47 protein-coding genes, 7 pseudogenes and 2 riboswitches (3 of these 56 only partly in view) are annotated in these 56,814 nt (G+C 70.8%); of the genes and pseudogenes, 26 read left to right on the top strand and 28 right to left on the bottom strand.

The annotated features are described in order from the left end of the window. On the bottom strand, nt 1-399 hold the 5' portion of the coding sequence (locus GEV07_07840; protein ID MQA02622.1) for an amidohydrolase family protein. It extends 1,062 nt beyond the left edge of the window; the window shows 399 of its 1,461 coding nt (coding positions 1-399); it begins with the start codon at nt 397-399; the stop codon falls past the left edge of the window. Continuing rightward, a protein-coding gene (locus tag GEV07_07835; GenBank protein ID MQA02621.1) for a molybdopterin-dependent oxidoreductase crosses the window boundary here: on the bottom strand, nt 1-2,330 show its 5' portion. The gene continues 76 nt to the left of window position 1, outside the view; 2,330 of the gene's 2,406 nt are visible here — the first part of the coding sequence; the start codon lies at nt 2,328-2,330; the stop codon falls past the left edge of the window. The genes GEV07_07840 and GEV07_07835 overlap by 475 nt, the downstream gene beginning before the upstream one ends. Continuing rightward, on the bottom strand, nt 2,323-2,772 hold the full coding sequence (locus GEV07_07830) for a 2Fe-2S iron-sulfur cluster binding domain-containing protein (GenBank protein MQA02620.1): 450 nt from the start codon (nt 2,770-2,772) through the stop codon (nt 2,323-2,325). Before GEV07_07830 ends, GEV07_07835 begins: the two co-directional genes overlap by 8 nt. 74 nt (nt 2,773-2,846) lie before the next feature. Next, on the bottom strand, nt 2,847-3,647 hold the full coding sequence (locus GEV07_07825) for a helix-turn-helix domain-containing protein (protein ID MQA02619.1): 801 nt from the start codon (nt 3,645-3,647) through the stop codon (nt 2,847-2,849). A gap of 74 nt (nt 3,648-3,721) precedes the next feature. On the opposite strand from GEV07_07825, the gene GEV07_07820 reads away from it, so the two are divergent. The 4 genes from GEV07_07820 to GEV07_07805 all read left to right on the top strand — a co-directional run bounded on the left by GEV07_07820 (nt 3,722) and on the right by GEV07_07805 (nt 7,995). Further along, entirely contained in the window at nt 3,722-4,534 is an 813-nt protein-coding gene (locus GEV07_07820; GenBank protein ID MQA02618.1) for an alpha/beta fold hydrolase, read from the top strand. A gap of 47 nt (nt 4,535-4,581) precedes the next feature. After that, nucleotides 4,582-5,772 carry a cytochrome P450 gene (locus tag GEV07_07815; protein MQA02617.1) on the top strand — a complete coding sequence of 397 codons (1,191 nt, stop codon included), beginning with the start codon at nt 4,582-4,584 and terminating at the stop codon, nt 5,770-5,772. Between the two features lie 118 nt (nt 5,773-5,890). Beyond that, entirely contained in the window at nt 5,891-6,631 is a 741-nt protein-coding gene (locus GEV07_07810; protein MQA02616.1) for an SDR family oxidoreductase, read from the top strand. 26 nt (nt 6,632-6,657) lie between these two features. Further along, nucleotides 6,658-7,995, top strand: coding sequence for an MFS transporter (locus GEV07_07805; GenBank protein MQA02615.1), 1,338 nt, complete (start codon nt 6,658-6,660; stop codon nt 7,993-7,995). Here GEV07_07805 and GEV07_07800 read toward each other — a convergent pair. Then, nucleotides 7,948-9,003 (bottom strand): LLM class F420-dependent oxidoreductase, encoded by a 1,056-nt coding sequence (locus GEV07_07800; protein MQA02614.1) that lies wholly within the window; start codon nt 9,001-9,003, stop codon nt 7,948-7,950. The genes GEV07_07805 and GEV07_07800 overlap by 48 nt on opposite strands. A gap of 22 nt (nt 9,004-9,025) precedes the next feature. Then, nucleotides 9,026-9,586, bottom strand: coding sequence for an NUDIX domain-containing protein (locus tag GEV07_07795; GenBank protein ID MQA02613.1), 561 nt, complete (start codon nt 9,584-9,586; stop codon nt 9,026-9,028). Between the two features lie 105 nt (nt 9,587-9,691). On the opposite strand from GEV07_07795, the gene GEV07_07790 reads away from it, so the two are divergent. Next, nucleotides 9,692-10,678: a hypothetical protein gene (locus GEV07_07790; protein ID MQA02612.1), complete on the top strand. Its 987-nt coding sequence runs from the start codon at nt 9,692-9,694 to the stop codon at nt 10,676-10,678. A gap of 59 nt (nt 10,679-10,737) precedes the next feature. Then, a pseudogene (locus tag GEV07_07785) lies at nt 10,738-11,327 on the top strand (dihydrofolate reductase). A gap of 12 nt (nt 11,328-11,339) precedes the next feature. On the opposite strand, the gene thiG reads toward GEV07_07785, so the two are convergent. The 3 genes from thiG to thiO all read right to left on the bottom strand — a co-directional run bounded on the left by thiG (nt 11,340) and on the right by thiO (nt 13,441). After that, nucleotides 11,340-12,095, bottom strand: coding sequence for a thiazole synthase (thiG, locus tag GEV07_07780; GenBank protein ID MQA02611.1), 756 nt, complete (start codon nt 12,093-12,095; stop codon nt 11,340-11,342). Nucleotides 12,096-12,098: 3 nt separating this feature from the next. After that, nucleotides 12,099-12,299 carry a sulfur carrier protein ThiS gene (gene thiS, locus GEV07_07775; protein ID MQA02610.1) on the bottom strand — a complete coding sequence of 67 codons (201 nt, stop codon included), beginning with the start codon at nt 12,297-12,299 and terminating at the stop codon, nt 12,099-12,101. Continuing rightward, nucleotides 12,296-13,441, bottom strand: coding sequence for a glycine oxidase ThiO (gene thiO, locus GEV07_07770; protein MQA02609.1), 1,146 nt, complete (start codon nt 13,439-13,441; stop codon nt 12,296-12,298). The genes thiS and thiO overlap by 4 nt, the downstream gene beginning before the upstream one ends. Next, nucleotides 13,432-13,538: riboswitch (TPP riboswitch) on the bottom strand. It overlaps the preceding gene by 10 nt. 54 nt (nt 13,539-13,592) lie before the next feature. Here thiO and GEV07_07765 point away from each other — a divergent pair. Then, nucleotides 13,593-14,288: a thiamine phosphate synthase gene (locus GEV07_07765; protein ID MQA02608.1), complete on the top strand. Its 696-nt coding sequence runs from the start codon at nt 13,593-13,595 to the stop codon at nt 14,286-14,288. Here the strand turns inward: GEV07_07765 and GEV07_07760 are convergent. Next, entirely contained in the window at nt 14,267-15,922 is a 1,656-nt protein-coding gene (locus tag GEV07_07760; protein MQA02607.1) for a hypothetical protein, read from the bottom strand. The genes GEV07_07765 and GEV07_07760 overlap by 22 nt on opposite strands. 72 nt (nt 15,923-15,994) lie before the next feature. Beyond that, entirely contained in the window at nt 15,995-17,152 is a 1,158-nt protein-coding gene (gene corA, locus GEV07_07755) for a magnesium/cobalt transporter CorA (GenBank protein ID MQA02606.1), read from the bottom strand. 314 nt (nt 17,153-17,466) lie between these two features. Here corA and GEV07_07750 point away from each other — a divergent pair, with 314 nt between their 5' ends. Next, nucleotides 17,467-17,988, top strand: coding sequence for a DUF664 domain-containing protein (locus GEV07_07750; protein ID MQA02605.1), 522 nt, complete (start codon nt 17,467-17,469; stop codon nt 17,986-17,988). On the opposite strand, the pseudogene GEV07_07745 reads toward GEV07_07750, so the two are convergent. Continuing rightward, a pseudogene (locus tag GEV07_07745) lies at nt 17,948-20,007 on the bottom strand (dipeptide ABC transporter ATP-binding protein). The gene GEV07_07750 and the pseudogene GEV07_07745 sit on opposite strands and share 41 nt — an antisense overlap. 80 nt (nt 20,008-20,087) lie before the next feature. Here GEV07_07745 and GEV07_07740 point away from each other — a divergent pair. Beyond that, nucleotides 20,088-21,671, top strand: a complete 1,584-nt coding sequence (locus GEV07_07740) for an amidohydrolase family protein (protein ID MQA02604.1) — start codon at nt 20,088-20,090, stop codon at nt 21,669-21,671. 35 nt (nt 21,672-21,706) lie between these two features. Here GEV07_07740 and GEV07_07735 read toward each other — a convergent pair. The 4 genes and pseudogenes from GEV07_07735 to GEV07_07720 all read right to left on the bottom strand — a co-directional run bounded on the left by GEV07_07735 (nt 21,707) and on the right by GEV07_07720 (nt 26,737). Continuing rightward, nucleotides 21,707-22,540 (bottom strand): annotated as a pseudogene (locus GEV07_07735) (ABC transporter permease subunit). Nucleotides 22,541-22,615: 75 nt separating this feature from the next. Then, nucleotides 22,616-23,569, bottom strand: a complete 954-nt coding sequence (locus tag GEV07_07730; GenBank protein MQA02603.1) for an ABC transporter permease subunit — start codon at nt 23,567-23,569, stop codon at nt 22,616-22,618. 7 nt (nt 23,570-23,576) lie between these two features. Then, nucleotides 23,577-25,376, bottom strand: a complete 1,800-nt coding sequence (locus GEV07_07725; protein ID MQA02602.1) for a hypothetical protein — start codon at nt 25,374-25,376, stop codon at nt 23,577-23,579. 99 nt (nt 25,377-25,475) lie between these two features. Continuing rightward, a pseudogene (locus GEV07_07720) lies at nt 25,476-26,737 on the bottom strand (DUF418 domain-containing protein). A gap of 31 nt (nt 26,738-26,768) precedes the next feature. On the opposite strand from GEV07_07720, the gene GEV07_07715 reads away from it, so the two are divergent. Then, complete coding sequence (locus GEV07_07715; GenBank protein MQA02601.1) at nt 26,769-27,590, top strand: TetR family transcriptional regulator; 822 nt, start codon at nt 26,769-26,771, stop codon at nt 27,588-27,590. 205 nt (nt 27,591-27,795) lie between these two features. Here the strand turns inward: GEV07_07715 and GEV07_07710 are convergent, their stop codons facing one another. Beyond that, nucleotides 27,796-29,364 carry an NAD(P)-binding protein gene (locus GEV07_07710; GenBank protein ID MQA02600.1) on the bottom strand — a complete coding sequence of 523 codons (1,569 nt, stop codon included), beginning with the start codon at nt 29,362-29,364 and terminating at the stop codon, nt 27,796-27,798. 96 nt (nt 29,365-29,460) lie between these two features. On the opposite strand from GEV07_07710, the gene GEV07_07705 reads away from it, so the two are divergent. Continuing rightward, complete coding sequence (locus GEV07_07705) at nt 29,461-30,333, top strand: hypothetical protein (protein ID MQA02599.1); 873 nt, start codon at nt 29,461-29,463, stop codon at nt 30,331-30,333. Between the two features lie 3 nt (nt 30,334-30,336). Here the strand turns inward: GEV07_07705 and GEV07_07700 are convergent, their stop codons facing one another. The 3 genes from GEV07_07700 to GEV07_07690 are packed head-to-tail and all read right to left on the bottom strand — an operon-like array spanning nt 30,337 to nt 32,160. Further along, entirely contained in the window at nt 30,337-30,744 is a 408-nt protein-coding gene (locus GEV07_07700) for an arsenate reductase ArsC (GenBank protein ID MQA02598.1), read from the bottom strand. Beyond that, nucleotides 30,737-31,825, bottom strand: a complete 1,089-nt coding sequence (gene arsB / locus GEV07_07695; protein MQA02597.1) for an ACR3 family arsenite efflux transporter — start codon at nt 31,823-31,825, stop codon at nt 30,737-30,739. Before arsB ends, GEV07_07700 begins: the two co-directional genes overlap by 8 nt. After that, nucleotides 31,822-32,160, bottom strand: coding sequence for a metalloregulator ArsR/SmtB family transcription factor (locus GEV07_07690; protein ID MQA02596.1), 339 nt, complete (start codon nt 32,158-32,160; stop codon nt 31,822-31,824). Before GEV07_07690 ends, arsB begins: the two co-directional genes overlap by 4 nt. Nucleotides 32,161-32,294: 134 nt before the next feature. Here GEV07_07690 and GEV07_07685 point away from each other — a divergent pair. Next, nucleotides 32,295-32,882, top strand: a pseudogene (locus GEV07_07685) (hypothetical protein). Nucleotides 32,883-32,977: 95 nt separating this feature from the next. On the opposite strand, the gene GEV07_07680 reads toward GEV07_07685, so the two are convergent. Beyond that, complete coding sequence (locus GEV07_07680; GenBank protein ID MQA02595.1) at nt 32,978-33,913, bottom strand: ornithine cyclodeaminase family protein; 936 nt, start codon at nt 33,911-33,913, stop codon at nt 32,978-32,980. Then, nucleotides 33,901-34,350, bottom strand: a complete 450-nt coding sequence (locus GEV07_07675; GenBank protein MQA02594.1) for a DUF1232 domain-containing protein — start codon at nt 34,348-34,350, stop codon at nt 33,901-33,903. The genes GEV07_07680 and GEV07_07675 overlap by 13 nt, the downstream gene beginning before the upstream one ends. Before the next feature lie 280 nt (nt 34,351-34,630). On the opposite strand from GEV07_07675, the gene GEV07_07670 reads away from it, so the two are divergent. Together GEV07_07670 and GEV07_07665 are read left to right on the top strand one after the other, a co-directional pair. Continuing rightward, nucleotides 34,631-35,206: a GNAT family N-acetyltransferase gene (locus GEV07_07670; protein MQA02593.1), complete on the top strand. Its 576-nt coding sequence runs from the start codon at nt 34,631-34,633 to the stop codon at nt 35,204-35,206. A gap of 49 nt (nt 35,207-35,255) precedes the next feature. Then, a complete protein-coding gene (locus GEV07_07665) occupies nt 35,256-36,854 on the top strand; it encodes a hypothetical protein (protein MQA02592.1) in 1,599 nt (532 codons plus the stop codon). A 14-nt stretch (nt 36,855-36,868) separates the two neighbouring features. On the opposite strand, the gene GEV07_07660 is transcribed toward GEV07_07665, so the two are convergent. The 3 genes from GEV07_07660 to GEV07_07650 all read right to left on the bottom strand — a co-directional run bounded on the left by GEV07_07660 (nt 36,869) and on the right by GEV07_07650 (nt 39,455). Next, entirely contained in the window at nt 36,869-37,333 is a 465-nt protein-coding gene (locus tag GEV07_07660) for a hypothetical protein (protein MQA02591.1), read from the bottom strand. Nucleotides 37,334-37,588: 255 nt separating this feature from the next. Then, nucleotides 37,589-38,581 carry a zinc-binding alcohol dehydrogenase family protein gene (locus GEV07_07655; GenBank protein MQA02590.1) on the bottom strand — a complete coding sequence of 331 codons (993 nt, stop codon included), beginning with the start codon at nt 38,579-38,581 and terminating at the stop codon, nt 37,589-37,591. Between the two features lie 10 nt (nt 38,582-38,591). Beyond that, a complete protein-coding gene (locus GEV07_07650) occupies nt 38,592-39,455 on the bottom strand; it encodes a methyltransferase (protein MQA02589.1) in 864 nt (287 codons plus the stop codon). Between the two features lie 221 nt (nt 39,456-39,676). On the opposite strand from GEV07_07650, the gene GEV07_07645 reads away from it, so the two are divergent. Continuing rightward, entirely contained in the window at nt 39,677-40,150 is a 474-nt protein-coding gene (locus tag GEV07_07645; GenBank protein ID MQA02588.1) for a hypothetical protein, read from the top strand. A gap of 12 nt (nt 40,151-40,162) precedes the next feature. Here GEV07_07645 and GEV07_07640 read toward each other — a convergent pair whose 3' ends face one another. Next, entirely contained in the window at nt 40,163-42,067 is a 1,905-nt protein-coding gene (locus tag GEV07_07640; protein ID MQA02587.1) for an acyl-CoA oxidase, read from the bottom strand. A gap of 79 nt (nt 42,068-42,146) precedes the next feature. Between GEV07_07640 and GEV07_07635 the strand changes: the two genes are divergently transcribed. From GEV07_07635 to GEV07_07620, 4 genes are read left to right on the top strand one after another with little or no spacing between them, the layout of a single operon-like run. Next, on the top strand, nt 42,147-43,442 hold the full coding sequence (locus GEV07_07635) for an acetyl-CoA C-acetyltransferase (GenBank protein ID MQA02586.1): 1,296 nt from the start codon (nt 42,147-42,149) through the stop codon (nt 43,440-43,442). Beyond that, nucleotides 43,439-44,758: a 3-oxoacyl-ACP reductase gene (locus GEV07_07630; protein ID MQA02585.1), complete on the top strand. Its 1,320-nt coding sequence runs from the start codon at nt 43,439-43,441 to the stop codon at nt 44,756-44,758. Before GEV07_07635 ends, GEV07_07630 begins: the two co-directional genes overlap by 4 nt. Before the next feature lie 4 nt (nt 44,759-44,762). Beyond that, complete coding sequence (locus GEV07_07625; protein MQA02584.1) at nt 44,763-45,632, top strand: hypothetical protein; 870 nt, start codon at nt 44,763-44,765, stop codon at nt 45,630-45,632. Nucleotides 45,633-45,664: 32 nt separating this feature from the next. Next, nucleotides 45,665-47,029, top strand: a complete 1,365-nt coding sequence (locus tag GEV07_07620; GenBank protein MQA02583.1) for a glutamine synthetase — start codon at nt 45,665-45,667, stop codon at nt 47,027-47,029. A gap of 4 nt (nt 47,030-47,033) precedes the next feature. Here GEV07_07620 and GEV07_07615 read toward each other — a convergent pair whose 3' ends face one another. After that, on the bottom strand, nt 47,034-47,852 hold the full coding sequence (locus GEV07_07615) for a hypothetical protein (GenBank protein MQA02582.1): 819 nt from the start codon (nt 47,850-47,852) through the stop codon (nt 47,034-47,036). Next, the gene (locus GEV07_07610) at nt 47,830-48,573 is read right to left on the bottom strand and encodes an FCD domain-containing protein (GenBank protein MQA02581.1); all 744 of its coding nucleotides are present in this window, start codon (nt 48,571-48,573) and stop codon (nt 47,830-47,832) included. The genes GEV07_07615 and GEV07_07610 overlap by 23 nt, the downstream gene beginning before the upstream one ends. A 191-nt stretch (nt 48,574-48,764) precedes the next feature. On the opposite strand from GEV07_07610, the gene GEV07_07605 reads away from it, so the two are divergent. The 7 genes and pseudogenes from GEV07_07605 to GEV07_07575 all read left to right on the top strand — a co-directional run. Continuing rightward, entirely contained in the window at nt 48,765-50,075 is a 1,311-nt protein-coding gene (locus GEV07_07605) for a (Fe-S)-binding protein (GenBank protein MQA02580.1), read from the top strand. Then, nucleotides 50,072-51,594: pseudogene (locus GEV07_07600) on the top strand (FAD-binding protein). Before GEV07_07605 ends, GEV07_07600 begins: the two are co-directional and overlap by 4 nt. Continuing rightward, complete coding sequence (locus GEV07_07595; GenBank protein ID MQA02579.1) at nt 51,587-51,865, top strand: hypothetical protein; 279 nt, start codon at nt 51,587-51,589, stop codon at nt 51,863-51,865. The pseudogene GEV07_07600 and the gene GEV07_07595 overlap by 8 nt, the downstream one beginning before the upstream one ends. A gap of 133 nt (nt 51,866-51,998) precedes the next feature. Then, nucleotides 51,999-53,318 (top strand): annotated as a pseudogene (locus GEV07_07590) (amino acid permease). Between the two features lie 64 nt (nt 53,319-53,382). Next, complete coding sequence (locus GEV07_07585) at nt 53,383-54,807, top strand: aldehyde dehydrogenase family protein (GenBank protein MQA02578.1); 1,425 nt, start codon at nt 53,383-53,385, stop codon at nt 54,805-54,807. A gap of 33 nt (nt 54,808-54,840) precedes the next feature. After that, a complete protein-coding gene (locus GEV07_07580; protein MQA02577.1) occupies nt 54,841-55,890 on the top strand; it encodes an LLM class flavin-dependent oxidoreductase in 1,050 nt (349 codons plus the stop codon). Nucleotides 55,891-55,932: 42 nt separating this feature from the next. Continuing rightward, nucleotides 55,933-56,113: riboswitch (cobalamin riboswitch) on the top strand. A gap of 100 nt (nt 56,114-56,213) precedes the next feature. Next, nucleotides 56,214-56,814 carry the 5' portion of a cobalamin biosynthesis protein gene (locus GEV07_07575; GenBank protein MQA02576.1) on the top strand. The gene runs 335 nt beyond the window's last position, so only the first 601 of its 936 coding nucleotides appear in the window; it begins with the start codon at nt 56,214-56,216; its stop codon lies beyond the right edge, outside the window.

Below are 56,814 nucleotides of genomic sequence, written 5' to 3'. Positions count from 1 at the left end.
GGTGGTACGTCGACGGCGGCCAGCGCGTCGTTCACGGCGCTCGCCACCGCCGCTGGCGCGCCCATGTACCCGGCTTCGCCGGCCCCCTTCTGCCCGAACGTGGTGAACGGCGAAGGCGTGCAGTGCTCGACGTCGACGATGGTGGGGACCTCGTGGGTGCTCGGCAGCAGGTAGTCCATGAACGACTGGGTGAGCGGCTGGCCGGTGGGGTCGTACGCGAACTGCTCGTACAGCGCGACGCCGATGCCGTGCGCGGTGCCGCCGTAGACCATGCCGCGCACGACCTCCGGGTTGATGACCGTGCCGCAGTCGTGTGCGAGGTAGTACTTGTCCAGATCGACCACGCCGGTGTCGGGGTCGATGCTTGCGAGCACCAGGTGTGTCTCGAAGGAGTAGCACGGGTAGAGCTGCACGGTGCCGTCGTCCGCGGTGAGCCCGCCGGACCGCGGGGTGTGCGCGACCTGCACGACCTCCAGGCCTGGCTGCTCGCCCGGTGGCATCAGGTGCTGCTTGCGGTACGCCACACCGACCACGTCGTCCCACGACATCCGGCGCTGCTCGTCGGACGCGACGACCACGTCGCCGTCGACGTAGCGGAGCTCGTCGGTGGTGACGTCCATGTTGTGCGCGGCGATGCGTAGCGCTTTCTGCTTCAGCTCGTCCGCGGCCTGCCTGATCGCCACGCCGAGCACGATGGTCATCCGGCTGCCCACCGGGCTCTGCGACGGCATACCGGCCAGCGAGTCGGCGCGCAGCACGGTGACCGTCGCAGGGTCGCGGCCGAGCTCCTCGCCGACGAGCGTCGCCACCATGGTGTCGTGGCTCTGCCCGGCCGACGAGATGGCGACGACGGCGACCACCTCGCCGTCGGGGGTGACCCGCAGCCGGCAGGCTTCGGGGAACGTCGTCTTGTCGTTCGTCGGGTTCATGATGTTCTCGAAGATGGCGTTGCCACCGCCGGGTTCGAGGCAGGTCGCCACCCCGATGCCGGCGAGCTTGCCTTCGGCGCGCAGCTCGTCGCGCCTGGCCTGCAACGCGGCCAGGTCGGCAAGCTGGACGGCCTTGTCCACCACTGCCGGGTAGTCACCCGAGTCGTACTCCGTGCCGCTCGGGATGCGGTAAGGGAACTCGTCCGGCTGGATGAAGTTGCGCCTACGCAGCTCGATCCTGTCGATGCCGAGCTCGCGGGCGACGGCGTCCACGGCCGACTCGATCGCGTAGTTCGTCGGCGCCTGCCCGAAGCCGCGTACGGCTACCTGCCCGGTCTTGTTCGTGGTGACCGCCGTGGCGTGGTAGACGGCGCTCGGGATGCGGTACGGGCCGACGATCGCGCCGATCGGCTTCGCCAGCTGCAGCGGCGACCGGCCGGGATACGCGCCCTCGTCGTCGATCACGTCGATACGGATGTGCGTGAACGTGCCGTCGGCGGTGTACGACAGCTCGACGTCGAAGATGCGGTCCGGGCCGTGGAAGTCGCCGCCGTGCATGTTCTCCGCACGGTCCTCGATCAGCTTCACCGGGCGGTGCAGCCGGCGCGCGAGGTAGCCGGTGAGCACGCCGTGCTTGATGCCGCGCTTCACGCCGTAGCTGCCGCCGATGTCGACGTCGAAGTGCACGCGCACCTGGTTGCCAGGCAACCCGAGCGCGCCGGCGACCTGGTCGGGGAACTGCGGCATCTGGATCGACGCCCAGATGTCCAGTAGCTGCCGGTGCTCGTCCCAGTTCGCCACCACGCCGAACGTCTCGATCGGCACCGTGGAGTTGCGGTGCCAGCGGGCGCGTACCTTCGTGGTGCCTGCGGACCTGGCCAGGTTGCCGTCGACGTCGCCCCACGAGAACTCGCGGTGGGCGAGCACGTTCGTGCCGTGCCCGGTGTGCACGCTCGGGGAGTCGGGTTGCAGCGCGGCCTCCGGGTCGAGCACGAGGGGGAGCGGGTCGTAGTCGACGTTCACCAGCTCGGCGGCGTCCTCGGCCAGCGCCCGCGAGGTGGCGACGACGGCTACCACCCACTCACCGGCGTACCTGGTGACGTCGGCGGCGAGCGGGCGCCAGTGCACGTCCGGCAGGTCGAGGTACTGCCGCAGCGGCTCGGTCTCCTTCGCCAGCTCCGCGCCGGTGACCACGGCGAGCACGCCGTCGAGCGCGAGCGCGGCCGACGTGTCGATGCCGACGATCCTTGCGTGCGGGTGCGGGCTGGTGACCAGGCCGACGTGCACGGTGCCTGGCGGCGTGATGTCCGCGACGTACGTGCCGCGGCCGGTGACGAACCTGGCGTCCTCGCGCACCGGTGCCGGCCGCGAGATCCACTGGTACGTGGACTGCTCACCCATGGGCGGCCGCCTGCCGTACGGCCTCGCGGATCTGCACGTAGCCCGTGCAGCGGCAGATGTTGCCGCCGAGCGCCTCGTCGATGTCGTCGTCGGACGGGTCGGGCACGTCGTGCAGCAGGGCAACGCTTGCGAGCACCATGCCGGGGGTGCAGAAGCCGCACTGCAGCGCGTGGCTGTCGCAGAACGCCTGCTGCACGGCGCTGAGCGGGCCGCCGGGTGGCGAGATGCCCTCGACGGTGGTGACCTCGTGGCCGTCGGCCTGGGCCGCGAGCAGCAGGCAGGACCGCACCGGCGTGCCGTCGAGCAGTACGGTGCACGCGCCGCAGACGCCGTGCTCACAACCGAGGTGGGTGCCGGTGAGCCCGACCTGCTCGCGGAGCAGATCGGCGAGGCTGGTACGCCCCGGCGCCTCGCCCGACCACTCCTCGCCGTTCACGACCAGCCGTAACCGATGCGTACTACCCACGTGTGTGCTCTCCCTGCTGCGACGGCGTTGCCCCCCCCGTACGGCGGTGGTCAGCTCTGCGGCCGGGTGAGCACCCCCAGCGAGTCGCCGAGCGCGGCGGAGATGTCGGTCGCCGCTTGCACGGTGCGGTCGCGCAGGTCGTCGAACCGGTCCTGGCCGAACCGCTGCTCTGGCAGGCAGATGCCGACGGACGCGATCACCGCGCCGGTGTGGTCCCTGATCGGCGCGGCCACCCCGCCGACGCCCGGCCGGTAGCTCTCGTGGTTGGTGCCGTAGCCGTCGGCGCGCACGTCCGCGAGCAGTGCCGCGAGCTCCGCCGGGTCGGTCACCGTGCGCTCGGTGTACGACGGCACCGGCTTGTCGAGCACGGCCTGGATCTCCGCCGTCGGCTGGAACGCCAGCAGCACGCGGCCGGTCGCCACGCAGCTGGCCGGGCACCGGCGGCCGAGGTGGGACGTGGCCACCACCGGGTGCCGGCTCTCCAGCTTGTCCACGTAGACGACGTCGCCGTGGTCGTAGATGGCCAGGTGTACGGTCTCGCCGGTCTCCTCGTTCAGCTGCGCGAGCATCGGGGCGGCCATGGCACGCAGGTCGAGGTTCTGTGCCCACAGGCTGCCGAGCTCGAAACAGCGCACGCCCGCTGAGTACAGCGAGCTACGGGAGTCCTGCGCGACGTAGCCACGCCCTTGGAGCGTGGCGAGCAACCGGTGGATGGTTGCTTTCGGGCCACCGACCGCGGAGGCGATCTCGGTCAGCCCGACGGGCCGCCCTGACCGGGCGAGCAGCTCGAGGATGTCGAGAGCACGGTCGAGCTGGGCGCTACCGTCGGCCGGTTTGGGTCGCTGTTCCATACAGCTCTTCTATGTGCCCTACATGTGGTTAGTCAAGGGTTGATCTGGAACAGTGGTCCAATTATCGTTCCGGCATGGAGCCAAGCCCCGACCTACCCGACTGGGTCCCCGAAGGCAAGGGCGGACTGCCCAGCCTCGCGTACCGCGACCTGGGGTCGCGCGACGCCGACGCGGTCGTGCTGCTGCACAGCCTCGGCACCGACCAACGGTTGTGGTCACCGCAGCTCGCCGGCCTGACCGAGAGCCACCGGGTTGTGACGGTGGACAGCCGCGGCCACGGTGAGTCGGGGTGGACCGGTTCGGTGACCCTGGCGGACTGGACCGCCGACCTGGGGCGGCTGCTCGACCACCTGGAGCTGGCGGACGCGGCCCTCGTCGGCCTGTCCATGGGTGGCGTGCAGGCGCTCGCGTTCGCCGTGGCACACCCGCAGCGCGCCCGGTCGCTGGTCCTCGCCGACACGTTCGCCGAGCTGCCGCCCGAGGTGGCGAGCGCGAAGATCGACGCCATGACGGCGCAGGTACAGCAGTTGGGCATGCCCGGCTGGGCCGACACCTACGTCGCGGAGACGTTCACCGAGCCGCTGGCCGAGGGGGCGGAGCTGGTACGGAGCGCGCTGGCGCGGATGTCCGTGCTGCCGTACCTCGCCGCCGTCCGTGCCTGCTTCGGCGTACGCCTGGGCGACCAGCTCGGTGCGGTGCGGGTGCCGACGCTCGTGCTGTGGGGCGACCGCGACGCGAAGACCCCGAGGGGGCTGTCCGAGCAGCTCGTCGAGGGCATCCCTGCCGCGGTGCTGCAGGAGATCCCGGACGCCGGGCACCTCGCCAACCTGGAGAACCCGAAAGCGTTCCTGGACGCCGTGCAGGAACACCTCGTAGCAACGCCATAGCCGCTCGGGGGAGCGCGCTTCGACGCGGTGGTCGAAGGGAGTGCCCGATGCCAACGCTCGCCGAGTACCCGGTCAGCGAGCTCGATCCGTTCGCGCCCGAGTTCTTCGCCGACCGCTACCGCTACTACGACCAGCTGCGCGAGGCCGGTCCTGTCGTCCGGCTCGAGCGGTACGGCGTGTGGGCGTGTGCGCGGTACGCGGAGGTGCGCAGCGTGCTCGCCGACCCGGAGACGTACTGCTCAGGCGGTGGCGTCGGGTTGAGCAACCTGCACGTCGAGCAGCACTGGCGCAAGCCGAGCATCCTGCTGGAGAACGACCCGCCCGACCACACCAGGGTGCGGCGTGCGCTGATGCGGGTGCTCACGGCGAAGAACATCAGGAAGCTGCGTGAGCTGTTCGAGAGCAAGGCCGTCGAGCTGATCGAGCAGGTCATCGCGCTCGGTACCTTCGACGCCGTGCGCGACTTCGCCCGGCCGTTCCCGCTGCGTGTCTTCCCCGACGCCGTCGGGCTGGTGGCGGAGGACCGCGAGCCGCTGGTCGCGTACGGCCGGATGGTCTTCGACGGGATGGGGCCGCAGAACGACATCTACCGCGAGGTGATGGCCGACGCGGAGGCGACCGTCGAGTGGATCAACGCGCAGTGCCAGCGGTCCGCGCTGCGTCCCGGTGGGCTCGGCGCGCAGGTCTACGGCGCCGTCGACGCCGGTGAGCTGACCGAGGCGGAGGGTGCGCTCGTCGTGCGGTCGTTCCTGTCCGCGGGCGTGGACACCACGATCCACGCGCTCGCCAGCGCGCTCTACTGCTTCGCCTGCTACCCGGAGCAGTGGCAGCTGCTACGTGCGGACGTGAGCCGGGCCGGCCACGCGTTCGAGGAGCTGCTGCGGTACGAGGCGCCGTTCCAGCAGTTCTTCCGCACCACCACCAGGCAGACGCAGCTCGCCGACGTGCGGCTAGGGCCGGAGGAGAAGGTGCTGGTAATGCCCGGGTCGGCGAACCAGGACCCGCGGCAGCTGCCTGACCCGGACCGGTTCGACATCACCCGCCGGCCGGTCGGGCATCTCGGCTTCGGGCACGGCATCCACTCCTGCGTCGGCCAGCTGATCGCCCGGCTGGAGGGCGAGGTGCTGCTCACCGAGCTGGCCCGCAGGGTCGAGCGGATCGAGCTCGCAGGCGAGCCGACCTGGGGGCACAGCAACACGCTCCGCGGCCTCGCCCAGCTGCAGGTCACCGTCCGATGATCAGCGAAGGAGCTGAGGAGCTCGCTGGAGGTACGGCTCGCGCCTACTACCTTGGCACGCTGGTGGGCCCGCGCGAGACGTGCCGTAGGCGAGCGTGCGAAGCGGTCGCGGAGGCACCATGAGCTCGCTGGGTGCCACGGTCGCCGTCGTCACCGGCGGGGCCGCGGGTATCGGCCAGACAATCGGCCGGCGGCTCGTCGCGCACGGCGCGACGGTCGTCGCCGCGGACCTCGAGCGGTGCGACGGGTTGGTCCCCTGCGACGACGGCACCGTGTGCGGCTACGTCGACGTGACCGACCCGGCGTCCATCGACGCCCTGATGTGCGCGGTGGCGAAGGAGTTCGGCCGGGTGGACGTGCTCGTCAACAACGCGGGCATCTTCAGCTCGCTGGTGCCGCAGCACTTCACCGAGCTCGAACCGGACGACTGGCGGCAGGTGCTCGACGTCAACGTGACGGGCGTCTTCAACTGCTGCAAGGCCGTGCTCGCCGCGATGCCGGCCGGCGGCCGGATCGTCAACATCGCGTCCGCGGCGGCGCTCAAGGGGCTGCCGATGTTCATGCACTACGTCAGCAGCAAGGGCGCGGTGCTCGCGATGACCAAGGTGCTCGCCCGCGAGCTGGCCGACCGCGACATCAGGGTCAACGCGGTCGCGCCCGGGTTCACGCTCAGCGACGCGGTGAAGGACAACGAGGAGCTGCTCGGCGGCCTGCGGCACTCCGCGGTGCAGACCCGGTTGCTCGGCCGCGACCAGACACCGGACGACATCGCCGGCCTGGTGACGTTCCTTGCCGGCCCGGACGCCGCGTTCCTCACCGGGCAGACGTTCGTCGTCGACGGCGGATCCGTACTCCACTGACAGCCGGGTACCGGGGGACACCAACGATGAGCCAACAGGTCACCACCGCGACGAGACCCGCACGGCGGGCCGCCGCCGCGAGCCTCGCCGGCACGACGATCGAGTACTACGACTTCTTCCTCTACGGTGCTGCCGCCGCGCTCGTCTTCGGCCCGCAGTTCTTCCCCTCGTTCTCGCCGGTCGCCGGCGCGCTCGCGTCGTTCGGCGTGTTCGCGGCGGGGTTCCTCGCGCGGCCGCTCGGTGGCCTCGTTATGGGGCACTTCGGCGATCGGGTCGGGCGAAAGAGCATGCTCGTCATCTCGCTGCTCCTGGTCGGGTTGACCACGACGGCGATCGGCCTGCTCCCCACGTACGAGCAGATCGGTGTCTGGGCGCCGATCGCGCTGACCACTCTGCGGCTGCTGCAGGGCTTCGGCGTCGGCGGCGAGTGGAGCGGCGCCGTGTTGATGTCGGTCGAGCACGCGCCCGCCGGACGACGCGGGCTGTTCGGGATCTTCCCGCAGACCGGTGTGCCCGCTGGTTTGCTGCTGTCGAACCTGGCGTTCCTCGCCGCGTCGTTCGCGTCCGCGGCCACGTTCGCCGCGTGGGCGTGGCGGATCCCGTTCCTCGCGAGCATCGTGCTGGTCGTCGTCGGGCTCGTGGTGCGGTTGCGCGTCACGGAGAGCCCGGAGTTCGTCGAGGTGGAGCGCAAGGGCGCGCACAGCAAGCGGCCGCTGCTCGACGCGCTCAGGCAGTACCCGGGCCGGATCCTGGTCGCAGGTGCGCTGCCGATCGCGTCCATCATGATCACCTACGTGTTCACGGTGTACGCCCTGTCGTACCTGACGACCGTGCTGAAGGTCGGCCAGTCGACCGCGTTGCTGTGCGTGCTCGTCGGCACCGCGGTGTTCATCGTCGGGCTGCCTGTTGCCGGCCACCTCTGCGACCGGATCGGTGCGCGGCGGGTGTTCCTCGCCGGTTCGGTGTGGCTGCTGCTGTCGGCGGCGGTGCTCTTCCCGCTGCTGAACACCGGTGTCGTCGGGCTGTTCGTCGTGGGCGGGGTGCTGGTGTGCTTCGGCCTCGCGTCGACGTACGGGCCGTGCGCCGCGATGATCAGCGAGCTGTTCCCCGCGCACGTACGGTTCAGCGGCTCGTCGCTCGGGTACCAGCTGGCGACGCTCCTCGGCGGTGCTCCCGCGCCGTTCCTCGCCGTCGCGGTCTACCAGGCCACCGGCACCTCGCTCGGCGTGACCGGCTACATGGTCGCGCTTGCGGCCGTCAGCCTCGTCGGCGGGCTGATGTTCAGCCGCGTGCGGCCGCTCGGTGCGTCGGGGACGTCAGTCGCCGACGCCGGCGCGGTCCAGCGCGGCCGCAGCAGTGCGTAGGCTCGCCAGTCGCTCGTCCACGGTGGCGCCCGTCGTGCCGAGCGACAGGGTGGTCACGCCGGCTGCTGCGTACGCCTGCATCCGGTCGGCGATCCTGGCCTCGTCGCCGAGCAGCGCCGTCTCGTCCAGCAGCTCGAACGGCAGAGCAGCGCCGGCGCCTTCGTAGTCGCGGCCGAGGAAGCGCTCCTGCACCTCGGCGGCCGCGTCCTCGTAGCCGAGCCGCTCCGCGGCCTGGCGGTAGAAGTTCTGCTTCCTGCTGCCCATGCCGCCCACGTAAAGCGCCGTGTGTGGACGTACGAAGTCGGCGCACGCGGCCGGGTCGTCGCCGACGGCGATCGGCACGCTGGCCTGGACGTCGAAGCCGGCCAGCGACTTGCCGGCCTTCGTGCGGCCGCTCTCGATGGTCGAAAGCGTCTCGCCCAGCTGCCTGGCCGCGACGAACATGCCGAGCCAGCCGTCCGCGATCTCACCGGTCAGCTCCAGGTTCTTCGGACCCAGCGCGGCCAGGTAGACGGGGATGCTCTCGCGCACCGGGTGCACGATCATCCGCAGCGCCTTGCCGGGCCCGTCCGGCAGCGGCAGCTGGAAGTGCGTGCCGTCGTACTTCACCCGGTGCTTGCGCTCCAGCGCCAGCTGGACGATGTCCACGTACTCGCGGGTGCGGCCGAGCGGGTCGGCGAAGCGTACGCCGTGCCACCCCTCGGAGACCTGTGGCCCGGAGACCCCGAGCCCGAGCCTGAACCGGCCGCCGGACAACGCATCCAGCGACGCCGCGGTCATCGCGGTCATCGCCGGCGACCGCGCGGGGATCTGCAGCACGGCCGCGCCGAGCTCGATCCGCTGGGTCTGCGCGGCCAGCCACGACAGCACCGACACGGCGTCCGAGCCGTACGCCTCGGCCGCCCAGGCGCACGCGAAGCCGAGCCGCTCCGCCTCCGTCACCAGCCGTAGGCCGTCCGCCGAGTCGTTCTCCGCGCCCCAGTACCCGAGGTTCAATGCCAGCCGCATGCCTGTGAGCGTATCGGCGGGCCTACCGGTCGGCGAGCAGGGTGTCGAGCCGGGTGAGCGACTCCTGCACGTTGGGCTCCGTGGTCGCCGCGCGCGCGTCGGGCAGGCTCAGCCAGCGCAGCGGCGCGTTCGGCTTCTCCGGGCGTACGTCGTCGGGCCGGTCGGTGGCGAACACGTAGCGCACGTCCGCGTGCTCGTGCGCGGGCTCGTCGCCCCTCGCCACGACGGGGACGACGGTGATGTGCAGCACCTGTGGCTGCGGCCACGGGACGAGGTCGGTCAGCCCGGCCTCCTCATGGCCCTCCCTGAGCGCGATCTCGAGCGGGTCGGTCTCGCCCGGGTCACCGTGCCCGCCGACCTGCAGCCAGGCCTGCTGCCGTTCGTGCCAGCGCAGCAGCACCCGCCGCGTCGGCGGGTGCACGATCAGCGCGGACGCGGTGACGTGCAACGGTGTGGTGGTGTCCCACGGGTCTGCGGTGGACCGGACGAGCTCGCGCAGCCGCGCGACGTCCGCGAGTTCGGTGTCGCCGTGCGGCCGGTAGTCGGCGAGCGTATCGGCGAGCGGACTGGTGGCAGTGACCATGCCGCCAGGCTAACTGGTGGTCGGTGCCGGCCACCGCACACCAGGAACCAGAATGAACCTCGCGGCGGTCGCAGCGCGGACATCGAAGATAGGAGGCCCAGGGCGATGAGTTCGCCGGACGACACGGAAGGCCACCCGGGTGATGTGACCGTGCTCCAGGCCAAGCCGGTTTTGATGTCGCGTACCAGGTTGGTCCTGGTGGTGTGCGGGTTCCTGGCACTGGACGTACTGCTCGGGTTCGTCATCAAGTGGTGGGTCGGGGTCATCTTGGTGATCGCCACGGTGGTGCAGGTGCCGTTGCTGCGCAAGCGCGCAAAGCGGCACGCGGACGACCTGCCGAGCAGGCTAGAGGTGGGTGCCGACCGGATCACGTCGGTCGTGGTTCCGCGCGGTGACGCCTACGAGATCCGCCGCGTCGACGGTGACCTGCTCGAGGTGCGCGATCTGAACGGCGAGCCGCACCTGCACGTCGTGGGGCCGGCGGGGGACAACGGCTCCATCGCGCTCGGCCGGTTCGACGTCGAAGCGGCGGGCCGCGCGGCGATCGCGCATGGCTGGCCATGGCAGCCACGTGCCAGCAACGGGGTCATCCAGCCGTCGGCTCCCGCCGCCGCGTCCGCACAGTCGCAGCCGGGCTGCGAGATCGCGTTGCGCGGTGGCCGTACTCGGTCGGTTCCCTCCAACGGTGCGCTCAAGGCCCTTGCGGTGCCGGTCTTCGCGCTCATGTTCGGCCTCGTCCCCGTCAGTGTCGTCGGCAAGCAGTACTGGGGATGGCCGGGGTGGCTCAGCGGGACGCTCATCGCCGCCGCCGTGCTGGTGCCGGTGGCTGCACTTGTCGGGTCCGGGTTCCTGCTGGTCCGGTTGTCCACAGCCACCGTCGCCGTCGACAGCGAACTGGTGTCGGTGAAGTACGGGTCGCTGTCGGCCAACGCGGTGGATCGGTCGTCCATCGCGGCCGGCGAGGTCGGCAAGCGATGGGTACGGTTGCGCAACCATCAGGGCCGACGGCTGATCTGGGTGCCGTTGCGGCCGAAGCGCGCCGAGGTGCTCGGCGCCCTGCGTAGCTACGGTTGGCCGATCTCCGGCGACTGATGCAGAGGGCTGGCAGTGACCATGCCGCCAGGTTGGCGGTCGCCGATACGGTGACCGGCATGCGCAAACTCGTGTACCTGGTGGCGTCGACGCTGGACGGGTTCATCGCCGGTCCCGACGGTGCGGTGCCGACCCGAGTGGCACGGTCTTCGACATCGAGGGCGACCACATGCAGCCGCTGATCGAGGAGTACCCGGAGATGCTGCCCGTGGGGTCCGAACGGCGCTCGGTCTCGCCGACGCGCCCAACGAGCACTTCGACACGGTGGTCGAGGGCCGGGTCTCGTACCAGCTCGGGCTGGCGGCCGGTGTGCCGAACGCGTACCCACACCTGCGCCACTACGTCTTCTCCACGACGCTGCGGGAGGCGCCCGACCCGGACGTCGTGCTCGTGCCCAGCGACCCGGTGGCCACCGTGCGGGAGCTGAAGCAGGAGACTGGCAAGGACATCTGGCTGGGTCGGCGGCGGCGCGCTCGCGGCTGCTCTGCGCGACGAGATCGACGAGATCCACCTCAAGCTCAACCCGGTGGTGACCGGCACCGGCGTGCCGCTGCTCGCCGGTGGCTTCGCCGTCGACAGGTACGACCTGGTGGACAGCAGGGTCTTCGGCAGCGGGGTGGCGCTGCTCAGGTACGCCCGCCGTCACTGAGCCCGGGCCGGGTCAGCGGTCGGGGCTGGACGCCTGCGCCCAGAACCGCTTCGGGATCCGGCCGGCCTGACCGGCCAGCCGCCCCGCCGTCACCGCGGCGCGCATCGCGGTGGCCATCTTCTCCGGGTCCTCCGCCCTGGTGACCGCGGTCGCGAGGAGCACGGCGGCACAGCCGAGCTCCATGGCGAGCGCCGCGTCCGACGCCGTGCCGATGCCCGCGTCCAGCACCACGGGCACCGAGGCGCGGGCGACGATCATCTCGATGTTGTGCGGGTTCCTGATCCCCAGGCCGGTGCCGATCGGCGAGCCGAGCGGCATCACTGCGGCGCAGCCGGTGTCCTCCAGCCGGCTGGCGAGCACCGGGTCGTCGTTGGTGTACGCGAAGACCGTGAAGCCGTCCGCCACCAGCTGTTCCGCCGCGTCGAGCAGCTCCACCGGGTCGGGCAGCAGCGTCCGCTCGTCGGCGATCACCTCCAGCTTCACCAGGTCCGTCTGCAACGCCTCCCTGGCCAGCCGCGCAGTGAGTACGGCCTCGGCCGCCGTGTAGCACCCGGCCGTGTTCGGCAGCGGCTCGATGCCGAGCTTCCGCAGCAGCTCAAGCAGTCCGGTGCCGCCGGTGGCGTCGACGCGGCGCATGGCGACGGTCGTGAGCTCGGTGCCGGACGCGAGCAGGGCGCGTTCGAGCACGGACAGGTTGCCTGCGCCGCCGGTGCCCATGATCAACCGCGAGTTCCACTCGCGGCCGCCGATCTTCAACGGGTCGTCCATCGGTCAACCTCCCTGTACGGCCGTGACCACGTCGATCGCCGCGCCCACCGGTACCGGGGTGGTGGCCCACGAGCCGCGCGACAGCACCTCGCCGTCGACGGCCACGGCGATGCCGGCCTCGGGTGCGCCGTACGCCGCCAGCGCGTCCGCGACGGTCGCCCCGTCGGCGACCTCGACGCCCTGGCCGTTGACCTGGATCTTCATCGGGAGCCTCCTCGTCGGGCGGGTGTGGCCAGCCGGGCCGGGTCGGCGGCCCGTACGGGATCTGGCGGCTGCTCGCCGCGTGCGAGCGCGAGCACGGCAGCGCCGGTGAGCGGCGCGGTGAGCAGTCCGTTGCGGTGGTGGCCGGCGGCGACGAGCACGCCGGTGTCGAGCCAGCCGATCAGCGGCAGGTTGTCCGGGCTGCCGGCGCGGAAGCCGGCGACGCACTCCACGACGGCGAACTCCGCGATGCCCGGCAGCACCTCTTCGGCGTCGCGGAGCAGGTCGTGCACGCCGCCTGCCGTGACGTCCTGGTCGAAGCCCGCCTCGTACTGGGTGGCGCCGAGCACCAGCTCGCCGGAGGCGCGCGGCACCAGGTACACCGGCCGGCCCTCGACGAGCGCGCGGACGGTGCGGGTCGGCGGCGGCAGCGAGCTGTGCCTGGCGCGCAGCCGCAGCAGCTCGCCCTTCACCGGCCGGATCGCACCCTTCAGGGCCGGGTGCAGGTCACCGCTGTGCGCGCCGGCGGCGAGCACAGTCAGCTCGCTGGGCACGGTGGACCCGTCGGCGAGCACCACCTCGCCGCTGCGCACCTCCTGTGCGCGCCGGCGGTCGAACCGTACGCCGCTGCGCTCGCACGCCTGCAGCAGCGCGGTGAGCAGGGCGCGGTTGTCCACCGCGACATCGCCTGGCAGGTGCAGGCCGCGCCGTACGTTCGGCCCGAGCATCGGCTCGAGCCGGCGCAGCGCGGTGCGTGCGCACGTCTCCACCTGGTGGCCCTGCTCGGCGAGGTAGCCGGCGAGCGTGTCGAGCACCCCGGCGTCCGCGGTGTCCACGCCGACGAGCACCGTGCCCGCCCGGGAGAGTTGCGGGTCGACGCCCGTCACGCGGTGCAGCTCGGCGGCGAACGCCGGCCAGTCCGGCAGCGCGGCCAGGCCGAGCGCGAGCACCGGCTCGTCGCCCGGCCACGCCTCCGCGAGCGGCGCGAGCATGCCGGCGGCGACCCAGGACGCCCCGCGCGCCGGCTGCGGGTCGACGACGGTGACGGCGAACCCCGTGCGCGCCGCCTGCCACGCGGTGCTGAGACCGATGGCGCCGCCGCCGACCACCACGAGCTGGCCGGCTGTGCTGCGGGTTTCCTGCATCTCACGCTCCCTGCGCCGGCATGATCCGGATCAGGTTCGACGGTCGGAGCTTGCGCTCCCTCTCAGCCCGTCCGGTCGGGCTCCCGTGCGACCACCTGCGGTCCACCCTACCTACCCGCGGCCATGGAAGCCGCCGCCTAGACTCGGCAGCATGCCAGGACTGACCGGTGACCAGGTACGTAACCGCCTCGCGGACGCCCGTCTCTACGTCTGCACCGACGCCAGGCGCGACCGCGGCGACCTGGCCGACTTCGCCGACGCCGCCCTGGCCGGCGGTGTGGACATCCTGCAGCTGCGCGACAAGGGCCACCCGGACGGCCCGCTGGAGGCGAAGCAGGAGATCGCCGCGCTCGAGGTGCTCGCCGCGGCCTGCGCCGAGCACGGGGCGCTGCTCGCGGTGAACGACCGGGCGGACGTGGCGCTCGCCGTCGGCGCGGACGTGCTGCACCTCGGCCAGGACGACCTGCCGGTCGACGTGGCCAGGCGGGTCGTCGGCGACGAGGTGGTGATCGGCCGGTCGACACACGACGACGCGCAGTCGGACGCAGCCGCGGCCGAGCCCGGCGTCGACTACTTCTGCACCGGCCCGTGCTGGCCGACCCCGACCAAGCCGGGCCGGCCGGCACCGGGCCTCGACCTGGTGCGGCACACCGCGCAGCGCGGCCGTACACGGCCCTGGTTCGCCATCGGCGGCATCGACCAGGCGCGGCTGCCCGAGGTCCTGGCCGCAGGCGCCAGCCGGGTGGTGGTCGTACGCGCCATCACCGCGGCCGACGACCCGCAGGCGGCGGCCGCCGCGTTCGCCGCTGCGTTGCGGCAGCCGGCTCAGTCGAACGCGGTGCCGTAGTCGCTGTCGTAGGGGTTGACCACGAGCGCGTCGGGTGCCGGGACGAAGTTGAAGGCGCACGCCGTCTCCTCGCGCAGGTCGCCGCGGGGGCGGAAGGTGCGTACGGGGCGGCCGTCGCGGGCGAGTACCTCGAACGCGCAGTTGCGGCCGCGCGTCCCCGCTGACCGGTAGGCGAACACCACGCGGTCGTCGGCGAGGACGGTGAACGTCGGCGGCGACAGCCGGCGTGCCGGGCCGGTGGCGAGCACGTGGTCGCGGGTGGACGTGTGCCGCCACCGCACCTTCCCGGTGCTCGTCGAGCGGGCGGTGAACTCCGTCGCCGCGGGTTCACCCCACCCGTGGCTCTTCGTACGTACGCCGGTCACCGTGAGCCCGCCGCCCACCGCCACGCTCACCGGCTGCCGCGCCGACCAGCGCCACGCCTGCCGGCCGTCGGTGACCCGCAGCGCGCGGACCCGTCGCGTGGGCTCGTCGTGGTACTCCTCGTGCACCACGAGGTACGGCCCGCGCTGGTCCGCGAGCGGCGCCGCCACCGTGCGGTAGTCGTCGTGCGGCTGGTAGCGCCAGCGCACCTTGCCGGTGCGGACGTCGTAGCCGGTGAGCCCGTCGTGCGAACCGCACTGCAGCGCGACGGTGGTCTGCCACCGTGCGAGCAGCGTCGCGTCCGGCGTGCAGTGGGCCGCCAGGTTGCGCTGCCACACCAGATCGCCGTCGAGGGTGAACGTCGCGATCGCGGCGGAGTCGCTCTCCCGCGTCATCAGCACGCGGTCCTCGGTGGCGGTGACGATGCGGTCGTAGTCCGTACGCCAGGCCCGGGTGCGCTCACCGGTCACCGCATCGAAGACCTGCACCTGCGCGTCGGCGTCGTCGCGGCTGCTGACCACGGCGAGCACCCGCCGGTCCGGCGTGGTGGCCGCGACACCCGCGGCCGTGACGCCCGCGTACGTGCGGTCCCAGCGCTGGTAGCTCCACCGCAACGCGCCGGTGCGTCGGTCGACCACGCCGATACCGTGCTCGGTGGCCAGCACCGGGCCCGCCACGCCGCTCGCGACGTAGCGTCCCTGCCAACCGACGTGGCCGGTCAGCTCGGGTGGCCGCGTCCGCGGCGGCACGGCCGCCTCCGCCGTCGTCGCCGTGGTGTTGTGTGCCGCGGCCTGCCAGGGCACGGCCACGACGGTGAGCGCGACGGCCAGCGCGACACCGACGACGGCTCCGGCGGCGCTGACCAGCCGCGGCCTGGACGCCGGGGCGCCGGCGCGCACCCGCGACGCGGCGCCGGCGACGATCGCGGCGATGCCGGCTGCGGCGAGACCCAGCGACCACGGCACGATCTCGGACTGCACCGTCGCAGGCGCACCGGCTCCTGCCGGCCCGGTGAGCCACACGGCGACGCCGCCGAACCCCAGGCAGCCGAGTGCGGACGTCGCCGCCACGGCGACGCCCTGCCGCCCCGGCAGCCAGGCGTGCACGGCCATCAGCACGACGACCACCCCGACCGCCGCCGCCGCGGCGGGCAGCTGGGCCTCGGCGACCTCCCCGGAGACGCCGAGCATCGCGGCGGCGGCCGCGGTCACGCCGCTGCCGAACGCGGACAGCGCCGACGACAGCCGTGATCGGTGTGGGTGCGGGCTCACATCACTCCCCGGCTGCCGGTAGATCCCTGACGCGTCGAGCGGCGGCAGGATATCCACCCCTGGCCGGAGAGGTCAGAGCCACCCGCGGCGTTTGAAGACCAGGTAGAGCGCGATCGAGATGGTCGCCATCAGCAGCAGCGCGAGCGGATAGCCGACGGTCCAGTGCGTCTCCGGCATGTGGTCGAAGTTCATCCCGTAGACGGTGCCCACCAGCGTGGGTGCGAACAGGATCGCCGCCCAACCGGAGATCTTCTTGACCTCCTCGCCCTGCGCGTTGCTCGTCTCGGTGAGGCGCTTCATCTCCTCGTTCTGGGCCTGGCTCACCAGCGTCGCGTTGACGGTGAGCATGTCGCGCAGCATCTCGCGGAAGCCGTCCACCCGCTCCACCACGGTCGCCGTGTGGTCGGCCACGTCGCGCAGGTACGCGCGCAGCTCCGCGTCGGTGCCGTACTTGTCGAAGCCTCTGGTCAACCCGTCGAGCATCTTCACCAACGGCCTGGTGGCGCGCTGGAACTCGATCACCTCGCGCGACAGCTCGTAGATGCGCCGCGACACCGTGGGGTCGCCGTGGAAGACCTCGGTCTCGATCTCGTCGATGTCGTTCTGCAGACCGGCGACGACGGGTGCATAGCCGTCCACGACGGCGTCCAGGATGGCGTAGAGCACCGCTTCGGTGCCGCGCGCCAACAGTTCCGGGTCGGCCTCCAGCCGGCTGCGGACGCTGGCCAGGTTCGGCGCCTCGCCGTGCCGGACGCTCAGCACGAAGTCCGGCCCGACGAACAGGTGCAGCTCGCCGAAGTCCACCTCCTCGCTCGCGTCCAGGTAGCGCGCGGCGCGGAGCACCACGAAGAGCGTGCTGCCGTAGCGTTCGAGCTTCGGCCGCTGGTGCGCGACGATCGCGTCCTCGATGGCGAGCTCGTGCAGGTCGAACTCGATGGCCAGCGACTGCAGCTGCACCTCGGTCGGGCGGTAGAGCCCGATCCAGGCCATGCTGCCCTCGGTGTCGCGCAGGTACCTGTAGGTCTCGGCGAGGCTGACCGGCGACTCGGTGCGTGCGCCGTCGACGTACACGCCGGCGTCGATGACGTTGTGCTCCACCGGGGGTGGGACGTCGGCGGCCCGCGGATCCATCGAGCGCTCGGGCGGCTCATGGTGGTAGACGGAGTTCCGCGACCTGATACCCAGTCGACGGCCGCGCTTGAACGGCCGGAGCACACGCCAGTCCGACATGGCGACCTCCAACGAGAGAGCACAGCGCGGTAACCGCACGGGTACGCACCAGGGCGCACGGCAACGGCCGCGCCGGAGACGAAGAAAGAAAGGGGAAGTTACGACTTAGCTGCGTCTAGGAGGTTGGCTGCGACTATGACTTTCCATGCGAGCCTCACCTCCCTAGACAGTCTTCTCCCGTTGAGCACGCCGAGGCTACCACCTGCGTCGCAGCCGCGACGAATTCGCGCAGTGAACGGCGGATGACGAATTGCGGACGGAAAATGACCGTTGTGTTCGTAGCGTGGGCGTGAGCCACGACAAAGGGAGCGGACATGAACACAGTCACCGGCGAACGCGCGGACCTGCTCGGCATGCTCGACGGCCAGCGCGCCATGCTACGGCGGGCGCTGCGCGACCTCGACGACAGCCAGATCCGGCGCCGCACCACGGTCAGCGAGCTCACCCTTGGCTGGGTGCTGAAGCACGTGACGGAGGTCGAGCGGAACTGGACCGACTTCATCGTCGACAGGTACGACCGCGGCGACGAGCTGCCCGAGCCGGTCGACTGGACCGACGCGGCGCTCCCGCAGGGCAACCACGTGCGCGACGGCGAGACCCTGGCCGGCCTGCTCGCCGCGTACGACGAGACCGCGCGGCGTACGGACGAGACGATCGCTGCGCTGGCGGACCTGGACCGCCGGATGCTGCTGCCCGAGGCGCCGTGGAACGAGCCGGGCGCCAGCTGGTCGGCGCGCGAGGTGCTGTTGTGGATGGTCAGGGAGACCGCACACCATTCCGGCCACGCCGACATCATCAGGGAGTCCCTGGACGGCGCGAAGACGATGAGCTTCTAGAGGTGGGCGCCTGCAGCGGGAAGTGACAGGCGGCGGTGTGGCCGTCGGCGAGTACGTGCACCGGCGGGGCGTCGGTGGCGCAGACGTCCTGAGCGAGTGGGCAGCGGGTGCGGAACCGGCAGCCCGACGGCGGGTCGAGCGGGGAGGGCAGCTCGCCGCCGACGCGGGTGCGGTCGCGGTCGCGTTCGCGTTCCGGGTCGGGTAGTGGGACGGCGGCGAGCAGGCCGGCGGTGTACGGGTGTGCAGGCCGGCGGTACACGTCGTCGGCGGCGCCCAGTTCCACCAGCTTGCCGAGGTACATCACGCCGATCCGGTCGGCCAGCGAGCGCACCACCGACAGGTCGTGCGAGATGAACACGTACGTCAGGCCGTGATCCGCCTGCAGGCGTTTCATCAGGTTGAGGATCTGGGCCTGGATGGACACGTCGAGCGCGGAGACCGGCTCGTCCGCGACGATCAGCTCCGGCTGCAGCGCGAGCGCCCTGGCCAGGCCGATACGTTGCCGCTGCCCGCCGGAGAACTCGTGCGGGTACCGGTGTACGGCGTCCGCGGCGAGCCCGACCTCGTCGAGCAGCCGCGCGACGATCTCGTCCTGCTCGCGTCGCGAGCCGATGCCCTGGATCTGCAACGGCTCCCGCAAGTCGCGCCGACCCGGACGCGCGGGTCGAGCGAGGAGAACGGGTCCTGGAACACCAGCTGGGCGGCACGCCGCCGCTCCCGCAGCGTGCGGCCGCGCAGGCCGGTCAGGTCGACACCGTCGAGCAGCACGTTGCCTGCGGTCGGGCGTTCGAGCGCGACGATCATCCGACCGAGCGTCGTCTTGCCGCAGCCGGACTCGCCGACGACGCCGAGCGTCTCCCCGCGCGCGACGGTGAACGAGACGTCGGAGACGGCGTTGAGGGTGCCCACCTTCCGCTGCAGGATCGCGCCGGCCGTCACGGGGATGTCCTTGCTCACCCCCACGACCTCGAGCAGCGGTTGCTCCGTCTCGGCCGCAGGTACGGTGCGCGTGTCTGCGGCGGTCGGCCGGTGGTCGGTCGGCCGGCCGCCCACCGGGTGGAAGCAGGCGTACCGGTGCTCGGCGTCGTCGTCGGTAGTGGTGAGCAACGGGTCCTCGGACCTGCACCGGTCGGTGGCGCGCGAACAGCGCGCGGCGAACCGGCAGTGCGCCGGCGGCCTGGCGAGGTCGGGCGGTAGCCCGGGGATGTTGCGCAGCTGCTGCCCGGCGTCCGCGTCGAGCTGCGGTACGGCCTGCAGGAGCGCCTCGGTGTACGGGTGTCTGGTGTCGGCGAACAACGACGCCGCGCCGGCTTCCTCGACGATACGGCCCGCGTACATCACGAGCACGCGGTCGGCCTGCCCGGCGATCACGCCGAGATCGTGCGTGATGAGCAGCAGCGCCATGTCGAGACGTTCCTTGAGGCCCACGAGCAGCTCCAGGATCTGGGCCTGGATGGTGACGTCGAGCGCAGTGGTCGGCTCGTCGGCGATGAGCAACGACGGTTCACACGCCAACGCCATGGCGATGACGCACCGTTGTCGCAGGCCACCGGAGAGCTCGTGCGGGTACGCGTTCAACCGCTTGCGGGGGTGCGGCATCCCCACCAGATCCAGCACCTCGACGGCGCGGTCGAGTGCCTCCGCGGGTGACGAACCCCAGTGGATGCGGGCGACCTCGGCGATCTGCCGCCCGACGGTCAGCGTCGGGTTGAGTGCGGTGAGCGGCTCCTGGAAGACCATGGCGATGTCGCCGCCGCGCAACCGGCGCATCTCGTTGTCGCCGAGCGTGGTCAGCTCCCGCCCGTCGAACCTGACGGAGCCGCCGGTGATGCTGCCGCCCGGCGGCAGCAACCGCATCAGCGACCTGCCGGTCATCGTCTTGCCGCAGCCGGACTCGCCGACCAGCCCGAGCGTCTCGCCCGGCTGCAGGGTCAGTGACACACCGTCGACCGCGTGCACGACGTGGTCACGGCGCCGGATATCCGTGTGCAGGTCGGTCACCTCGAGCAGCGGACTCATCGCGGCACCCGGTGGCGTGAAGGGACGTGGCCTGGCAGAGTCGGCCACGTCCGTGGCGAGAACTCTGGCAGGAGGTCACGATGCTCGACCTGGTGATCCGCGGTGGAACCGTCTACGGCGCGGGGGACGCGCCGGTGCGTGCGGACGTCGCCGTCGCAGGCGACCGGGTCGTATCGGTCGGCGACCACAGCGAGGACTCCGCCGCGGTGGAGATCGACGCGACGGGCAAGGCCGTCGCGCCCGGTTTCATCAACGTGCTCAGCCATTCGTACTTCACCATCCTGCACGACCCGCGGTCGTTGTCCGAGCTCACGCAAGGCGTGACGACGCAGGTGTTCGGTGAGGGCAGCGCGATGGGGCCGCTGACGACGGAGATGGCCAGGGAGCTGGAGTACCGCAACGCGGACCTGTCGCTGGAGGTGACGTGGTCCCGGTTGTCGGAGTATCTCGCGCACGTCGAGCAGCAGGGGTGTTCGCAGAACGTCGCCTCCTTCATCGGGCACGGGACACTGCGGGCGTTCGGCGTCGGCTACGACGACCGGCCCGCGACTGCTGCCGAGCTCGACGTCATGCGCGGTGTCATCGACGAGGAGATGACCGAAGGCGCGCTCGGCATCGCGTCCGCGCTGATCTACCCGCCGGAGAGCTTCGCCTCGACCGAGGAGCTGATCGCGCTCTGCGAGGTGGCGTCCCGGTACGGCGGCGTGTACATCTCGCACATGCGTGACGAGGGCACCGGCCTGCTCGATGCCGTAAAGGAGCTGCTGCGCATCTCGCGGGAGACGAACGTGCCGGCGGAGATCTACCACCTGAAGGCGTCCGGCCGGGCGAGCTGGCCGTTGATGGACGAGGCGATCGAGCTGGTGAACGAAGCACGCGGGACGGGTCTGCCGGTCACGGCGGACATCTACCCGTACACGGCGAGCTCGACCGGCCTCACCAGCATGATCCCGCAGCGCTTCCACGAGGGCGGGCAGGACGCACTGTTCGACCGGCTCGCCCACCCGATGACCCGCGCCACCATCAGGCAGGCGCTGGTCGACGGCGGCGAGTGGCACGATGCCGACGACGCGGAGAGCATCCTCGTGCTCGGGGTGCGCCGGGAGGAGAACCGTAAGTACCAGGGCCGGACGCTCGCGGAGGTCGCGCAGATCCGCGGTGTCGAACCGGTGGACGCGGCGCTCGACCTGATCGCGCACGACAGGTCCAGGGTGACCGTGGCGTTCTTCAAGATGTCCGAGGACAACCTGCACAAGCAGCTGCGGCAGCCGTGGGTGGGCGTCGGTTCCGACGGTGCGTCGATGGCGCCTGAAGGTGCGTTCCTGCGCGCGCCCACGCACCCGCGCGCGTACGGCACGTTCGCCCGGGTGCTCGGCCGGTATGTGCGCGAGCAGGGGGTGCTCGACCTGGCCGACGCCGTGCACCGGATGACCAGGCTCCCGGCCGAGACGTTCGGGCTGACCGGTCGCGGATCGCTGGCCGAGGGCAGCTACGCCGACGTCGTCGTCTTCGACCCGGAGACCGTCGACGACGTCGCGACGTTCGAGGAACCGCACCAGCTCGCCGTGGGGGTCAGCGAGGTCGTGGTGAACGGCCAGGTGACCGTGCGCGAAGGGAAGTTCGCCGGCGCGTACGCCGGACGCGCGCTGCGGCGCGGGCAGTGACCCCGCGGATGTGACGCTGCCTGTCGCCATTGCCGTCACCGCCGCTGCAACCGGTGCTCGAACGCGTCGCCGATGAAGTTGAACGCCGTCACGGTGAGCACGATCGCCAGGCCAGGTGGGTAGATGAGCCACCAGTAGCCGGCGTAGATGTAGTTGATGCCGTCGGAGAGCATCCCGCCCCAGTCGGTCTGTGGTGCGGAGACGCCGAGCCCGAGGAAGCTCAACGCCGCGACGGCGAGGATGGCGTCGGCGATCTGGAACGTAGTGTTCACCATGATGGTGCCGATCGCGTTCGGGATGACGTGCCGGCCGACGATCCGCCTGCGGGTGCCGCCCATCATGCGCACGGCGTCCACGTACTCGAGCACCCGGAGCTTGAGCGCCTCGCCGCGGACCAGCCTGGCCGGCCCCAGCCAGGCGACGAACCCGATGACGAGGATCAGCATGGGAGTGCTCGGCTCGAAGACCGCGGACAGGTAGAGCAGCAGGAACAGGGTGGGGATCGCGATGATGGCGTCTACGAAGCGCATCATGATCCCGTCGAGCGCGCCGCCGGTGAAGCCGGCGATGGCGCCCCACAGCGTGCCGATGCCGGTTGCCACGAACGCGGCGGCGAAACCCACCATCAGCGACGCCTGGCCGCCGAGCATCAACCGGCCGAGCTGGTCGTAGCCGACCTCGTTGGTGCCGAGCGGGTGCGCCCCGCTCGGCGGCAGGTTGGCGTTGTCGAGGCTGGTGTGCACCTGGTCGGTCTGGTAGAAGAGCGGGCCGACGAACGAGAACAGCGCCATCAGCACTACGATCGCCACCCCGCCGATGGCGGCGTGGTTCTCCACGAACACGCCGAGAGCCAGCCGCCACAGGCTCCGCTCGACGGTGGCCTGCCCGCCCTCGGGGAGGGTCGAGGAGTGCTGTGCGTCCGTCACCTGTTTGCTCCTCCCCGGTCACCGTGGCCGTACGTAGCGGACACGGGGGTCGAGCACGGCGTACGTCAGGTCGGCAAGCAGTGAGCCGACCACCGTGCCGACCGCCACGATGAGCGTCACGCCGAGCAGCACCGGGTAGTCCTGTGACTGGGCCGCTTCCCAGAACATCCGGCCGATGCCCGGGTAGTTGAACACCCCCTCCGTGATCAGTGCGCCGTTGAGTATCTGCGGCAGCCGCAGGCCGAGCAGCGTCACGATCGGCACGAGCGAGTTGCGCATCACGTGGCCGTAGAGGATGCCGGGTTCGGAGACGCCCTTGGCTCGCGCGGTATTCACGTAGTCCTGGCCGAGGTTGTCGAGCGTGGACGAGCGCATGTAGCGGCTGAACTCGGCGAGCGTGATGAGCGCGAGCGTCGCTACCGGCAGGACGAGCCCGGCCGGTTGGGTGAGCACGTCGAGGAACGAGCCCTGGGGTGCTCCAGGCGGTAGGACGCCGAGCCCGATCGCGAAGACGGTGATCAGCAGCAGGCCCAACCAGAAGCTCGGCATCGAGTAGAAGACGAACGCCGCACCGGTGAGGCCGTAGTCGATCAGCTGGTTGCGCTTGGTCGCCTGGAGCATGCCGAGTGGTACTGCGAGGACGACGGCGACCACGGTGGCGACGCCCACGAGCAGCACCGTGGGCGGCAGCCGTTCGGCGATCAGGTCGACGACGCTCTGGTTCATCTTGTACGAGAAGCCGAGGTCGCCGTGCAGCAGTTGGTTGACGTAGTTCAGGTACTGCAGCACAAGCGGATCGTCGTAGCCCTGCTCGCGCCGGAACTCCGCGAGCTGTCGCGGGCTCGCGTGCAGGCCGAGGATGGCGTGCGCCGGGTCCCCGGGAATCAGCCGGCTCTCCACGAAGGTGAGCACGGAGACGATCACGATGACAAGGAACGCCTGTGCGGTCCGCCGGATGAGGTAGAACGTCATCCGGCGGTCATTCGTCGAAGTACCAGTACTGCGGGTAGAAGTCCTCGAACAGGCCCTGCTCTGCGCGCTTGAACCCCTTCAGGTCGGAACGCACGACGCTGGAAGCGCCCTGGTTGCGCGGCATGAAGAGCACCGGCACCTGTTTGGCGATGTAGTCCTGGTAGGCCGTCATGTGCTCGAGGCCCGACTCGGTCTGGGTGGCCTCGATGAGCCGGTCCGCCTTCGGGTTGTTGAAGTTGTTCTCCGAGGCGCCGCTCTTGTACAGCTCTTCACCGCTCGGGTACGGCCCGAACTGCCAGCCTCCCCAATACGCCGCGTCCCAGTCGCAGCGCCTGCTACCGCGCTTGCAGATGTTGGTGACCGAGAAGACCTGTTCCTGCGTCGTCTTGCGCAGCTTGACGTTGATCCCCGCGGCCGCCGCCGACGACTTGAACGCCTGCATCATCCGGTCGTTCGTCGGGTCCTGCGTGTAGACGAGCCGGAACTCGAGCTTCATACCGCGCGCGATGCCCTTGCCGCACTGGTTCGCGGCGGTGCCCGGGCGGGCGCACACGCTCACGCCGTCCGGCTTGACGTCCCAGCCGTGCTCGTCGAGCAGCTGGCTCGCCTTGTCCGGATCGTGGGGATAGGGCACCGACTTGACGTACTCGGACACGTAGGGGTTCTTCGGTTTGATCGGCACCGGGCCGTACACGGCGAACGCCTCACCGTTGTGCGCACGCTTGATGTACTCGGGTTGGTCGACCATGTGCTGCAGCGCCTGCCGCACGTAGAGCTGGCTCAGCAGCGGACCGGCGGCGTTGCTGGCGTGGTTCAGCTGGATGTAGTTGATGCCGAAGTTGTTCTTCGCGTAGACCCGGTAGCCCTTGTTCTCGACCTGCTTCTTCCGGCTGGTGTACTGGCTCGGGATGTACCCGGTGGTCAACGTGTCGTCGGCCATGAGCGCATTGAACTCGGCCTGTTCTGTGGTGAACCGCTTCTCCACGAGCTTGGACAGCTTCGGCTTGTCCTTGCCCGAGTACTTCTTGTTCGGGACGAACGCGATGTCGCCGCGCGGGTCGAACTCGTCGAGTGCCCACGGACCGTTGACGACCTCCCACAACGGCTCGGAGTCGTACGAGGACAGCGACTTCGCCTTCCCGGTGAGGAAGTCGAACACCGCTGCTGCACCCTTGTCGGTCTCGTGGTGGTTGCCGATCTCACCGTCGTCGGACGTCTTGTCCCACGCGTGCTGCGGCAGCGGGATGATGCCGCCCAGCTGCTGTACGTCGAACCACTTCGGCGAGTACGACTTGTCCAGGTGCAGCACGATGCTCTTCTCGCCGGTGATGTCCATCCGCTCGATGTTGTCCGGCACCGACCCCGGCGCGTAGCAGCCCCACTTGGCCTTGCTGGCGCGGTAGAGGTTCACGTAGAACGCGATGTCGCGGGCGCTCACCGGCTCGCCGTCGGACCAGTTGTAGTCCTTCAGCGTGATGGTCACCTGGTCGTTGCTGCCGTTGTACTCGGGTGGCTCGGCGAGGCTGAGCTCCTCGTTGAGCGCGAACTCGTTGCCGAGCACGCCGCCGTACCAGTACAGCGGCTTGTAGATCAGGCTGCGGAAGTAGTGGTTGTTGACCGCGGTGCACTGCGGGTCGGACGGCAGGATGTAGGTCGGCTCGTCACCGGCGTCCAGTGCCACCGTGGCGACGTCGGTGTTGCTGGTCTGCGGTTGGCCGCCGCAGCCCGCGAGAACCAGTACGGCGGTCAGGAGTCCGGCCAACGCAACCCTGCGAGGCGAACGAACATGGGGCAACGTATCGAGCATGGCCGGCTCCTAGTTGCAATCCAACATGACGCCCTGCTTGGGGGAACCTCTTCTCTGCGCCAGAGCAGTTAGTCAACCCCTTGCATCGCTCCGCTGTCGCTATTCGGCACATTTCTGCGCATTGTTCGGTGGAGCTGGTGACGGGGCGGAACGGCGGCCGTAGGTCAGCCGGCGCAGCAGCGTCTCCGCCGGACCGCGGTAGGAATGCCGCTGCATCAGGTACGCACCCAGCAGCGTGGCCAGCCAGACCGCCGTCGCGCTGTCCGCGGAGGCGAAGGTGGGGCTGGCCGTCCGCTCCCCGATGGCCACGGCGAAGTGCGAGGCGAGCAGCAGCCAGGCGACCGACTGGAACAGGTAGCCGCTGAGTGAGCGCTGGCCCAGTGCGGTCAGCGCAGCCACGGCCGGGTGTCGGCGCGATCGCGTGGGCACGGCGATGGCCAGCAGGCCGAAGAGGGCGACGTACCCTGGACCGCCGAACATCCCCGTGGCTCGGCTCAGCATGAACAGCGCCGACACCGCGGCCGAGTCGACGTGCAGGACGTCCGCGTTGACCAAGCCGATCGGCAGGCCACCGGCGAACGCCAGGGTCAGTCCGATCCCGGCGGTCCAGCCGAGCAGTCGCCGATGTGCGGCGGGCTCCTCGAGGACACCCTTGCGCGCTGCCCATGCACCCAGCCAGACGATCACGATGAACGGCACGACGGTGAGCGTGTGCACCGGCCAGTCCTGCAGTCGTGCCACCAGCGAGGTGAGGTAGTCCGGGGCCAGGTGCGCGTCGTAGGGCGAGGTCGAGACCTTCGCGGCGGGCCCGCTGCTGCCGATCACCTGGGCGGTCGCGACGACCGCGAGCACCAGCGTCTCCACCGCCATCAGGCCCCACAGCCACAGCACGATCCGGTGGACGCGGTCGCCGCGGCGCAGCAGGAGCAGTGTGAAGATGACGCCCACCAGGCCGTAGGCGCCGAGGAAGTCGCCGGAGAACAGCAGCAGGCCGTGGACGAGTCCGATGGCGAGGAGCGCCACGTTGCGGCGCAGCAGCATGGAGCGTACCGCCGCCGGGGAAGCGCCCGCGGCGTCCTGGCGGCGCGCCATCTGCACCAGGCTGTAGCCGAACATGACGGCGAACATCGGGTACGCCCTTGCGTCCACGAAGACGGCGGCGAAGACGTGTAGAGCCGTTCCAGGCCGACCGGGGTGCGGTCCGCGCCGGGGTCCGCGCCGAGTACCGCGACGGCCGCGTTGGGGAGCGCGATGAAGAGCAGCATCGCGCCGCGGGCCAGGTCGGGAGCCAGCGCGCGTTCTGTCGGCCGCACTGCTCCCCGCTGGGGTGGTGCGGCGTGCTTGGTGGTCGCCGTGGTCATGTGCGCTCCTACATAGTTTATGTTGTAAACTATGTTTAGTATAGTAAGTGGCCGTCAGCGGGGACGTGAGGAGGATGCACGCGCAGTGACCGATGCAGAAGTGCCGGCCGAGCTGGCCAGGCTCTGGCGGCTGTCCAGCGGCTCCCGGCTCGGGCGTCCGGCCGCGCTCGACGTGGACCGCGTCGTGCAGACGGCCGTGCAGCTCGCCGACCGTGCCGGGCTGGCCGGCGTCACGCTGCCGAAGATCGCGGCGGAGCTGGACGTCACCAGCATGTCCCTCTACCGCTACGTCGGTTCCAAGGACGAGCTGTTCGTGCTGATGCAGGACGCCGCGACGGGTCCGCCGCCGCAGCTCGACGTGCCCGCGGAGGACTGGCGGGCCGGCCTGCGGGCCTGGGCGGTGGCGCAGCGGCTCGCCCTGCACGAGCGGCCGTGGGTGGCGAGGTTGCCGGTCACCGGCCCGCCGGCGGGGCCGAACCAGATCGGCTGGATGGACGTGGCCCTGCGGGTGCTGCGCGGCACCGGCCTGGACTGGGGCGCGAAGCTAGGGGTGCTGACCCTGGTCAGTGGGTACGTACGGCAGGCGAGCCTGCTCGCCGACGAGCTCGCCGCCGGGCGGCGCGGCAGCGGCATGGACCAGGCGGCGGTCGAGCGCGCCTACGGCAGGGCGCTCGCCCAGCTCGTCGACCCGCAGCGCTTCCCCGAGGTGGCCGCCGTGTTCGCCAGCGCGCCGTTCCAGACGCCACCCCCGGAGGGCTACGACGACCCCGCAACCAACCCCGACTTCACCTTCGGCCTGGACCGCATCCTCGACGGCGTAGCCGCCGCCATCGAGCAAACCCCACCCACCTGACCGGTGTGTCGGGGAACGGGTCGGCCGCAGCGGCATCGTGGCCGCTTTTGCACCGCCGGCCGCCCGCGGCCTCGTTACCGGCCGGCACCTGGCCCGGGCGCCGTCACCGACCGGCCGCGCCGACTCCGGCGCGGCCACCGGCTGGCACTGCGGCTCCTGGCCTCGCTACCGGCTGGCGCTGCCTTCCGCGCCCGCCCGCCGGCTGTCAGCGGTCCAGGCGGGCGAGCAGGGCGTGCGCGGCGTTGTGGCCGGCGATGCCGCTGACGGCGCCGCCGCGGCGGGCGCTGCTGCCGCAGATCAGCAGCCGGTCGGTGTCGGTGGCTACGCCCCACGGGTCGTCGGTGTCGTCGTCGGCGTGCGGCCATTGCAGGTCGCCGTGGAAGATGTGGCCGCCTGGTAGGTCGAGCTCGGCGGCGAGGTCGAGCGGCGTCTTCGCCTCGATGCAGGGCGCGCCGTTGGCGTCGGTGGCCAGGCAGTGCTCGATCGGCTCGGCCAGGTGGCGGTTGATGCCGGCAAGCGCCCGGTGCAGCGCCCTCTCCCGCATACCGGCGTTGTCGTCGCGGAACAGCCGCGCAGGCGTGTGCAGGCCGAACATGGTCAACGTCTGCCAGCCGGCGGCCACCAGGTCGGCGCCGAGGATGGACGGGTCGGTGAGCGAGTGGCAGTACACCTCCGCCGGCAGCGGGTCGGGCAGCTGCCCGGCGTCCGCCGCCCGGTACGCGGCCTCGAGCTGCCCGTACCCCTGGTCGATGTGGAACGTGCCGGCGAACGCCGTGCGCGGGTCGACGTCGGTGCGCAGCCGCGGCAACCGCTCGAGCACCATGTTCACCTTGAGCTGGCTGCCCTCCTCGTCGGCGCCCGTACGTCCACGCAACCGGGCCAGCGTCGACGCCGACACGTTCGCCAGCACGTGGCCCGCCGTCGCCGTACGCTCCGCCCCTTCGGCGTCCACCCAGCTGACCGTGCACCCGGCGCCGTCGGTCGCGACCTCGCGTACCTCCGCGCCGGTGACGATCTCCGCGCCCGCCTCGCGTGCGCATCGCTCCAGTTCGGCGCTCACCGCGCCCATGCCGCCGACCGGTACCCGCCACTCGCCGGTGCCGTTGCCGACGACGTGGTACAGGAACACCCGGTTCTGCCGCAGCGTCGGGTCGTGCGCGTACGTGTGCTCGCCGATGACCGCGTCGGTCAGCACCGTGCCGCGTACGGCGTCGTCGGCGAAGGTGACCTCCACCAGCTCGCCGATCGGCCGCTCGAACAGCGCCTGCCAGGCGTCCGCACCCGCGGCAGAACGGACGGCGTCGGCCAGATCTGCCCGGCGCGGCAGCGGCCGTAGCAGCGTCGGGGCGATTGCGCCTGCGACCGCGCCGGCCGTCTGCTGGAAGCGCTGCCACGAGTCGTACTCCGCGGCCGAACCGGTGAGCTCCGCGAACGCCGCCGCGGTCGCCGGGCCCTCGGCGCGCTCGACCAGCAGACCGCCTGGACGCCCGTCGCGGTCGACCGGCGTGTACGACGCCGTGGCCCGCGAACGCAGCTCGATGCGCAGCCCGAGGTCGGCGACGACCTGGTCCGGCAGCAGGCTCACCAGGTACGAGTACCTGGACAGGTGCGCGTCCACCCCGGGGAACGTGCGGACGCTCGCGACCGCGCCGCCCACCGTCCGGCGCTTCTCCACGACCAGCACCGACAGCCCGGCGCGGCCGAGATAGCCGGCCGCGACCAGCCCGTTGTGCCCGCCGCCGACCACGATCGCGTCGTACTGCTCGTCCGTCATCTGCCTGCTCTCCTTCGTCTGGCCCAGGCCAGGCTAGCTCCGGCCGCTGCCACGTAGCCTGGCTGGCGGGCACACCACAGGAACGGAAGGAGCCGGATGGGCGCGGACGGTCTGCGTGTCGCTATCGCGACGGCGGCGGAGGCACAGGGACTCGACGACGACGAGCCGCTGCTCGTCGAGGCGTTCGCCCGGCACGGGGTGGCCGCGGAGCCCGCCGTCTGGGACGCCGACGTGGCGTGGTCGCGGTACGACGCCGTGGTCGTACGCAGCACCTGGGACTACCCGGCGCGGCGCGCGGAGTTCCTCGCCTGGGCGGCCGACGTAGACGGCCGGCTGTGGAACGGCCCCCGCGTACTGGCCTGGAACACCGACAAGGTGTACCTGCGCGAGCTCGCCGCGGCCGGGGTGCCGGTCGTGCCGACCACGTGGATCGAGCCGGACGCCACCGGCGTCACGCTGCCGGCCGACGGCGACTACGTGGTCAAGCCGTCGGTCTCCGCGGGCAGCAAGGACACCGTGCGCTACCGGGCAGGCGAGGACGTCGACGCGGTCGAGCACGTACGGCTGATCCAGAAGTCCGGGCGGGTCACCATGGTGCAGCCGTACGTGGCGAGCGTGGACAGCTACGGCGAGACGGCGCTGCTTTACGTCGAGGGGTCGTTCAGCCACGCGATCCGCAAGGGGCCGCTGCTGACCGCGGGCCAGGGTTTCGTGGACGGGCTGTTCGCGGCGGAGGAGATCACCGCGCGGCGGCCGTCGCCGGCCGAGCGCGAGGTCGCCGACCGGGTCGTCACCGCCGCCAGGCAGATCGTCGGTGACCTGCTGTACGCGCGGGTCGACCTGGTGGCGGGCGACGACGGGCAGCCGCTGCTGCTCGAGCTGGAGCTCGCCGAGCCGTCCATGTTCTTCGGCTACGACGACGGCGCCGCCGACCGGCTGGCCGCCGCCGTGCTCGCCCGGCTCGGCTGACCGTCAGTCGGCGGGCACGAGCTCCGCGACGAGCTGCCGTACGTGCGCGTCGATCTGGTCGCGGATCTGCCGCACGGTCTCGACCGGCTGCCCGGCGGGGTCGGGCAGCTCCCAGTCCAGGTAGCGCTTGCCGGGGTACACCGGGCAGGCGTCGCCGCAGCCCATGGTGACGACGACGTCGGCCGCGCGTACGGCGTCGTCGGTCAGCGGCTTGGGGAACTCCCTGCTCAGGTCGACGCCGAGCTCGCCCATCACGTCCACGACGGCGGGGTTGACCTGGTCCGCGGGTGCCGACCCGGCGGAGCGTACGGTCACCCGTCCCGCGGCGCGGTGGTCGAGCAGCGCGGCGGCCATCTGCGAGCGGCCCGCGTTGTGCACGCAGACGAACAGCACCTCAGGGTTGTCAGGCATGGCTGCTCCTGCGGTCCATGCGGCGGCGTAGTGCCAGCGACAGGTAGACGAGGGCAACGAGCACGGGCACCTCGATCAGTGGGCCGACGACGCCGGCGAGCGCCTCGCCCGAGGTGACGCCGAACGTCGCGATGGCGACCGCGATGGCCAGCTCGAAGTTGTTGCCGGCCGCGGTGAACGCCAGCGTGGTGGCGCGTTCGTACGGCAGTCGCAGCGCGCGGCCGAGCGCGTAGGAGCCGGCCCACATCAGCGCGAAGTAGATGAGCAGCGGCAGCGCGATCCTGGCGACGTCGAGCGGTTGGCTGGTGATCGCGTCGCCCTGTAGCGCGAACAGGACGACGATGGTGAACAGCAGCCCGTACAGCGCCCACGGCCCGATGCGGGGCAGGAACCTAGTCTCGTACCACTGCCGGCCGCGAGCGCGTTCGCCGAGCCTGCGGGTCAGGTAGCCCGCGACGAGGGGCACGCCGAGGAAGATCAGTACGTTGCGCGCGATGGCCCACGCCGACACGTCCAGCCCGGCGGTGTCCAGGCCGAGCCAGCTGGGCAGCACCTGCAGGTAGAACCAGCCGAGCGCGGCGAACGCGATCACCTGGAACACGCTGTTCAACGCGACGAGCACTGCGGCCGCCTCGCGGTCGCCGCAGGCCAGGTCGTTCCAGATGATGACCATGGCGATGCAGCGCGCCAGCCCGACGACGATCAGCCCGGTGCGGAACGCGGGCAGGTCGGGCAGGAACAGCCAGGCGAGCGCGAACATGATCGCCGGCCCGATCAGCCAGTTCAGTACCAGCGACGGGATCAGCAACCGCCGGTCGCGGGTGACGGTGTGCAGCTGGTCGTAGCGCACCTTCGCCAGCACCGGGTACATCATCACCAGCAGCCCGACCGCGATCGGCAGCGAGACCCCGTCGACGGCGACCGCGTCCAGCGCCGCGTCCAGCCCGGGAATCAACCGGCCGGCACCGAGACCGACCGCCATCGCCGCGAGGATCCACAGCGGCAGCAACCGGTCGAGCGTGGACAGCCGGGCGGCGACCGGAGCTTCGGGTGCGTCCGGTGTCGTTGCGGTATCCGTCATGCCGGCACCGGCTGGTCGAGCCCGAACAGGTCCGCCAGCCGGGCCAGCGCGGTGGGGTCGGCGCGGTAGTAGATCCAGGTGCCGCGCCGCTCGCGGGTGATCAGGCCGGCTTCGCGCATCACCTTCAGGTGGTGCGAGATGGTCGGCGCGGTGACGTCGAACGCGCCGGTGAGCTCGCAGACACACGCTTCGCCGCCCTCGTGGCAGGCGATCATCGAGAGCAGCCGGAGACGTACCGGGTCGGCGATCGCCTTCACCAGCGGCGCCAGCTCCCTGGCGTCCGGCTCACTCAGCGGCTCGCGGGTCAGCCGCACCTCGCAACCTTGATTTGACACACGTCTAAGTTGACAGCTGTCGAGCTATTGCGCAACCGCCCGCACTGGCGTCTCCGGCGCACTCGGCGCACACTGGAAGGTAAGCGGGCCAGGGGAGGTGTCCTTCGGTGACAGCAGAGGCTCGGCTACCCGACATCGTTCCCGTGCTCTCCCGCGGGAAGCACCGGAACCCACGCAAGGGCGCATGCTTCATGGAGTTCGCGTCGTACCTCGCGGGTGAACGGTGGAGCGACCATCCGCGATGTACGCACCCGCTGCTCGCGGCCTTGGCGCGGCACGTCAACGACTACACCACCGACGAGGGGCGCGGCCGGCTGGTCGAGCTGGTGCCTTCGGTCATCGGGCTCACCAGCGACGACCCCCGCCTGGACGTGCGGATCGCGTTGCGCGCGGCGACCACGGGACTCCCGGTCGTCGCGGCGGAACGGCAGGGCGTGCTCGCGGTCGCGGTGCTCGGCGGCAGCCGTGCGCTCGCGCAGCTCGAGGGCCGGCCGGCGGACCAGCTCGACGAGCGCTGCGAGGAGGCGCTCTCGCGGGTGCCGCACGCCACCCGGTGGGCGTACCGGTTCGTGGAGGGCATGCGGCGGTCGCCGAACGCGTTCCGCAGGCACGCGGCGCCGACCGTGGTGCACACGGCGGTGCAGGGCATCGCGTGGGCGTGCATCCCCAACCCGGACGCCATCCTGCGCGAGCTGCTCACCGGCGCCATCGACGACTGCCGGCAGCTGGTCGAGGGTGCGCCGCCGGCCGCGGTGCCGATCGAACCCGCGCGACCCGGTCGGCTGCACCGCCGGCTGAAGCGCGTCGGCTGAGCGGGTTACGCCGCGGTCGCCGCCTGGTAGACGAGGGCGCCTGCGGTGAGGTCCTCCAAGGCCGTGCCGACCGACTTGAAGTACGTGATCTCGTCCGCGTCGGTGCGTCCGCCGTGGACGCCTCTGGTGAGGTCGTACAGCGTCGCCGTGATGCCGGCCTTGGTCAGCGCACCGCTGGCGAGCGGGTCGATGAGGTCGCCGCTTTCTTCGAGCGCGTCCTCGGTGTCGACGAACACCGTCGCCTTCCGGACGGCGTCGTCGTCGGCCTCCCGCAGGTGTGGCGCGAAACTGCCGATCAGGTCGAGGTGACAGCCCGGTTGCAGCCAGTCGCCGTGGATCAGCGGCTCCGCCGACAACGTGGCGCACGAGACGATGTCCGCCGCGCGTACGGCGGCGGCCAGGTCGTCGGCACGTTCGGCGGCGAAGCCCTCCGCGCGTAGCCGGGCGACCGCGGCGTCGGCGTGGTCCTGAGTGCGGTTCCACACCTGCACGCTGTGGATCGGCCGCACTGTACGGTACGCGTGCGGGATCACCTCGGCCACCTTCCCCGCGCCGACGACGAGCAGCCGGCTGGCGTCCGGCTTGGCCAGGTACGAGCCGGCGAGCGCGGACGCGCCCGCGGTCCTGCGCCTGGTCAGCTCGGCGCCGTCGATCGCGGCGAGCTGTTCACCCGTCGTCGCGCTGGAGAGCAGGTACACCGGCTGGATGGCGGGCAGCCCGCGCGCGCCGTTGTGCGGAAAGACGTTGACCAGCTTGACGCCGATGTAGGTGTCCGACCAGGCGGGCATCAGCAGCAACCTGCCGTCCTCGCCGGGTGCGCCGACGGCGTGCTGGTGCCGCAGCGGTGCCTGCGCGCCGCGGGCGAACCCTTCCCGCAACGCAGGCACCAGCTTGTCGAAGGTCAGCAGTTCGGCCACCTGCGCGGCGTCTACGACTCGCACTCGCCTCGTCCTCCTTCTGCCGGCTGGGTTTCGATCTTGACACGGGTGAGTCGGCACAGCGCGGCGAACCCGTCGTCGGTGCCCGGCCAGTGCCTGCGCAACGCCTCCGCACCCGCCCGCCTGACCACCGCGCGGAGGACGAACACCACGACGATCGCGTCGTCCGCGTAACCCAACACGGGGATGAAGTCGGGCACCAGGTCGATCGGCATCGCCAGGTAGGCGAGCAGCCCGACCAACCGCGAGCGCACGCCGCGGGGTAGCTCGCGGTCGGCGGCGAGGTTACGCAGCAGGCGGAGCAGGTCAGGCAAGATCCGTACGGCCTCGCCGAGCAGCGATCCCTTCGGCCGGACGAGCAGCAGTCCGACGACGAGAGCCGCCCAGGTGGCTGCCAACGCCACCAGGATGCCGACCACGATCTCCAACCACACGCTCACAGTCTGTCAAGCAGCAACGCCAGCGGGCGAGAACTCGTTTTCCCACGAATGGCCCGGCAACCTCGTCCGTGAACACGGAGCGCAACGGATTCACACGAGAACGCCGCCTTCCGCCCCTCCGTTGGCCGTCTCGGTTGCCGACGCTGCCGGTAGGTCAGAGCATGTACCTGTTGGTCCTACTGCTCCGGCGGTCCGCCGGCAATGTGGGCCCGTGGGGGGAACCAACCGAGCCGGACACCAGGCCGCCCGAGAGAGGAGAAGGAGAGTGGCACCCCCCACCATGAGCCGCTACTCCCCGCGAGCCGATATCTCAGACAGTCTCATTCCTGCTGAACGCGGTTACGCGTTGCGGCCATGGCATCAGAGTGACGCCAAGCTGGTGTTGGAGGCGTTCGCCCCCGACGACATGGCGAACCAAGGCGGCCAGTGGCCGATGCGCAGCATCGAGGACGCCAACCGCTGGATAGCCGGTTGGACCCACCAGCAGGTGCAGGGCACTGGGTACGCGCTCGCCGTGCAGAGCCCGAACGGCCTCGTCGTCGGCAACGTCGCGGTGGCTTCCGTAGACCGCGAACACGGCACCGGCTTCGTGTCGTACTGGACGACCCCGTCGGCCAGGGGCCGTGGCGTCGCGACGATCGGGTTGCGTGCGCTCGCGCTGTGGGCACACTCGGCACTCGACCTCTTCCGACTGGAGCTCGGTCACCGCGTGAACAACCCGTCCGCGTGCGCCGTCGCGACCCGTGCCGGGTTCAGCGTCGAGGGCATGCAGCGCGGCAAGCTGCGGTACGAGGGCATCAGGTACGACGTGGAGCTGCACGCGAAGCTCGCCACCGATCCCGTGCCAGATCTCTGACCTACTGGGCGGCGCGAACGAAGTGCGGAGCACCGTCATCTGACGGTGCATGACACCTACCTGGCAGCCTGCACCAGTTGCCGCCCGGCGGCGCTCGCTCTGGATCGCCCTCGTGGCGACGTTGGTCGGTATGGCGTTGATCGCCGCCACCGTCGTGGTCGTGTTGGTGCGGCCGTGGCAGGACGTCGCGCGGATCGGTCTCGGCCACCGCGCCGACCGTCCCAGCTACGAGATCGACGCGCGGATCGACCCCCGTACGGGCAACGTGCGCGGCGAGCTGACCGTACGGGTTCCCGCCGACGTCGGTGGCGACAAGCTGCGGTTCCGGGTGGTGCCGAACGCCGAGGGCTACGACGCCGACTTCCGCCTCGGCCGCGTCACCGTCGGCGGCGAGAAGACCAGGCCCCGGTTGGACAAGGCGCTGCTCGTCGTCGCCCGCGGGTCGAGCGGCGGCACGACGGTCACCATGAGCTTCCGCTACCAGGTGATGGAGGGCGAGACGTCGCCGTTGGCGTCGCTGGGCCTGTTGCCGAGCGACCGACCGATGGTCGCCGGGCTGCTCGCCAGGTACGACACGGGGATCTCGCTCGGCCACTGGTACCCGTTCCTCATCGCGGACGGCGCGGCGGCGACACCTGAGCTGGCCGAGGTCGGTGACGTCGGCAGCGCACCGGCGGCGGACGTTCGTGCGTCGATCATCGTGCCGAAGGGCTTCCAGGTGATCAGCGGTGGGGAGACGAAGGACCGCACTGCCGAAGGCAACTCGGTGGTCGTGGACGAGCGAGCGTCCGGCATCAGAGAGCTCTCCCTGGTCGTCAGCGACCGGCTCGAGCGCACCACGCGCGAGGAGGGCGGCGTCGAGGTCAACGTCTGGGCGCCGCGGGACGCGTCCACGCACGCGACCGAGGTGGCGGCCATGACCGCGCGGGGGCTCGGCGTCTTCGAGGAGAACCTCGGCGGCTACCCGTGGCCGTCGCTCGACGTGGTGCAGGCGCCGATGCCGCCAGGCGTCGGCGGCATGGAGTGGCAGGGCATGTTCTGGGTCGGCTCCGAGATCTTCCGCGGCACCATGCCCGGCGTGCCGGAGCAGTTCGCCGAGGTGCTCGGCGAGAACGCCGGCCTGGAGGACGTCAGGGAGTTCACCGTCGTGCACGAGCTTGCGCACCAGTGGTGGCAGGGGATGGTCGGCGTGGACCAGGCCACGCACGAGGTCGTCGACGAACCGCTCGCGCAGTACACGACCTGCCTGTACTTCGCGAAGGTGCGGCCCACCGACTGGAAGACCGTGTGCGACAGGAACGTCAGCATGAACTACAGGTACATGCGGACGATGGGCGAGGACGACGCCGCGGCCGACCGGCCCACGAGCGCGTTCGGCAGCGACAAGCAGTACGCGGGCGTCGTCTACGGCAAGGCCCCGAACTTCTACCGCGCACTGGAGAAGGAGGTCGACAGGTTGGCCGTCGTCGCCGGGCTGCACCGGCTGGTGCAGGAACGGTCGGGCGAGCTGGCTACCCCGGACGACGTGGTCACCGCGCTCCAGCGCGAGGTGCCGACGGAGAAGCGGGCCGAGGTGCGCGCGCTGTGGCGGCACTGGATGGCCGAGCAGCACGGCGACACCGACGTAGGGACGAAGCTGCTCCCGTAGCGGCTCGGAGCTCGCTACGCGCCTGCTTTGTGGTGGCTGCGGAGCATGGCGAGCAGTCCCTTGGGGAGCACCGCGGGGGCGCCGGGCGCGTCCAGCGAGCCGAGGGTCTGCCAGCCGCCGAGGGCGACGACCTGGTCGCCTTCGGTCAGCTCGACCGTGTCGTGCTCGTAGACCTGCCGGTCGGCGAACGCGCCGGCGAAGACGAAGCAGATCTCGTGCTGCCGGTAACCGCCGTGGTCGTAGATGTTCTCCAGTACCCCGAGGGCGCGGATGCCGATGAGCTCGGTGCTCATGTCCCGCTCGACGACCCGGCGTGCCGTGTCGATGGCACGCTCCCCGAACGCGATGGCACCGCCGATGGGACGGTAGTACAGCTCACCGCTGCTCGGGTCCTCGCCCTCGAACAGGAACACCCGGTCCGCGTACGCCGCGACCGCTAGCGCGACCGCTCTGATCGATTCCTTCTGGCGCCGGCCCATGAGTGCAGAGCGTAGTCATCCGTGCGGGCAGCCGAAACACGCCCGGCCGGTTTCCGGCGAACCAGCTGGTCCCTCGCCGGCATCGCACGGGGCATGGTGGAGCGAGCCCGTGTGTTCCCGGTGGTCGGCGTGGCCGGCACCGTGCTGGCCGTCGTCACCCGGGAGTGCGGTCCGCTGGCCGGGACGGCCGCGGCCCTCCTCGTGGTGTGCACCGCCGGCCTGGCCGCAGCGGCGTGCACGCTGCTCGCACGCGAGCTACGGCACGAGCACGGCGGCGCCGGTGACCGCGTCCGCGGCGAGGTCGGCGAGCGCCCGGTCGGCGCGGTCCAGCGGGTACTCGACGGTGCTGACCGTCAGCCGGTGGTCCGCCGCGAACTGCAGGAACGCCGTGCCGTCCGCCCTGGTGCTGGACGTGACGCTGCGCACCTCCCGCTCGTAGAACAGGTGGTCCTGGTAGTTCAGCGGCGGTACGTCGGTGAGGTGGATGCCCGCGATGGCCAGGGTGCCGCCGCGGTCGAGCGCCGCCAGCGCGGTCGGTACCAGGTCGCCGACGGGTGCGAACAGGATCGCCGAGTCGAGCGGCTCCGGCGGCATGTCGGCCGCGTGACCGGCGGAGGCGGCGCCCAGCGAGAGGGCCAGCTCGCGTGCCTGTGCGCTTCGGGTCAACACGTGGACGGTCGCGCCCTGCGCGAGGGCGACCTGGGTGGCCAGGTGCGCGCTGCCGCCGAAGCCGTAGACGCCCAGCCGCCCGCCGGGCGGCAGGTTCGCCCGCTGCAGGGCGCGGTAGCCGATGATGCCGGCGCACAGCAGCGGCGCCAGCTCGGCGTCGGTGTAGCCGGCGGGCAGCGGGTACGCGTACGCGGCGGGCACGAGCGCGTAGTCGGCGTAGCCGCCGTCGGCGTCCCAGCCGGTGTAGCGGGAGTGCGGGCAGAGGTTCTCCGCCCCCCGCGTGCAGTACCCGCACGTGCCGCAGGTGTGCCGCAGCCAGGCGATGCCGACCCGGTCACCGGGGCCGACGTCGCCCGTAATGCCCGCGACGACCTCGCCGACCACCTCGTGCCCGGGTACGACACCAGGCAGGTGGACGGGGAGGTCGCCCTCGGCGACGTGCAGGTCGGTGCGGCAGACGCCGCAGCAACGCACCCGCACGAGCAGCTCGCCAGCACCGGGTTCTGGGACCGGCACGCTGGCCAGGTGCAGCGGCCCGGCACGTACCGGCCCGGGGCGCCGCACCTGCCAGGCGCGCATCGGCTCGGTCCTAGGAGCGGGTGACGCGGATCTTGGACTGGCCGTGCGGGAGCTTCTCCCAGTCGTCCATGAACCTGGCCTTCAGGCCGTGCTTCTCGGCCAGGTTGATCAGCGTCTCGGTGCGGTAGTAGAAGTCCTCCCGGAGCACGTGGTGCTCCTCACCCTCGGTGCGGTCGAAGGTGAAGTCGAAGAGGCCGTCCGGCGCCATGATCCGGCCGACGTGTGCGAAGCACTCGTCGATGATGTTCAGCGGGGAGTGCGAGAAGACGCTGTGGGCGTGCACCACGTCGAAGAAGCCGTCGGGCAGGAAGGTGAACTTCAGGTTGTTCACCAACGTCATGTGCGGGAACTTGTCCGCTACCTGGTAGTCCGCGATGGTCTGCTGCGCGGAGAGCAGGATGTCCGGTGAGATGTCGATGCCGTAGTAGTTGTGCGGTTCGAGGTAGTCGATGAACCGCCAGCCGGCGCGCAGGTTGCCGCAGCCGATCTCGAGCATCCGGTGCTCGGGCTTCAGGCCGTGTTCCTTGAGGTAGTCGAACTGCATCTTGCCGAGCGTGAGCCAGCGTTCCTCGGTGGGCGTGCCCACCGCGCCGCGTGGGTTCTTGTCGGTGTCGGACCGCATCACCGCGCGGTAGTAGCTGACGTGGTCCTTGGCCTTCAGCCGGATGATCTGGTCGCGGCACAGCCGCCGGACGTACCCCGGCACCTTCGTCGGATGGGTCGCCGCGTACCTGACCTTGTAGGCGATTCTCGCCCGGTTCTTCTCGCTCACGATGCCTTCTGTTCGTCGTGCGGTGGGGATCAAGAGGGGGTGCTCACTTCCGATTCCATCACGTGGGACCGGGACGTCTCCGGATGGAGCATTCCACCGCATGGAAAGGGGGTGTGTCACATCGGCCGCCATCCGGCGGGTCCAGCTGCCTAGAGTTGATAACGGAAGGATGACGGGTAAGCCACGGGGGTCGAAAGGTGAGTTGCAGTAGCGGGTCGAGATGGACTAGGGCCCGCCGGAGGTTGGGGCTCGAGCCTAATCCGGTACTTCGAGACAGCGATCGGCTGCAAGCTAAAGCCAGAGTTGTCCTTTTCGTCATTTTCTTGGCCAGTATTGGCCTGGCTGTCGTCGCCGGGCGGGCGGCGTACGGGCAGGAGCTCGCCAGGGCACAGCTCGACGAACGGGCCGGCTACCAGGCGGCGGCCAAGGTCACCTCGACGAAGGTGTCCTCCGCCGACCCACAGTCCGGGACCAGCCAGCGGATGGTGACCATCGCCTGGCGGGACCCCGACGACCAGCGGCACCAGCAGCGGCTGGTGGTGGCCAACCGCAAGCGCGCCGGTTCGACGGTGAACGTCTGGGTCGACGCCGACGGGCACGCGTCGCTGCGCAAGCCGCCGGACAGCCGTACGTTCGCGGCGGGTCTGGGGGCCGGCGTGCTCACCGTGTTCCTCAGTACGTGCACGCTCGCGCTCGCGTACACGGCGCTCCTCCTGGCGCTGTACCGGCGCCGGATGGCCGCCTGGGCCAAGGAGTGGTCCGTGGTCGAGCCGCAGTGGCGGCGCCAGGTGCTCTGAGCTGACGCGGGGTCAGTCCTGCAGGATCGGGGCGACCAGGCACTCGCCGGGGATGCCGAACGCTTCCACGAGTGTCTGCGCGTGCGGGCGCAGGGTGGCGCACAGCTCGTTGACCTGGCGGGTCACCGCCTTCGAGCGCTCCGGCGAGAGCCGGTTGTGCTCCAGGTACCAGCCGCGGTCGTGCTCGATCACCGACAGGGCGTGCAGCGCGCAGACGCTGGTGAGCAGCTCCTTCGCGTCCGGGTCGGTGCAGGCCTCGATGCCCTCGACGAACGCCTCCAGCACCAGCCGGTCGACGTGCACCTCGGCGGCGAGCAGCACGTGGTCCTGGGCCGCGTTGAACACCTCGAAGGCGTCCTCGCCGCCGTCCACGCCGGCCTTGATCCGGCGTGCCAGCCCGGCGACGACGTGCCGTTCCCGCCAGGTGAACAGCTCCAGGTGGTACCTGTGGTCGAGCAGGTCGCGCTCGGTGCGCGGCAGCGCGTCGACCAGCCGCTGGGTCAGCGGCCGCGCGGCGGTCGCCTCCAGCACCGTCTCCACCACCTGGCCGGCCACCGCGCGCACCATGCCGCGGGTGTCCAGCTCGCCGAAGTAGTCGCGGTACCCGGTGAGCAGCCCCTTCGCGACGAGCTGCAGCAGCACCGTGTTGTCGCCCTCGAACGTGGTGAAGACGTCGGTGTCCGCCTTCAGGCTCGGCAGCTGGTTCTCCGACAGGTAGCCGGCGCCGCCGCAGGCCTCCCGGCAGGCCTGGATCGTCCGGGTGGCGTGCCACGTCGCGACGGCCTTGATGCCGGCGGCGTCGGACTCCAGCTCGCGGCGTGCGCGGTCGTCGTCGCCGCCGAAGGTGTGCGCAAGCGAGTCCACCAGCTCCTCGTGCGCGAAGTGCAGGGCGTACGTGGTGGCCAGCGCGGGTAGCAGCTTCCGCTGGTGCTGCCGGTAGTCGAGCAGCAGCGTCTCCTCGCCGTCGGCAGCGGCGAACTGGCGGCGGCGGTCCGCGTACTTCACGACGATGGTCAGCGCCAGCTTGGTCGCGTTCACCCCGCCGCCGGCCACGCTCACCCGGCCCTGCACCAGCGTGCCGAGCATGGTGAAGAACCGCCGCGCCTGGCTCTCGATGGGACTGCTGTACGTGCCATCGGGTGCGACGTCCGCGTACCTGTTCAGCAGTGCGGTGCGCGGCACCCGCACGTGGTCGAACCACAGCCGGCCGTTGTCGACGCCGTTGAGCCCCGCCTTGCGGCCGCAGTCGGCGATCCGTACGCCGGCGCACGGCGAGCCGTCGTCGTTCCTGATCGGCACCAGGAACGCGTGCACGCCGTGCGACTCGCCGCCGGTGTGTAGCTGCGCGAACACCACTGCGGCGTGGCCGTCCTTTGCGGCGTTGCCGATGTACTCCTTGCGCGCCTGCTCGACCGGCGTGTGGATGACGAACTCCTGCCGGTCTGCCTCATATGTCGCGGTCGTCTGCAGCGACTGCACGTCGGAGCCGTGCCCGTACTCGGTCATCGCGAAGCAGCCGGGCAGGTCGAGCGAGAGGATCCGCGGGAGGTACTCCTCGTGGTGGTGCCTGGTGCCGAGCTGGTAGACGGAGCCGCCGAACAGCCCCCACTGCACCCCGGCCTTGACCAGCAGCGACAGGTCGCAGTACGCGAGCATGCCGAAGCACGTGATCCAGCCGCCGACGTCGCCACCCCCGCCGTACATGGTGGGGAAACCCAGCGTCGGGCCCGGTGTCTTCGCCAGCCGGCCGATCAGCTCCGTGACCCGCGCGCGGTGCGTCTCGGTGTCCAGGCCGTACGCCGGCCGGAACGCCGGCGAGACCACCTGCTCCCAGGTCTGTGCGCGGACGTGGGTCCAACGCCTCTCGAGCAGGCCGCGGATCGCCTCGGCGGTGCCTTCGCTGACACTGATCCCCATAACGACCCCCAGTCGATGCTGTCGGTGCGGCAAGGATGACGGTACGGTACGTGTCGTCGGTCGCCTGAGAGGACTGGTGATGACCCCGCCAACCCGTCGCGCCGCGATCATCGGTGGCAACCGGATCCCGTTCGCGAGGGCGAACGGGCCGTACGTGCACGCCTCGAACCAGGACATGCTCACCGCCGCACTCGACGGGCTCGTCGCGCGGTTCGGGTTGCAGGACATGCGGCTCGGTGAGGTGGTCGCGGGGGCGGTGCTGAAGCACAGCAGGGACTTCAACCTCACCAGGGAGTGCGTGCTCGGCAGCCATCTGTCGCCGTGGACCCCGGCGTACGACGTGCAGCAGGCATGCGGTACCGGCCTGGAGGCGGTGGCCCTGGTGGCGAACAAGATCGCCCTCGGCCAGATCGACGCGGGGATCGCCGGTGGGGCCGACACCGCGAGCGACGCGCCGGTCGCGGTGAACGACGAGTTCCGCCGGCTGCTGCTCGACGCCAGCAGGCGCAAGGGCGTCGGTGGCAAGCTGGCGCTGCTCGGCCGGCTGCGGCCGCGGCAGGCGGTGCCTGACACCCCGCGCAACGCCGAACCCCGTACGGGGATGTCGATGGGCGAGCACGCGGCGCTGACCGCGAAGACCTGGGGCATCGGCCGGGAGGAGCAGGACGAGCTCGCCCTCGCCAGCCACAGCAACCTCGCCGCAGCGTACGAGCGCGGCTTCTTCGACGACCTGGTCACGTCGTACCTCGGCGTGCAGCGCGACGCCAACCTGCGGGCGGACACCAGCATGGAGAAGCTGGCGAAGCTGACCCCGGTGTTCGGGAAGGGCGACGACGCGACGATGACGGCCGGCAACTCCACACCGCTGACCGACGGTGCCGCGACGGTGTTGCTCGGCAGCGACGAGTGGGCGGCGAAGAACCGGCTGCCGGTGCTCGCCCACGTGGTGGACGTCGAGACCGCGGCCGTCGACTACGTGCACGGCGCGGAGGGCCTGCTGATGGCGCCGGTCTACGCCGTGCCTCGGCTGCTCGACCGCAACGGCCTGCGGTTGCAGGACTTCGACTTCTACGAGATCCACGAGGCGTTCGCGTCCACCGTCCTGACCACGTTGCGGGCGTGGGAGGACCTGAGCTACGCCAGGGACAAGCTCGGCCGGGAAGGGCCGCTCGGCACCATCGACCGCTCGAAGCTGAACGTGGTCGGCTCCTCGCTCGCGACCGGCCACCCGTTCGCCGCGACCGGCGGCCGGATCGTGGCGACGCTGGCGAAGCTGCTCGCCGAGAAGGGCAGCGGTCGCGGGCTGGTCTCCATCTGCGCCGCCGGCGGCCAGGGCGTGGTCGCGATCGTCGAAGCGGCAGGTGAGGCCGCATGACCGTCGCGGAGCGGCTGGTCGACTCACCGGTCGGCCGCAGTGTCACGAAGGCGCTCGGCATCCCGCCCGCCGTGCCGCTGCGCCGGCAACGGCCGGGGGAGCCGCTGCTCGACGGGCCGGTCCTCGTGCACGCCGCCGGCAGCGGCATCGAGCAGGCGCTGACCGAGATCGGCGTGCCGTACGGCTTCACCGACGACGGCACCACCGAGTACGCCGCGCTGGTCTGCGACGCGACCGCCATGACCGACGTCGCCGGGCTGCGCGAGGTCTACGCGTTCCTGCACGGCACGCTGCGCCGGCTGCGGCCGAGCGGGCGGGTGCTCGTGCTCGGCGTGCCGCCCGAGGACTGCGTCGACCCGCGCTCGGCGGCCGCGCACCGGGCGCTCGACGGCCTCGTCCGGTCGGTGGCCAAGGAGGCGAGGAAGGGCGCGACCGCGAACCTCGTCTACGCGCAGCCGGCTCCCGGCAGCGAGGTCGTGTCCACGCTTCGGTTCTTCCTCTCCGGCAGCTCCGCGTACGTCTCCGGGCAACCGGTACGGGTGCGGAAGGTGCAGGGGCTGCGGCCGGACCAGGTGGAGTACCCGCTGAGCGGGAAGCTGGCCGTGGTCACCGGCGCGGCGCGCGGGCTCGGCGCGGCGATGGCCGCGAAGCTGGCCGCCGACGGCGCCCGGGTGATCTGCCTGGACGTGCCCGCGGCGGGTGAGCAGCTGATCGCGACGGCGAACGACGTACGCGGGCTCGCGCTGCAGCTCGACGTCACGGCGGACCCGGCGCCGGCCAGGTTGGGCCGGTACCTCAGGACGCGGTTCGGCGGTGTCGACATCTTCGTGCACAACGCGGGGATCACCCGCGACAAGCTGCTCGTCAACATGGCCGAGGAGCAGTGGGACGCGGTGCTCGGCGTGAACCTCGCCGCACAGCTGCGGATCAACGAGGAGCTGCTCGCCGCCGACCTGCTGCGCTCTGGCGCCAGGGTCGTCTGTGTCTCCTCGCAGAGCGGCATCGCGGGCAACCGTGGACAGACCAACTACGCGGCGAGCAAGGCCGGTGTGATCGGCATGGTGCAGGCGCTCGCCCCGCGGCTTTCCGCCGTCGGCGGCACGGTGAACGCCGTCGCCCCCGGCTTCATCGAGACCGAGATGAGCGCGCAGATGCCGTTCGCCGTGCGGGAGATAGGGCGGCGCGTCAACAGCCTCGGCCAGGGTGGGCGACCGGTGGACGTCGCGGAGACGGTGGCCTGGTTGGCGCGCTCCGGCAGCGCCGGCGTCAACGGTCAGGTGGTCAGGGTCTGCGGACAGAGCATGTTGGGCGCGTGACGAGATGGGTACAGAAGAACTCGCCACCATACCGGGCCTGCGCAGGCTCTACCTCAAGGGCGCCGCAGGGCTGATCGGCCGGCACGGTGTGCGGCTGCCCGACCGGGAGCTGGTCGTCCGCGAGGTGACGGTCGACCCGGCGCGGCTCGCGGCGTACAACCGGGTCTGCGGCTTCCGGCTGACCGACAGGCTCGCCGGCACGTACCCGCACGTGCTCGCGTTCCCACTGCAGGTCACGCACATGGCCGACCGCGCGTTCCCGTTCCCGCTGCCCGGGCTCGTCCACATCCGCAACAGCATCACCGTGCTGCAGCCGATCGACCTCGCCGCGCCGCTCACCCTGCGGGTGCATGCCGAGCGGATCGCGCCGCATCCCCGCGGCGCCCAGGTCGACCTGGTGTCGCAGGCCTACGTCGACGGCGAGACCGTCTGGCTGGGGCGCAGCACGTACCTCGCGCGCGGCAGGTCGGTGCCACAGCAGGCGGCGACGGAACCGATCACCGAGCCGATGTACCACGCCGAGCGCGAGGTGCCAGAGCAGACCACGGCGGTGTGGCGCCCGCGGCGTGACCTGGGTCGGCGCTACGCCGACGTGTCCGGCGACGTCAACCCGATCCACCTGGGCCGGGTGCGGGCGCGGATGTTCGGGTTCGCGCGGCCGATCGCGCACGGCATGTGGACCAAGGCGCGCTGCCTCGCGGCGTTCGAGGGACGGCTGCCGGACACCTACCTGGTCGAGGTCGAGTTCAAGAAGCCGGTGCCGCTGCCTTCGCCGGTCGAGTTCGCGTCCGAGCCGACCGACAACGGCTGGCTGTTCGGCGTCCGCTCCCGCAGCGGGGCGCCCCATCTGGTCGGCCGGATCGCTGCGCGCTGACCGGCCACAGCGGACGGAGGGTGAGACCTCGGATGACTGGTGACAGCGGTTCGACGGCCGGCACGCTGGTGCCGATGCTGCGCGAGCAGGGCGTGGAAGGGGTCGTGCTCGCCTACGTCGACGTGTCGGGCGTCAACCGGATCAAGACCGTGCCGGTGGCCGCGCTGGAGCGCACGGCCGTCTGGGGCGTCGGCATGTCGCCGGTCTTCGACACGTTCCTGTCCAACGACGTGCCGATCAAGGCCACCTACCTCGGCGGACCGGACGGCGACCTGCGGCTGGTGCCCGACCTCGGGGCGCTCGTCCCGCTGGCCGCGCAACCCGGGTGGGCGTGGGCGCCGGTAGACAGGTACACCCAGGACCACGAGCCGTACGTGGCGTGCTCCCGGCTGTTCGCGCAGCGGATGGTGGAACGGGCGCGGGCGGTCGGTGTGACGTACCGGATGGGCATAGAGATCGAGTGGGCGATCAGCGAAGGCACGGGCGACGAGTTCGTGCCCGCCTGCGTCGGACCGGCGTACAGCATGACCAGGCTGACCGAGCTGAGCGACTACGCCGCCGAGCTGCTGGCCGCGCTGCGGGCGGAGGGCATCGAGGTGCAGCAGCTGCACCCGGAGTACTCCGACGGTCAGTTCGAGGTGTCGGTGGCGGCGGCCGACCCGGTGCGTGCCGCCGACGACAGCGTGCTCGTGCGGCAGACCATCCGCGCCGTCTCGGCACAGCACGGGCTGCGGGTCTCGTTCGCGCCCTCGGTGCTCGTCGGCCACGTCGGCAACGGCGGGCACGTCCACCTCTCCGCCTGGCGCGAAGGCGGCAACCTGCTCGCCGGCGGCGACGGCAGGTACGGCATGACGGCGGCGGGCGAGTCAATGCTCGCCGGGGTGCTCGACGCGCTGCCTGCGCTGCAGGCGATCGGCGCGCCGTCGCCGGCGAGCTACCTGCGGCAGCTGCCGTCGCACTGGGCCGGCGTCTACCGGTGCTGGGGAAGGGAGACCAGGGAGACGGCGATGCGCTTCATCACCGGCTCCGCCGGCGACGAGGGGCGCGCGGCCAACGCCGAGGTCAAGTGCGTCGACCTCGCCGCGAACCCGTACCTGCTCGCCGGGGCGTTGCTCGCGGCCAGCCTCGCCGGGCTCGACGCCGAGGCGACGCTGCCGGAGGAGATGGTCGGCGACCCCGCCTGGCACGACGAGGACGAGCTCGCCTCGCGCGGCGTGCACCGGCTGCCGCGGTCCCTGGACGAGGCGGCGACGGCGTTCGCGAACAGCCAGCTGCTGCGCGACGCACTCGGCGTGCCGCTGTTCGACGCGATCCTGGCCGTCCGCCGCGCCGAGATAGAGCGCTTCGAAGGCGCGGAGCCGCACGAGATCGCCGAGGCCGTTCGCTGGGTGTACTGAGCGGCTACTTGCGGATCAGCGACCACGGCAGGCCGGTGCAGCTGTCGGCCCACGCGGTGCCGATCGGCACGTGTTCGCCGCTGCTCTGCTCCTGGTTCACCAGGCAGCCGACGATGGCCGCCGGCGTGTTCGACGCGATGATCCTGCCGTACGCGTTGACCAGCAGCAGCTGGCTGCCGGCGTCCGACAGCAGCGGCAGCAGCCGCTCCTCCAGGTCGGTGGTCCTGATGTCCGCCGCTGCCACGCCGACGAACCGGTCGCCGACGTGGACCGGGTCGGCGAAGGTGAGGATGTACTCGTCCGTGCCGGCGTAGTCGACGTACGGGCCGACGATCACCCGGCCGCCGGTGGCGCGCGGTGTCTCGAACCACGGTGCCGCGGTGTAGACGTAGCCGTCCACGTGGTTGGGGTCGAGGTCAGGGGTGAGCTGCTGCGGCTGGTCGGAGTCGGCGGACGTGCGCCACCACTCCAGCCACCTGGGCTCGTCGGCGAGCGAGTCCGGCGCGGCGATCACCCCGGTGCCGGCCAGCTTCGGGTGCTCACCGCCGAGGTGCGCGAGCACCGTGGAGCGGATGGTGGCCAGCTCCGTCGTGGTCGGCTTCCGGTTCTCCGCCGAGGCGCGCGCGTGCAGCGCGGCCGCCTGGTCGGCCAGCACCTCGATCCCTGCGAACACCTCGTCGAGCACGCTGTTGGCGTAGCTGCACGCCGTCGTCTCGGCGAGCTCTAGTGCCTCGGCCACGAGTCCTCCGCGCGTCGATGTCGGCAGCCACCGCCTCTGGACACTAGGACACTCCACCTGGTCATCGCTTGGCAAGCTGTAGATGGAACTCGATCAGCCGAGCGATGCCGTGCTCGACGTGCTGCTCGGCGTGGTCGCGGGCTACGGCGCCTTGACCTGCCTCGATGGCGGCGAGGATGGCCTTGTGCTGCTCGACGGCCTCGTCCAGGTGGACGGCCTCGCCGAACGGGATCCACAGCAGCTCGCCGATCTCGCCCTGCAGGTCGATCTCCTGCCGGGTGAGCCGGGTCGACTGCGCGGCGGCGGCGATCTCTATGTGGAACCGTCCGTCGGCGCGTCGCCTCGCCCCGACGGTCTTGGCGCAGGCGAGCGCGTCGACCAGCTCGTGCAGTCGCTCGATGTGGTCGCTGGACGCACGCTCGGCGGCCAGCCGCGCGGCCGTGCCCGCTACCGCGACCTGCTGGTCACCGATCTCGCGCAGCTCGTGCACGCCGGTCTCGCGCAGCAGCGTCCGCAGCCGGGCGACCGACGCGTCCACGGGAGCACGGACGAAGGTGCCGCCGCCGCGGCCGCGGCGGGTTTCCACGAGCCCCTGCTGCCGCAGCGCGGACAGTGCCTCGCGCAACGTCACGGTGGAGACGTTGAAGGCGCTGGCCAGATCGGACTCCTTCGGCAGCTGCTCGCCGTCGGTGATCAGGCCGAGGCCGATGGCCTCGCCGATCCTGCGCGCGACCACGTCGCCTCTGCCGCCATCGGTCAGTGGCGCAAAGATGATGTGCCGTGCCGCGCCCGACGCGTCCGTCACGCTCTCTCACCTTCGCTCTCCCGCCGCATCCGTGCGGTGTTCGCTCGAGCTTATGGCCTCGGTGCATCCCGGGTCCGTTCGACTACGGAGCTTAACTCTTGCCAATTGAACTATGAAGTCATATGTTTTTCGCCAATACCGGCCCGCCCCCGCAGCTACGACACGCGCGACCTAGGCCACGGAGGCAGCCGATGACCCAGACACCACACGAAGACGACGGTCCGGCGGCGGTATCGGCGCAGCCGGGCTCGGGGAACGGCTCGGGGAACGGGCACGCGCCGGTGACGGAGGAGTTCATCGGCGAGTGGCGCAACGCCGCCTACAACTGCTTCTCTTCCGGGCACAAGTTCTGCCGCGAGGTGTGCCCGGTTATGCAGGTGACCCGCAACGAGGCGTGGACGCCGACGGCGTTCCACGCCAACGTGGTGGCGATGGAGGCCGGCGACCTGACCGTCGAGGACGTCGCCGCCGACTACGTGAACTGCACCCAGTGCGGTGCCTGCGAGCTGCGTTGCCCGAACACGCTCTTCACCGGTGACTTCTACCGGTTCCGCACCCGCACGGTCGAGCTGGTGAAGGAGATGCGTGCGCTGGCCGTGGACAACGGCGTGCACCAGCCTGGCTACCAGCGGTGGAACATGCTCACCGACGAGCGCAGCCACGAACCGGTGCTCGGCGAGGTGCCGGTCAGTCAGGAGCGCGTCCGGGACTGGAGCGAGGGTCTGGACATCCCGATCGGCGGCGAGACGATCCTGTTCGTCGACTGCGAGGCGGCGTTCTATCGCACCTCGGTACCGCGGGCGGTGGCGCAGATCCTGCAGCGGGCCGGGTATCCGTTCGGGCTGATGCGCGAGCAGTGGTGCTGCGGCGGCCCGGCGGCGGAGATGGGCTACCGCGAGCAGTCCAAGCGGTTCGCCGAGCACAACCTGGCCGACTGGCGCGCCACCGGTGTGCGCCGGGTGCTCGTGCTCGACCCGCACGACTACATCACGTTCACCGAGGACTATCCGAAGTTCTTCGGCGACGACTACGACATCGAGATCGTCCTGGTGGTCGAGCTGCTCGCGCAGCTGATCGAGGACGGCACGCTGACGCCGAGCGTGCCGGTCGAGAAGACCATCACGTACCACGACCCCTGTCGCCTCAACAAGCGCAAGGGGGTCTGGCAGGAACCCAGGCAGATCCTCCGGTCCATCCCCGGCCTGACGTTCAACGACGTCGACCGCGTGACGCAGTGGTCGTACTGCTCCGGTGGCGGCGCCGGTCTGCCGATCGAGAAGCCGGACCTCACCAGGAAGATCAGCGCGAGCCGGTTGGCGAAGGCGGCCGAGCTCGAGGTGGACACGCTGGTCTCCGCTTGCCCGTGGTCGGAGCGGCCGCTGGCCGAAGCGGGCGAGGCCGAATCGATCGACGTGGTCGACATCCACGAGCTGCTCGCGGAATCGCTCGGCATCGAGGTCGGCGGCTCGCGAGTAGGTGAGGGAGGAGGCGGTCGCGCATGACTATGGCGCCTGAACTGTCCGACCGGGTGATCGGTGAGCTCACCGACGTGCTCGGCGGAGAGCACGTGCTCACGTCGAAGACCGAGCGGTTCAACCGTGCGCGGGTGCCTGCGCCGTTCCCCGTGCACCGGTGGAAGGAGCGGGTGCCCGACCTGGTGGTGCTGCCCGGGTCGACCAAGGAGGTCGCCGAGGCCGTCAAGATCGCGAACCGGCACCGCATCCCGGTCGTACCGCGCGACGGCGGCACCGGGCTGACCGACGGTGCCGTGCCTGAGCGGCAGGGCATGGTGATCGACGTCAAGCGGATGAACGACATCAAGGACGTCGACCCGGTCAACCGCACCTGCCGGGTCGGCGCCGGCATCAACATGCTGAAGCTGAACGAGGTGATCGGCCCGCAGTACGGGTTGATCTACCCGGACGACCCTGCGTCGTACCCGTGCTCGCTCGTCGGCGGCCGGATCGGCACCAGCGGGTGGTCGCTGATCGGCTCCAGGTACGGGCACTCGCGCGACCTGGTGCTCAACTTCGACTTCGTGCTGCCGACAGGCAAGGTGATCAGGGTCGGTGACGGCGGCGGGCCGAAGGTGTCGAAGAGCTCCACCGGGTACCAGCTGAAGCATCTCTTCATGGGGCACCAGGGCACGCTGGGTATCGCCACCGAGGCGACGCTGAAGCTCTACCCCAAGCCCCGGAGGCGGAGTTCTCGCCGTTCTGGGCGTTCCCCGACTACGACAGCGCGTACACGTGCCTGCAGCGGCTGGCGCACGCAGGTGTCGCGACGTTCGCCGGTGCGGTGCTTTTCGACGAGTGGAAGGTCGACTACCTGCGCCGCGACGACGAGGCGTACATCCCGCAGCCGGCGGACGTGCGTGCGCTCGTCTGCGCAGTCGCGTACGGCAACGAGGACGAGGTGCGTGCGGGCGGTAAGCGGTTCATGCGCATCGCGCGCGACGCCGGCGCGAAGTACCTCGGCGACGAGATCTCGCACGGTGACTGGGCGGCCAGGCACGACCGCTACGCGACGCCGCTGCACGGCCGCACCCGCTCCGGGCAGGTGGCGCCGATGAGCTGGCACTGCGAGGACGCGGCCATCAACTACACGAAGCTGCCGCAGGTGCGGCTGGAGTGGCACGGCATCATCGAGCGGCTGCGCGAGCGGTACGACATCTTCGACGACTGGGGCATGTTCTGCTACACCAGCGCGGACACCGGCGTCGACTACCTGACGGAGATCGACGTCGGGATCTGGGAGCAGAACCTCGACGACGAGGCGTGGGCCGCCTGGGTGCAGGCCAAGAAGGACATCGCGGAGGTCACCGTGCGGCACGGCGGTTCGATCAGCGCCTGCCACGGCGCATGCCGTGCCGGCGAGGTCGACCTGGTGCCGGTGGAGCTGGGCGGCGGCTTCGACGTGATGCTCGACGTCAAGAAGGCCGTCGACCCGAACAACATCATGAACCCGGGCAAGTACCTGCTCGACCGGGCGTACGAGACGGGGAGGTCAGGCGATGAGTGAGCCGAGCGGTTACCGGTACGGCGAGCAGCACACGCCGCCGCCGGCCAAGCAGATCACCGACGTCGCCATCGAGCGGTTCGAGCACATCTTCGAGGTCGACCCGAAGCTGATGACGGTGAACGTCGCGCAGCAGCTGTTCCCCAACTGGGACACGTTGCGCATCGCCGCGAGCCGTACGGACCACCTGGAGTGGATGCACAGGCACTGGGCAGACGAGGTGCTCTCGGGTCAAGAGCTGCTGGACGAGATCGAGCGCGAGGAACCGCGCTAGCGCGGGACGGTCGAAGAGAAGCGAGGAGGCCGTGCCGGTGAACCCTGTCACGCCGCAGCAGTCAGCCCAGTCTGCCGACAGCGATGCCGCGCAGCTGGCCGCGCTCGGGTACACCTCGGAGTTCCGCAGGGAGATGAGCCCGTGGGCGAACTTCTCGCTCGGGTTCACCTACCTGTCGCCGGTCGTCGGCGTGTACACGCTGTTCGCGACGTCGCTCGCGGTCGGCGGGCCCGCCGATGATCTGGAGCCTGCTGATCGTCGGCGTGGGGCAGCTGCTGGTCGCTCTCGTCTTCGGCGAGGTGGTTTCGCAGTTCCCCGTCGCCGGCGGGGTGTACCCCTGGTCGCTGCGGCTGTGGGGACGCAAGTGGGCGTGGTTGACCGGCTGGGTCTACGCGATCGCGTTGCTCGTCACGATCGCCAGCGTGGTGTACGGGGCGGGGCCGTACCTGGCCGCACTACTCGGTTTCGAGGCGTCGATCAACGCCACCATCGGCTGCGCGCTCGTGATGATCCTTATCGCGACGGCCATCAACCTGGGCGGCACGAAGGTGCTCAGCATCGCCGCCATCATCGGGTTCAGCACGGAGATCATCGGCGCGCTGGCCGCGGCGCCTGGCTGTTGATCACCGAGCGGCACCACAACCTGGGCGCGCTGTTCGACAGCTTCGGCGCCGCAGGCGAGGGCTCGTACCTCGGTGCGTTCCTCGCCGCCGGGCTGATCGGCATCTTCCAGTACTATGGCTTCGAGGCGTGCGGTGACGTCGCCGAGGAGGTGAAGAACCCCGGCCGGCGGATCCCGAAGGCGATGCGGATGACCATCTACGTCGGTGGCGCCGCCGCGACGTTCGTCTGCCTCGCGCTGATCCTCGCGGTGCCGGACTTCCAGGCCGTCTACTCCGGTGCGAACCCCGACCCGGTCTCCGGTGTGCTGAGTGCGGCCTTCGGCACCTGGGGTGCGCGGGTGGTGCTGTTCATCGTGCTGGTCTCGTTCGTCTCCTGCGCGCTCAGCCTGCAGGCGGCCGCGAGCCGGCTGCTGTACTCGTACGGCAGGGACAAGATGCTGCCGGGCGCCGCGCTGCTGGCCAGGTTCTCGCACTCGCGCGGGGTGCCCCCGTACGCGCTGCTCGTGGGCGCCGTGGTGCCGGCGGTCGTGGTGCTGCTGTCCAGGTTCTCCACCGAGGCGATCACGAAGATCGTGTCGTTCGCCGTGCTCGGCATCTACCTCGGCTTCCAGATGGTGGTGCTCGCCGCGTTGCGTGCCCGGCTGACCGGCTGGCGGCCGGCCGGCCAGTTCACCCTCGGGCGCTGGGGCATGCTCGTCAACGTGCTTGCGCTCGCGTACGGCGTCGCGGCGATCGTGAACATGGTGTGGCCGCGCACACCCGACGCCCCCTGGTACGACAACTACCTCACGCTGCTCTCCGGAGTCGTGGTGGTGGGGCCGGTCTCGTGATACTCGTGGCGCTACGGCCGTACAAGAACAGCACAGCGGTCGCCGGTACGGAACAGGAGCAGAGATGACGCAGCGAACCGTACGGAACTTCGTCGGCGGCAAGCAGGAGGACGCGGGCAGCGGGCAGACCGCGCCGCTGATCGACCCCGTGACCGGCTCGGCCTACGGGACCGCGCCCGTGTCCGGTGCCGACGACGTGCAACACGCGCTCAGCGTCGCGGAGCGCGCGTTCGAGAAGTGGCGCGACAGCACACCAGCCGAGCGTCAGCTGGCGCTCTCCAGGCTCGCCGACGCGGTCGAGTCGCGCCAGGACGAGTTCCTCGCGCTCGAGTGCGAGAACACGGGCAAGCCGCTGGAGCTCACCAGGCAGGAAGAACTGCCGATGTTCCTCGACCAGCTGCGCTTCTTCGCCGGCGCGGCCCGGGTGCTCGAGGGACGCGCGTCGGCGGAGTACATGAGTGGCCTGACGTCGTGGATACGCAGGGAGCCCGTCGGCGTGTGCGCTCAGGTGACGCCGTGGAACTACCCGGCCCTGATGGCGCTGTGGAAGTTCGCGCCCGCGCTCGCCGCAGGCAACACGGTGGTGCTCAAGCCGTCCGACACCACGCCGGTCAGCACGGCGTGGCTCGCCGAGGTGGCCGCGGAGTTCCTGCCCGAGGGTGTGTTCAACGTGGTCTGCGGTGACCGCGCGACTGGCGCCGAGCTGGTGTCCAACAAGATCCCCGCGATGGTGTCGATCACCGGCAGCGTGCGCGCCGGCAAGGAGGTCGCGCTCGCCGCGGCCAATGACCTCAAGCGCGTACACCTCGAGCTGGGCGGCAAGGCACCGGTGATCGTCTTCGACGACGCAGACGTGGCCGCGGCGGCGGAGGGAATCGCCGCGGCCGCCTACTTCAACGCCGGGCAGGACTGCACGGCGGCCAGCCGGGTGCTTGCCGGTCCGCGGGTGCACGACGACTTCGTCGCGGCACTGCAGGAGCAGGCGGCCGGCACCACGACGGGTGCGGTGGACGGCGCCGACTACGGGCCGCTGAACAACGCCGACCAGCTCGCCAGGGTGAGTGGTTTCGTGGACCGGCTGCCCGACCACGCGGACCTGCGGACCGGCGGCTCCCAGGTCGGTGACAAGGGGTACTTCTACGCCCCCACGGTGGTCGCCAACCTGCAGCAGGACGACGAGGCCGTGCAGAACGAGATCTTCGGTCCGGTCGTCAGCGTGCAGAAGTTCAGCGACGAGGACGAGGCACTGCGCTGGGCCAACGGCGTGGAGTACGGCCTCGCGTCGAGCGTCTGGACGAAGGACCACGGTAAGGCGATGCGGATGGCCAAGCGGCTCGACTTCGGCTGCGTCTGGATCAACACGCACATCCCGCTCGTCGCGGAGATGCCGCACGGCGGCTTCAAGCACTCCGGTTATGGCAAGGACCTGTCGATGTACGGCTTGGAGGACTACACGAGGGTGAAGCACGTGATGTCCAGTTTGGAGTAACGATACCCACACCGAACGCGCCGAGGTGAAGAGATGAAGTTCAGCTATGTGATGCTGCCTGACTATCCGCTCGACGAGACGATCGAGTCGATCAAGCTGGCCGATCGGCTCGGCTACTACGGCTGCTACGCGGCCGACGAGACATGGCACAAGGATCTGTGGCTGCTCTTCGCCGCGGCTGCGGACAAGACGTCGAACATCCGCTTCGGGCCGAGCCTGTCCGCCGTCACCCTGCGCGAGCCGTCGCTCATCGCGCAGGCGACGGCGACGCTCGATGAGCTCACCGGTGGCAGGGCGGAGTGCGTGCTTGGCTCGGGCAACTTCGGGCTGCTCGCGCAGTACGGCATCAACTGGGTGAAGAGCAAACCGTTGACCCGGATGAAGGAGGCGCACCACGCCGTACGGACGCTCCTCGACGAGGGCGCCATCACCAGCGAGGGCCAGTTCTACTCGTACCAGGGGTTGTTCACCTTCGCCCGTCCCGTGCAGGAGCGGGTGCCGGTGAAGCTGGGCGCCATGCGGGGCCCGAAGTCGTTCCAGGCGGCCGGTGAGCTCTCCGACGGCGTGCACCACGCGCTTAGCTACACCAGGCGCGCGTACGACTACATGGTGGAGAATGTGCGGATCGGTGCGGAGCGTGCCGGCAAGGACGCCGACTCGCTCGACCTCGGCGCCTGGGTCGTCTTCGCGACCGGCCCGGACTCCGAGGCCGCGAAGAACGCGGCGCGCGCCATGGTCGGCCTGTACGCCTCGGCGATGCCGAAGGAGCAGCTGGAACGCAACGACGTCGACCCGGCGGAGCTGACCGACATCATCGCCGCGGTGGGCGCCGGCCGGGTGGACCAGGCGTACGAGCTGACGTCGCCCGACCTCGCCGACCGGCTGTCCATCGCGGGCACGCCGGAGGAGTGCGTCGCGAAGATCAACTCGCAGATCAGCGGCACCGGGGTGAACCACATGATCCTCGCGATCACCGACGTCGCCCTGGTGAAGACGTTCTCCGGCATGGAGCTGCCCGGCGTGGCCACGATGAGCGAGCAGCTCCAGCTCGTCCACGACGAGGTGATGCCCGCGGTGAAGTAGCCGCCGCCAGGTGAGTCGGTCAGCTTGACGCCGCATGTCGGCGTGTGGTGTTCTTCCAAGGTCCGTCGACGGCAGTGGAGGAAGTCGGTGCGAATCCGACGCGGTCCCGCCACTGTCACCGGGGAGCGACCTTCGTGGTGGTCACTGCCGCGCATGCGGTGGGAAGGCCGAAGGGAGCGGCGATCCGGGAGCCAGGAACTCCGGCCGTCGAGCACTTCGTACGGGGCGTGGATACCCCGGGGAAGGTGATCGCGCATGGCGTTACGTGTTCCGCGGGTGTCGCCCGCATCTCCCACTGTTGAGCTGCCGCTGATCTCGCCTCGGTGAGGCTGTCCGAGCGCGCGCTCGGGCTGCTGCTCGGATCCGTCCTCGACCTGGCGTTCGCCGACCCACGTCGTGCGCATCCGGTTGCGGCCTTCGGCCGCCTTGCAGCGGCCGCGGAACGCCGGTGCTGGGCGGACTCACGTGGCAGGGGTGCGCTGTACACGGCGGCACTGGTCGGTGGCGCGACGGCGCTCGGCTGTGCGCTGCAGCGGGTGAGCCGGCAGCCGGCCGTACGGGTGGCGACCGTCGCGGTCAGCACGTGGGCGGTACTCGGCGGCACCACGCTGGCGCGCGAGGGCACGGCCATGGCCGGCCTGCTGCGCGACGACCGGGTCCCCGAGGCACGGGGCAGGCTCGGTCACCTGTGCGGCCGCGATGCCGACACCCTCGACCGCGCCGAGCTGACCCGCGCGACCGTCGAGTCGGTGGCGGAGAACACCGCGGACGCGGTCGTCGCACCGCTGTGCTGGGGTGCGGTCGCAGGCGTGCCCGGCCTGCTCGCGTACCGGGCCGTCAACACGCTGGACGCCATGGTCGGCCACCGCAGCCCGCGGTACCTGCGGTTCGGCTGGGCCGCAGCGCGCCTCGACGACCTCGCCA

The organism is Streptosporangiales bacterium, from assembly GCA_009379825.1.
Classification (GTDB): Bacteria; Actinomycetota; Actinomycetes; order Streptosporangiales; family WHST01; genus WHST01.
This window is presented reverse-complemented; position numbering and strand designations above follow the sequence as displayed.

Bases quoted from the DNA above. Each gene is read 5' to 3' on its own strand.
- GEV07_07630 (MQA02585.1), top strand. From the start codon at position 43,439: ATGACCGTCGCGGAGCGGCTGGTCGACTCACCGGTCGGCCGCAGTGTC.
- GEV07_07805 (MQA02615.1), top strand. From the start codon at position 6,658: ATGAGCCAACAGGTCACCACCGCGACGAGACCCGCACGGCGGGCCGCC.
- arsB (MQA02597.1), bottom strand. From the start codon at position 31,825: ATGACGGATACCGCAACGACACCGGACGCACCCGAAGCTCCGGTCGCC.
- GEV07_07790 (MQA02612.1), top strand. From the start codon at position 9,692: ATGAGTTCGCCGGACGACACGGAAGGCCACCCGGGTGATGTGACCGTG.
- GEV07_07800 (MQA02614.1), bottom strand. From the start codon at position 9,003: ATGCGGCTGGCATTGAACCTCGGGTACTGGGGCGCGGAGAACGACTCG.
- thiG (MQA02611.1), bottom strand. From the start codon at position 12,095: ATGGACGACCCGTTGAAGATCGGCGGCCGCGAGTGGAACTCGCGGTTG.
- corA (MQA02606.1), bottom strand. From the start codon at position 17,152: ATGTCGGACTGGCGTGTGCTCCGGCCGTTCAAGCGCGGCCGTCGACTG.
- GEV07_07660 (MQA02591.1), bottom strand. From the start codon at position 37,333: ATGGGCCGGCGCCAGAAGGAATCGATCAGAGCGGTCGCGCTAGCGGTC.
- GEV07_07710 (MQA02600.1), bottom strand. From the start codon at position 29,364: ATGACGGACGAGCAGTACGACGCGATCGTGGTCGGCGGCGGGCACAAC.
- GEV07_07620 (MQA02583.1), top strand. From the start codon at position 45,665: ATGACTGGTGACAGCGGTTCGACGGCCGGCACGCTGGTGCCGATGCTG.
- GEV07_07730 (MQA02603.1), bottom strand. From the start codon at position 23,569: ATGACGTTCTACCTCATCCGGCGGACCGCACAGGCGTTCCTTGTCATC.
- GEV07_07580 (MQA02577.1), top strand. From the start codon at position 54,841: ATGAAGTTCAGCTATGTGATGCTGCCTGACTATCCGCTCGACGAGACG.
- GEV07_07655 (MQA02590.1), bottom strand. From the start codon at position 38,581: ATGCGCGCCTGGCAGGTGCGGCGCCCCGGGCCGGTACGTGCCGGGCCG.
- GEV07_07650 (MQA02589.1), bottom strand. From the start codon at position 39,455: ATGCGGTGGAATGCTCCATCCGGAGACGTCCCGGTCCCACGTGATGGA.
- GEV07_07670 (MQA02593.1), top strand. From the start codon at position 34,631: ATGAGCCGCTACTCCCCGCGAGCCGATATCTCAGACAGTCTCATTCCT.
- GEV07_07740 (MQA02604.1), top strand. From the start codon at position 20,088: ATGCTCGACCTGGTGATCCGCGGTGGAACCGTCTACGGCGCGGGGGAC.
- GEV07_07595 (MQA02579.1), top strand. From the start codon at position 51,587: ATGAGTGAGCCGAGCGGTTACCGGTACGGCGAGCAGCACACGCCGCCG.
- GEV07_07765 (MQA02608.1), top strand. From the start codon at position 13,593: ATGCCAGGACTGACCGGTGACCAGGTACGTAACCGCCTCGCGGACGCC.
- thiO (MQA02609.1), bottom strand. From the start codon at position 13,441: ATGCAGGAAACCCGCAGCACAGCCGGCCAGCTCGTGGTGGTCGGCGGC.
- GEV07_07825 (MQA02619.1), bottom strand. From the start codon at position 3,647: ATGGAACAGCGACCCAAACCGGCCGACGGTAGCGCCCAGCTCGACCGT.
- GEV07_07795 (MQA02613.1), bottom strand. From the start codon at position 9,586: ATGGTCACTGCCACCAGTCCGCTCGCCGATACGCTCGCCGACTACCGG.
- GEV07_07725 (MQA02602.1), bottom strand. From the start codon at position 25,376: ATGCTCGATACGTTGCCCCATGTTCGTTCGCCTCGCAGGGTTGCGTTG.
- GEV07_07750 (MQA02605.1), top strand. From the start codon at position 17,467: ATGAACACAGTCACCGGCGAACGCGCGGACCTGCTCGGCATGCTCGAC.
- GEV07_07665 (MQA02592.1), top strand. From the start codon at position 35,256: ATGACACCTACCTGGCAGCCTGCACCAGTTGCCGCCCGGCGGCGCTCG.
- GEV07_07605 (MQA02580.1), top strand. From the start codon at position 48,765: ATGACCCAGACACCACACGAAGACGACGGTCCGGCGGCGGTATCGGCG.
- GEV07_07810 (MQA02616.1), top strand. From the start codon at position 5,891: ATGAGCTCGCTGGGTGCCACGGTCGCCGTCGTCACCGGCGGGGCCGCG.
- thiS (MQA02610.1), bottom strand. From the start codon at position 12,299: ATGAAGATCCAGGTCAACGGCCAGGGCGTCGAGGTCGCCGACGGGGCG.
- GEV07_07700 (MQA02598.1), bottom strand. From the start codon at position 30,744: ATGCCTGACAACCCTGAGGTGCTGTTCGTCTGCGTGCACAACGCGGGC.
- GEV07_07820 (MQA02618.1), top strand. From the start codon at position 3,722: ATGGAGCCAAGCCCCGACCTACCCGACTGGGTCCCCGAAGGCAAGGGC.
- GEV07_07640 (MQA02587.1), bottom strand. From the start codon at position 42,067: ATGGGGATCAGTGTCAGCGAAGGCACCGCCGAGGCGATCCGCGGCCTG.
- GEV07_07705 (MQA02599.1), top strand. From the start codon at position 29,461: ATGGGCGCGGACGGTCTGCGTGTCGCTATCGCGACGGCGGCGGAGGCA.
- GEV07_07625 (MQA02584.1), top strand. From the start codon at position 44,763: ATGGGTACAGAAGAACTCGCCACCATACCGGGCCTGCGCAGGCTCTAC.
- GEV07_07815 (MQA02617.1), top strand. From the start codon at position 4,582: ATGCCAACGCTCGCCGAGTACCCGGTCAGCGAGCTCGATCCGTTCGCG.
- GEV07_07585 (MQA02578.1), top strand. From the start codon at position 53,383: ATGACGCAGCGAACCGTACGGAACTTCGTCGGCGGCAAGCAGGAGGAC.
- GEV07_07715 (MQA02601.1), top strand. From the start codon at position 26,769: ATGTTTAGTATAGTAAGTGGCCGTCAGCGGGGACGTGAGGAGGATGCA.
- GEV07_07635 (MQA02586.1), top strand. From the start codon at position 42,147: ATGACCCCGCCAACCCGTCGCGCCGCGATCATCGGTGGCAACCGGATC.